The 56,133-nt window shown below is 69.7% G+C and carries 54 protein-coding genes and 3 tRNA genes (1 of these 57 cut by a window edge); 26 read left to right on the forward strand and 31 right to left on the reverse strand.

Annotated elements, in window-relative coordinates:
- Positions 1-171: 171 nt before the first annotated feature.
- Positions 172-432: a hypothetical protein gene (locus ACWD26_RS08245; RefSeq protein ID WP_451267514.1), complete on the reverse strand. Its 261-nt coding sequence runs from the start codon at positions 430-432 to the stop codon at positions 172-174.
- A complete protein-coding gene (locus ACWD26_RS08250; RefSeq protein WP_451267516.1) occupies positions 429-977 on the reverse strand; it encodes a DUF6668 family protein in 549 nt (182 codons plus the stop codon). Before ACWD26_RS08250 ends, ACWD26_RS08245 begins: the two co-directional genes overlap by 4 nt.
- A 285-nt stretch (positions 978-1,262) precedes the next feature.
- Between ACWD26_RS08250 and ACWD26_RS08255 the strand changes: the two genes are divergently transcribed.
- The 3 genes from ACWD26_RS08255 (at position 1,263) to ACWD26_RS08265 (ending at position 5,753) form a co-directional block, all read left to right on the forward strand.
- Complete coding sequence (locus ACWD26_RS08255) at positions 1,263-2,300, forward strand: peptidoglycan DD-metalloendopeptidase family protein (protein ID WP_451267518.1); 1,038 nt, start codon at positions 1,263-1,265, stop codon at positions 2,298-2,300.
- A gap of 92 nt (positions 2,301-2,392) precedes the next feature.
- On the forward strand, positions 2,393-3,223 hold the full coding sequence (locus ACWD26_RS08260; RefSeq protein ID WP_451267520.1) for a hypothetical protein: 831 nt from the start codon (positions 2,393-2,395) through the stop codon (positions 3,221-3,223).
- Positions 3,224-3,230: 7 nt separating this feature from the next.
- Positions 3,231-5,753, forward strand: a complete 2,523-nt coding sequence (locus ACWD26_RS08265; protein ID WP_451267522.1) for a hypothetical protein — start codon at positions 3,231-3,233, stop codon at positions 5,751-5,753.
- Positions 5,754-5,918: 165 nt separating this feature from the next.
- Here ACWD26_RS08265 and ACWD26_RS08270 read toward each other — a convergent pair whose 3' ends face one another.
- From ACWD26_RS08270 to ACWD26_RS08280, 3 genes are all read right to left on the reverse strand, one after another.
- The gene (locus ACWD26_RS08270) at positions 5,919-6,926 is read right to left on the reverse strand and encodes a M28 family metallopeptidase (protein WP_451267524.1); all 1,008 of its coding nucleotides are present in this window, start codon (positions 6,924-6,926) and stop codon (positions 5,919-5,921) included.
- A gap of 117 nt (positions 6,927-7,043) precedes the next feature.
- Positions 7,044-8,129, reverse strand: coding sequence for an EamA family transporter RarD (rarD, locus tag ACWD26_RS08275; RefSeq protein WP_451267526.1), 1,086 nt, complete (start codon positions 8,127-8,129; stop codon positions 7,044-7,046).
- Between the two features lie 176 nt (positions 8,130-8,305).
- The gene (locus ACWD26_RS08280; RefSeq protein WP_451267528.1) at positions 8,306-9,160 is read right to left on the reverse strand and encodes an SDR family oxidoreductase; all 855 of its coding nucleotides are present in this window, start codon (positions 9,158-9,160) and stop codon (positions 8,306-8,308) included.
- 180 nt (positions 9,161-9,340) lie between these two features.
- On the opposite strand from ACWD26_RS08280, the gene ACWD26_RS08285 reads away from it, so the two are divergent.
- The gene (locus ACWD26_RS08285) at positions 9,341-9,712 is read left to right on the forward strand and encodes a winged helix-turn-helix transcriptional regulator (RefSeq protein WP_451268016.1); all 372 of its coding nucleotides are present in this window, start codon (positions 9,341-9,343) and stop codon (positions 9,710-9,712) included.
- 37 nt (positions 9,713-9,749) lie between these two features.
- Here ACWD26_RS08285 and ACWD26_RS08290 read toward each other — a convergent pair whose 3' ends face one another.
- From ACWD26_RS08290 to ACWD26_RS08310, 5 genes are all read right to left on the reverse strand, one after another.
- On the reverse strand, positions 9,750-10,844 hold the full coding sequence (locus ACWD26_RS08290; protein WP_451267530.1) for a 2-oxoacid:ferredoxin oxidoreductase subunit beta: 1,095 nt from the start codon (positions 10,842-10,844) through the stop codon (positions 9,750-9,752).
- On the reverse strand, positions 10,837-12,774 hold the full coding sequence (locus ACWD26_RS08295) for a 2-oxoacid:acceptor oxidoreductase subunit alpha (RefSeq protein ID WP_451267532.1): 1,938 nt from the start codon (positions 12,772-12,774) through the stop codon (positions 10,837-10,839). Before ACWD26_RS08295 ends, ACWD26_RS08290 begins: the two co-directional genes overlap by 8 nt.
- 191 nt (positions 12,775-12,965) lie before the next feature.
- Positions 12,966-13,625 carry a LuxR C-terminal-related transcriptional regulator gene (locus ACWD26_RS08300; protein ID WP_451268018.1) on the reverse strand — a complete coding sequence of 220 codons (660 nt, stop codon included), beginning with the start codon at positions 13,623-13,625 and terminating at the stop codon, positions 12,966-12,968.
- A 508-nt stretch (positions 13,626-14,133) separates the two neighbouring features.
- Positions 14,134-15,465 carry a sensor histidine kinase gene (locus ACWD26_RS08305; RefSeq protein ID WP_451268020.1) on the reverse strand — a complete coding sequence of 444 codons (1,332 nt, stop codon included), beginning with the start codon at positions 15,463-15,465 and terminating at the stop codon, positions 14,134-14,136.
- Between the two features lie 397 nt (positions 15,466-15,862).
- Complete coding sequence (locus tag ACWD26_RS08310; protein ID WP_451267534.1) at positions 15,863-17,086, reverse strand: sensor histidine kinase; 1,224 nt, start codon at positions 17,084-17,086, stop codon at positions 15,863-15,865.
- A gap of 267 nt (positions 17,087-17,353) precedes the next feature.
- Here ACWD26_RS08310 and ACWD26_RS08315 point away from each other — a divergent pair, with 267 nt between their 5' ends.
- From ACWD26_RS08315 to ACWD26_RS08370, 12 genes are all read left to right on the forward strand, one after another.
- Entirely contained in the window at positions 17,354-17,749 is a 396-nt protein-coding gene (locus ACWD26_RS08315) for an NADH-quinone oxidoreductase subunit A (protein ID WP_451267536.1), read from the forward strand.
- Positions 17,740-18,495 (forward strand): NADH-quinone oxidoreductase subunit B, encoded by a 756-nt coding sequence (locus tag ACWD26_RS08320; protein WP_451267538.1) that lies wholly within the window; start codon positions 17,740-17,742, stop codon positions 18,493-18,495. Before ACWD26_RS08315 ends, ACWD26_RS08320 begins: the two co-directional genes overlap by 10 nt.
- Positions 18,492-20,078: an NADH-quinone oxidoreductase subunit C gene (locus tag ACWD26_RS08325; protein WP_451267540.1), complete on the forward strand. Its 1,587-nt coding sequence runs from the start codon at positions 18,492-18,494 to the stop codon at positions 20,076-20,078. Before ACWD26_RS08320 ends, ACWD26_RS08325 begins: the two co-directional genes overlap by 4 nt.
- Positions 20,075-21,043: a complex I subunit 1/NuoH family protein gene (locus ACWD26_RS08330; protein WP_451267542.1), complete on the forward strand. Its 969-nt coding sequence runs from the start codon at positions 20,075-20,077 to the stop codon at positions 21,041-21,043. The genes ACWD26_RS08325 and ACWD26_RS08330 overlap by 4 nt, the downstream gene beginning before the upstream one ends.
- 2 nt (positions 21,044-21,045) lie before the next feature.
- Positions 21,046-21,804 (forward strand): 4Fe-4S binding protein, encoded by a 759-nt coding sequence (locus ACWD26_RS08335; RefSeq protein WP_451267544.1) that lies wholly within the window; start codon positions 21,046-21,048, stop codon positions 21,802-21,804.
- Positions 21,801-22,451, forward strand: a complete 651-nt coding sequence (locus ACWD26_RS08340) for an NADH-quinone oxidoreductase subunit J family protein (RefSeq protein WP_451267546.1) — start codon at positions 21,801-21,803, stop codon at positions 22,449-22,451. Before ACWD26_RS08335 ends, ACWD26_RS08340 begins: the two co-directional genes overlap by 4 nt.
- Entirely contained in the window at positions 22,451-22,861 is a 411-nt protein-coding gene (gene nuoK, locus ACWD26_RS08345) for an NADH-quinone oxidoreductase subunit NuoK (RefSeq protein ID WP_451267548.1), read from the forward strand. The genes ACWD26_RS08340 and nuoK overlap by 1 nt, the downstream gene beginning before the upstream one ends.
- Positions 22,858-24,852: an NADH-quinone oxidoreductase subunit 5 family protein gene (locus ACWD26_RS08350; protein ID WP_451267550.1), complete on the forward strand. Its 1,995-nt coding sequence runs from the start codon at positions 22,858-22,860 to the stop codon at positions 24,850-24,852. The genes nuoK and ACWD26_RS08350 overlap by 4 nt, the downstream gene beginning before the upstream one ends.
- A gap of 6 nt (positions 24,853-24,858) precedes the next feature.
- Entirely contained in the window at positions 24,859-26,451 is a 1,593-nt protein-coding gene (locus tag ACWD26_RS08355) for a complex I subunit 4 family protein (protein ID WP_451267552.1), read from the forward strand.
- Positions 26,448-28,004 carry an NADH-quinone oxidoreductase subunit N gene (locus ACWD26_RS08360; RefSeq protein WP_451267554.1) on the forward strand — a complete coding sequence of 519 codons (1,557 nt, stop codon included), beginning with the start codon at positions 26,448-26,450 and terminating at the stop codon, positions 28,002-28,004. The genes ACWD26_RS08355 and ACWD26_RS08360 overlap by 4 nt, the downstream gene beginning before the upstream one ends.
- A gap of 170 nt (positions 28,005-28,174) precedes the next feature.
- Complete coding sequence (htpX, locus tag ACWD26_RS08365) at positions 28,175-29,038, forward strand: zinc metalloprotease HtpX (protein WP_451267555.1); 864 nt, start codon at positions 28,175-28,177, stop codon at positions 29,036-29,038.
- Positions 29,035-29,433, forward strand: coding sequence for a YccF domain-containing protein (locus ACWD26_RS08370; RefSeq protein ID WP_391000827.1), 399 nt, complete (start codon positions 29,035-29,037; stop codon positions 29,431-29,433). The genes htpX and ACWD26_RS08370 overlap by 4 nt, the downstream gene beginning before the upstream one ends.
- Before the next feature lie 13 nt (positions 29,434-29,446).
- Here the strand turns inward: ACWD26_RS08370 and ACWD26_RS08375 are convergent, their stop codons facing one another.
- Positions 29,447-30,703 (reverse strand): APC family permease, encoded by a 1,257-nt coding sequence (locus ACWD26_RS08375; protein WP_451267558.1) that lies wholly within the window; start codon positions 30,701-30,703, stop codon positions 29,447-29,449.
- A 139-nt stretch (positions 30,704-30,842) separates the two neighbouring features.
- On the opposite strand from ACWD26_RS08375, the gene ACWD26_RS08380 reads away from it, so the two are divergent.
- The gene (locus tag ACWD26_RS08380) at positions 30,843-31,109 is read left to right on the forward strand and encodes a GlsB/YeaQ/YmgE family stress response membrane protein (RefSeq protein ID WP_451267560.1); all 267 of its coding nucleotides are present in this window, start codon (positions 30,843-30,845) and stop codon (positions 31,107-31,109) included.
- 103 nt (positions 31,110-31,212) lie between these two features.
- Here ACWD26_RS08380 and ACWD26_RS08385 read toward each other — a convergent pair whose 3' ends face one another.
- Positions 31,213-31,701, reverse strand: a complete 489-nt coding sequence (locus ACWD26_RS08385; protein ID WP_215448505.1) for a YajQ family cyclic di-GMP-binding protein — start codon at positions 31,699-31,701, stop codon at positions 31,213-31,215.
- Positions 31,702-31,867: 166 nt separating this feature from the next.
- On the opposite strand from ACWD26_RS08385, the gene ACWD26_RS08390 reads away from it, so the two are divergent.
- Positions 31,868-31,949, forward strand: a tRNA-Tyr gene (locus ACWD26_RS08390).
- A 179-nt stretch (positions 31,950-32,128) separates the two neighbouring features.
- On the opposite strand, the gene ACWD26_RS08395 is transcribed toward ACWD26_RS08390, so the two are convergent.
- The 15 genes from ACWD26_RS08395 to ACWD26_RS08465 all read right to left on the reverse strand — a co-directional run bounded on the left by ACWD26_RS08395 (position 32,129) and on the right by ACWD26_RS08465 (position 44,243).
- The gene (locus ACWD26_RS08395) at positions 32,129-33,487 is read right to left on the reverse strand and encodes a tyrosine-type recombinase/integrase (RefSeq protein ID WP_451267562.1); all 1,359 of its coding nucleotides are present in this window, start codon (positions 33,485-33,487) and stop codon (positions 32,129-32,131) included.
- Positions 33,484-33,693, reverse strand: a complete 210-nt coding sequence (locus tag ACWD26_RS08400) for a helix-turn-helix transcriptional regulator (RefSeq protein WP_328223872.1) — start codon at positions 33,691-33,693, stop codon at positions 33,484-33,486. The genes ACWD26_RS08395 and ACWD26_RS08400 overlap by 4 nt, the downstream gene beginning before the upstream one ends.
- Positions 33,694-33,878: 185 nt before the next feature.
- Positions 33,879-35,126: a DUF3631 domain-containing protein gene (locus ACWD26_RS08405; RefSeq protein WP_451267564.1), complete on the reverse strand. Its 1,248-nt coding sequence runs from the start codon at positions 35,124-35,126 to the stop codon at positions 33,879-33,881.
- 196 nt (positions 35,127-35,322) lie between these two features.
- The gene (locus tag ACWD26_RS08410) at positions 35,323-36,234 is read right to left on the reverse strand and encodes a bifunctional DNA primase/polymerase (RefSeq protein WP_451268022.1); all 912 of its coding nucleotides are present in this window, start codon (positions 36,232-36,234) and stop codon (positions 35,323-35,325) included.
- A 29-nt stretch (positions 36,235-36,263) separates the two neighbouring features.
- Complete coding sequence (locus ACWD26_RS08415) at positions 36,264-36,902, reverse strand: DNA cytosine methyltransferase (protein ID WP_451267566.1); 639 nt, start codon at positions 36,900-36,902, stop codon at positions 36,264-36,266.
- Positions 36,899-37,588: an SAM-dependent methyltransferase gene (locus ACWD26_RS08420; RefSeq protein ID WP_451267568.1), complete on the reverse strand. Its 690-nt coding sequence runs from the start codon at positions 37,586-37,588 to the stop codon at positions 36,899-36,901. Before ACWD26_RS08420 ends, ACWD26_RS08415 begins: the two co-directional genes overlap by 4 nt.
- Positions 37,589-37,678: 90 nt before the next feature.
- A complete protein-coding gene (gene ssb / locus ACWD26_RS08425) occupies positions 37,679-38,134 on the reverse strand; it encodes a single-stranded DNA-binding protein (protein ID WP_451267570.1) in 456 nt (151 codons plus the stop codon).
- A 25-nt stretch (positions 38,135-38,159) separates the two neighbouring features.
- Complete coding sequence (locus ACWD26_RS08430) at positions 38,160-38,606, reverse strand: hypothetical protein (protein ID WP_451267572.1); 447 nt, start codon at positions 38,604-38,606, stop codon at positions 38,160-38,162.
- 181 nt (positions 38,607-38,787) lie between these two features.
- Entirely contained in the window at positions 38,788-40,857 is a 2,070-nt protein-coding gene (gene traB / locus ACWD26_RS08435) for a plasmid transfer protein TraB (RefSeq protein ID WP_451267574.1), read from the reverse strand.
- 12 nt (positions 40,858-40,869) lie between these two features.
- Complete coding sequence (gene traA / locus ACWD26_RS08440; protein WP_451267576.1) at positions 40,870-41,415, reverse strand: plasmid transfer protein TraA; 546 nt, start codon at positions 41,413-41,415, stop codon at positions 40,870-40,872.
- Positions 41,416-41,436: 21 nt separating this feature from the next.
- Positions 41,437-41,937, reverse strand: a complete 501-nt coding sequence (locus ACWD26_RS08445) for a hypothetical protein (RefSeq protein WP_451267578.1) — start codon at positions 41,935-41,937, stop codon at positions 41,437-41,439.
- Between the two features lie 214 nt (positions 41,938-42,151).
- Entirely contained in the window at positions 42,152-43,207 is a 1,056-nt protein-coding gene (locus ACWD26_RS08450; protein ID WP_451267580.1) for a hypothetical protein, read from the reverse strand.
- A gap of 42 nt (positions 43,208-43,249) precedes the next feature.
- Positions 43,250-43,624, reverse strand: coding sequence for an RRQRL motif-containing zinc-binding protein (locus ACWD26_RS08455; RefSeq protein WP_451267582.1), 375 nt, complete (start codon positions 43,622-43,624; stop codon positions 43,250-43,252).
- On the reverse strand, positions 43,624-43,953 hold the full coding sequence (locus tag ACWD26_RS08460; RefSeq protein WP_451267584.1) for a hypothetical protein: 330 nt from the start codon (positions 43,951-43,953) through the stop codon (positions 43,624-43,626). Before ACWD26_RS08460 ends, ACWD26_RS08455 begins: the two co-directional genes overlap by 1 nt.
- Positions 43,950-44,243 (reverse strand): hypothetical protein, encoded by a 294-nt coding sequence (locus ACWD26_RS08465; protein ID WP_451267586.1) that lies wholly within the window; start codon positions 44,241-44,243, stop codon positions 43,950-43,952. Before ACWD26_RS08465 ends, ACWD26_RS08460 begins: the two co-directional genes overlap by 4 nt.
- Positions 44,244-45,096: 853 nt before the next feature.
- On the opposite strand from ACWD26_RS08465, the gene ACWD26_RS08470 reads away from it, so the two are divergent.
- Positions 45,097-46,104, forward strand: a complete 1,008-nt coding sequence (locus ACWD26_RS08470; RefSeq protein WP_451267588.1) for an XRE family transcriptional regulator — start codon at positions 45,097-45,099, stop codon at positions 46,102-46,104.
- Here the strand turns inward: ACWD26_RS08470 and ACWD26_RS08475 are convergent.
- Both ACWD26_RS08475 and ACWD26_RS08480 read right to left on the reverse strand, forming a co-directional pair.
- Positions 46,088-46,876 carry an NUDIX domain-containing protein gene (locus ACWD26_RS08475; RefSeq protein ID WP_451267590.1) on the reverse strand — a complete coding sequence of 263 codons (789 nt, stop codon included), beginning with the start codon at positions 46,874-46,876 and terminating at the stop codon, positions 46,088-46,090. The two genes, ACWD26_RS08470 and ACWD26_RS08475, sit on opposite strands and share 17 nt — an antisense overlap.
- A gap of 212 nt (positions 46,877-47,088) precedes the next feature.
- Positions 47,089-50,658, reverse strand: coding sequence for an NACHT domain-containing protein (locus tag ACWD26_RS08480; protein WP_451267592.1), 3,570 nt, complete (start codon positions 50,656-50,658; stop codon positions 47,089-47,091).
- A gap of 121 nt (positions 50,659-50,779) precedes the next feature.
- Between ACWD26_RS08480 and ACWD26_RS08485 the strand changes: the two genes are divergently transcribed.
- Together ACWD26_RS08485 and ACWD26_RS08490 are read left to right on the forward strand one after the other, a co-directional pair.
- A complete protein-coding gene (locus ACWD26_RS08485; RefSeq protein ID WP_451267594.1) occupies positions 50,780-51,022 on the forward strand; it encodes a hypothetical protein in 243 nt (80 codons plus the stop codon).
- 301 nt (positions 51,023-51,323) lie between these two features.
- On the forward strand, positions 51,324-51,530 hold the full coding sequence (locus ACWD26_RS08490; RefSeq protein ID WP_451267596.1) for a hypothetical protein: 207 nt from the start codon (positions 51,324-51,326) through the stop codon (positions 51,528-51,530).
- Positions 51,531-51,546: 16 nt separating this feature from the next.
- Here the strand turns inward: ACWD26_RS08490 and ACWD26_RS08495 are convergent, their stop codons facing one another.
- Positions 51,547-52,203, reverse strand: a complete 657-nt coding sequence (locus ACWD26_RS08495; RefSeq protein WP_451267598.1) for an NAD(P)H-binding protein — start codon at positions 52,201-52,203, stop codon at positions 51,547-51,549.
- Positions 52,204-52,323: 120 nt separating this feature from the next.
- On the opposite strand from ACWD26_RS08495, the gene ACWD26_RS08500 reads away from it, so the two are divergent.
- Positions 52,324-53,415 carry a hypothetical protein gene (locus tag ACWD26_RS08500; protein ID WP_451267600.1) on the forward strand — a complete coding sequence of 364 codons (1,092 nt, stop codon included), beginning with the start codon at positions 52,324-52,326 and terminating at the stop codon, positions 53,413-53,415.
- A gap of 149 nt (positions 53,416-53,564) precedes the next feature.
- Here the strand turns inward: ACWD26_RS08500 and ACWD26_RS08505 are convergent, their stop codons facing one another.
- Positions 53,565-54,824 carry an amidohydrolase family protein gene (locus ACWD26_RS08505; protein WP_451267602.1) on the reverse strand — a complete coding sequence of 420 codons (1,260 nt, stop codon included), beginning with the start codon at positions 54,822-54,824 and terminating at the stop codon, positions 53,565-53,567.
- Between the two features lie 346 nt (positions 54,825-55,170).
- On the opposite strand from ACWD26_RS08505, the gene ACWD26_RS08510 reads away from it, so the two are divergent.
- The 4 genes from ACWD26_RS08510 to ACWD26_RS08525 all read left to right on the forward strand — a co-directional run.
- Positions 55,171-55,243 (forward strand) — tRNA-Thr (locus ACWD26_RS08510).
- A gap of 46 nt (positions 55,244-55,289) precedes the next feature.
- A tRNA-Met gene (locus ACWD26_RS08515) sits at positions 55,290-55,362 on the forward strand.
- 90 nt (positions 55,363-55,452) lie between these two features.
- Positions 55,453-55,617 carry a 50S ribosomal protein L33 gene (gene rpmG / locus ACWD26_RS08520; RefSeq protein WP_003948671.1) on the forward strand — a complete coding sequence of 55 codons (165 nt, stop codon included), beginning with the start codon at positions 55,453-55,455 and terminating at the stop codon, positions 55,615-55,617.
- 180 nt (positions 55,618-55,797) lie between these two features.
- Positions 55,798-56,133: the 5' portion of an FAS1-like dehydratase domain-containing protein gene (locus ACWD26_RS08525; protein WP_451267604.1), read on the forward strand. It continues 117 nt past the right edge of the window; the window shows 336 of its 453 coding nt (coding positions 1-336); the start codon lies at positions 55,798-55,800; the stop codon falls past the right edge of the window.

The raw sequence follows: 56,133 nt of genomic DNA on the forward strand, positions 1-56,133 counted from the left end.
GAACTCCTCGTCATGTCCGGAACATTGACGCCCCGTCAGAAACGGCGGGACCTGCGACGAAGCGGAAGGGGTCGCACCGGTGTTCGTCTCCGGGGTGGTTCACGTATGACAACGGCCCGCCGGTCGACGTGTGACCGGCGGGCCGTTGCCCCTGTCCTGCTTACGCTCTCCCTACAGCACGAACCCCACAATCGGCCCCGCCGTCGCGCCGATGATGCAGGCGCCCATGACCATGGCGAACTGGCTGAGGTGTTCGTCACCCTCCCCGGATCTGAGGGAGACGGCCATCCGCGAGCCGACGATCAGCAGCCCGCAGACACCGGCCGCGGTGACCAGCCAGGCGAGGATGTTCAGCACGTAGTCGAGCTCGTTGGTGACCACGGCCGGAGGCGCGGCCAGCGTCGAGGCGGCGGCGTACAGGGTGCTGCTCATGGGGTCCTCCCGGTCAGACGGGCCAGCGCCGCGCTCTCCCTCGGCGGCGGGCCGGTGAGGTCGCCGGTGCGCCAGGCGGGCACCCAGGGCACGCGATAGACGTCTATGACGGAACCGATCACCTTCACGCGCTGCACCAGCTGCCGGGGCAGCCGGCCGGGCGCGTCCGCGACCAGCACGATCGCGTCGAGGTCGAGCCCCGGCGGCGCGTCGCCCCGCCGGAAGATGTCCAGGGTGTGCGAGACCGCGTCGAGCCCGGCGGCGTGCGTGCGGCCCACGAGGAGCACCGACGCCGGTTCACCGTGCTCGGGACGCGGCCAGTTGCGGCCCGCGTCATGACCGCCGAAGACGGTCGCGAGGGTGGTGGACCCGGCGCCGCCGTGCGTGGCGACCCAGGAGAACCGCCGCGCGCTCGCGGCCGCCCGGGGCGGCGGATCCTGCGGCCTCGCCTCCGGCTCGCCCACCGGCCCACGCAACCAGATCTCCGGCCCGGCCGCCGCCTGTCCCGCACCCGGCTGCATCACCGCATCACCGCTCTCCACCACTCCCCGTTTCCGCCGCTGACCACAGCAGTCTCGCTGATCGCAGCAGTCTTCCTGAGTTCGTCGTGCCCGTCGCACCCGGCGTGGTGCGCGCCGCGGGTTCCGTGTCCGGTGCGGCGCTCTCCCTCGATCTTCACGGCGGCGGGGCTGCTTGGGAATCGGGGCGTGAGTTCCTGCGACGAGCCTGTGACGCGCTGGTGACGCGCGGAACGGGGGTGAGCGGAGAGACTCGACTGCCTGGCCACAAGTGGCAGGAGCATGACGGGACTTCGACGCTGAGGGGAGCAGATGTCCAACGGGGGAGGGTCCGTCACGACCTGGGTCGTCGGTGGCTGCGTGGCGGCCGTGATGATGCCGGTGGTCATGATGGTCGCGGTGAGCGGGGGCGGCGACGCCGAGGCCGAGGAACAGGGCGTCGGCGGCGGCCTCAAGTCCGGCCAGGTACCGGCGGAGTACGTGCCGTGGGTCCTCAAGGCGGGCGCCATGTGCGACGTCATCAAGCCGGCCGTGATCGCCGCCCAGATCGAGGCCGAGTCGGGCTGGAACCCGAACGCCAAGTCCCCGGTCGGCGCCGAGGGGTTGAGCCAGTTCATGCCCGGCACCTGGCCGAGCTGGGGCAAGGACGACGACGGCAACGGCCGGATCTCCCCGTACGACCCCGGCGACGCGATCATGGCTCAGGGCCGTTACGACTGCGCCCTCGCCGAGCAGGTCCAGGGCTACAAGGACAGCGGTCAGGCGACCGGCGAGACCCTCGACCTGGCGCTCGCCGCGTACAACGCCGGCCCGGGCGCCGTGCAGCGGTACGGCGGCATCCCGCCCTACACCGAGACGCAGAACTACGTCGTCCGCATCATGTCCCTCATCGCCAAGTACGAGTCGGTGGACGACCCGCCCGGCAAGCTCCCGGAGGGCAGGGAGATGGCGATGCCGCTCTCCGGCAACCCGCCCGTGACCTCCCCGTACGGCTGGCGCATGCACCCCACCCTCGGGGTCCGCAAGCTGCACACCGGCACCGACTTCGGTGCCGCCGCCGGCACGCCGGTCCTGGCCGCCCGCGACGGCGAGGTCACCTTCGCCGGCTGGAGCAACGGCTACGGCAACCGCGTCGTCATCTCCCACGGCACCATCAACGGCGACCGCGTCTCCACGACGTACAACCACATGCTGTCCGGCCTCAGCGTCAACGTCGGCGACAAGGTGAAGGTCGGTCAGCGGGTCGGTCTGGTCGGTTCGACGGGCTACTCGACGGGCGCACACCTCCACTTCGAGGTGATGCAGAACGGGGCGTACGTGAATCCGGCGCCCTGGTTGGGGCTGCGGTGACGGCGCGATCGGCGCGATCGGGGTGGACGGCATGGACGGCATGGACGGCGCGATCGGCGAGGAAGGACACTGAGGTGAGGAGGGGGAAGAGGGTGGACACGAGGGGCGTTGCGCGCGGCGGGCACGGCGGGCACGACGGGCCGTACGAGTCGGCCGGAGTCACCGGGTTCGTCGGCGCGGCCGACGGACTCGGATGGGCCGGCCGGGCGGCCGGCGGGCTCGGCAGGGCCGGCCGGGCGGGCGCGGTCGTGCTCGCGACGGTGACCGGTGTGGCGGTCCTCGCCGCGTGCGGTCTGGAGGACCACCGCGACACGGCGGGCGGCACCACGTCCACTTCCGAACCGTCCTTCACCCCCAAGGCTCCACTGCCGTCCGGCAAGTCCCTCGGCCCGGACGCGCACGTGCCGAGCCCCACCGGTGTAGACGACACGGACGCGACCGCCGTGGCCGAGGCCTGGGCCGAGGTCGCCTACGGCTACGACACGAAGTACGACTCCGGTCCGCATGACGCGGTACTGCGCTCCGCGCGCTGGTTCACCGCCGACAAGGCGCAGGCCGAGCGCTCGTACCGCCCCGCGAGCGGCGCGGGCGACCAGTGGAACTCCTGGGCCGCGCACGAGGCGTGGACCACCGTCGAGGTGGAACTCGACGACGACGGCGACGCCCCCTCCGACTCGGCGAGGGACGCCTATCGCGCCCTCTTCGTCGACGGCAGGGCGTACGGCCGAGACGGCTGGACGGGCACCGGCCCCCAGGCCACCGTGTACCTGAAGCTGGTCCGCCCGGGCAAGGGCGAGCCGTGGCGGGTGGACGAGGTGCGTACGGTGGAGGCAGCGGTGTCGGCACCGGAGCCGTCGGCGGCGAACTCCACGGCGACACCCCCTGCTTCATCCGCCACTTCTCCTTCTGCCCGACCCGAGTGAGGGAACGATGACTCGACTCAGCCGCGAACAGAAGCGGGAACTCAAGCGTGCGGGGCGTGCGCCGGCCGGACTGACCCCGATCGACGTGCGCGTCTCCGCGGAGGCGGGCGCGACGGTCGGCGGCATGCCGGTACCCCCGTCCGCCGGGGAGTCCCTCCAGGCCGCCGCCCTCCACTACCTCCACCGCCTGGCCCTCGCCACCGGCCACCCCGTCCTCGCCGCCGTCCACGACGAACGCATCGGCTACGTCGTCCCCCTCCAGGTCCACGTCGACGGCTCCAGCCACTACGCCGGGGAACCTGTACGGGTGGGGGAACCGAGGGGCTTCGTGACGACGCCGGGTACCGAAGAGGGCCTCCGGGCCGGGACCGCGCCGGTGAGCGAGGCGACGGCCGGGGTCCAGGGCCAGGGCGCCGGACAGCACTCGGCTCCGGTGGCGCGTGCGTCGGAGGGTGGCTTCTCGGCGCCGTCGGTGGGCGGGCGTGCGGCTCCGGGCGCGGATACGCACGGGGCTCCGCCCAGGCCGACAGCCGAACCCGCGCCTGTGGCGGAGCGCCCGGCGGGTACGGCTGCGGCGTCACACCTCGGCGAGGGCGCGGCCCCGTGGACGACACTGGCCCCGGCCGACCCACCGGCGGCCGCGCAGCCCCCACGCCGCGACCGCTCGACCCACGCACTGCGCGCGGTACCGGAGTCGGCGGCGCCGGCGCCTGAACCGGCGGACAGCCAGGGGCAGTCGGCGGCTTCGCCCAGTACGGCACCTCATGCGCACCGGCCGCCGCAGTCGCAGTCGCAGCCGCCCGTCCAGCTGCCCGCCCAGCCGGGTCGGGAGCCCGGTACGATGCGGTTGTCGGCGGCTTCGGTGGCGGCCGAGTCGGGTGTTCCCGCGCCGGAGCCCGAGCGGCCGAGGCGGGAGCCGAGCACGCTTCCGCTGTCGGCGGCGAAGCCGGCTCCCGCCGCAGCCCCCGCTCCCGCACCCACCCACACGCCGGAGCCGGCCTCCCCCGAGGCGGAGCCGACGCAGGCTCCGGAGGCGAAGCGGGAGCCGCGGACGATGCCGCTCACGGCGGCGAAGGAGAAGCAGGAGGGACAGGCGCCGGAGCCCGCGGCGGGCGGTGTCGCGCCGTCGACCTTCGTGCTGCGCGCGGTGCCGGAACCGAAGGACGGCCCGCTCGCCCGGCCGCCCCGGACACCGGGCCTGCCGCTGACCCTCCCGGGCCTCCCGATGGACCCGGACAGCAAGCCCCCGACACCCGCACCCGCCCAGCACACGACCTCCGCCCAGAACACGACCCCTGCCCAGAACACGACCCCTGCCCAGAACACGACCCCTGCCCAGAACACGACCCCCGCCCAGCACACGGCCCTCACCCAGGAACCGGCCCCCACCGCCGGCACCGTCTCACCCCCCACGGGCGAGTTCGGCCCGGTCACGCACTCCGAACCGCCCCCGCCCCAGGCCGGGACAACCACCCACCCCTGGCACCCGAACGGGCCCTCCACCCCGCCCCAGGTCGCCTCGAACACTCCACGACCGGCTCCCGCCTCCCTGGAGCCCCAGCCCTGGCCCCCGAGCCAGAACACGGCACCGGTGCAGCCCCCCGCCCGTCCCTCGGATGCCGTCACCTCCCAGGAGTCGCAGCACGTCCCGCTGAACCCGCAACCGTGGCCCGCGGCCCCGGCCGACGACCCGACCCCGGAGCAGTTGCCCGAGCCGCCGCCCCCCGCACCCGCGCCCGCATCGGCGCAGTCGGACCCGTCGGACCCGTCGCACCTGTCGGACTCGGCACCGGAGTCGGGCCCCGCCTCGCTGGAGCCCCAGCCGTGGCCCCCGGCCCCGCCCTCGATCCACACGACCACCCCCGCTCCCACCCCCGCGCCCGCCCCGGCCGCGCTCGCCCCTCCGGAGGAGTCCGCCACCGACGCCTACTCCGCTCCCGAGTGGAAGGTGCTGGAGGAGGACACCGGCCCGAAGCCCGCGCCCGTGCGGGAGTTCGACGCGGTGGCCGAGGCGGTGCTGGACACGGGGGCGGAGGACGACGGCGGTACGGCGTCACCGTTCGCGGAGCCCGTGTCGCGGATCAACGAGGCGGTGAAGGTGGGCCGCATCCAGGAGGCCGCGGAGATGGCCGAGCAGACGGTCGCCCAGGCGACGGCGACGCTCGGCCCGCAGCACCCCGAGGTACTGAGGCTCCGCGAACTGACCGCTTACATCGCCTACTTGGCCGGTGACGCGCTCAGGTCGTTCCATCTCTCCCTCGACCTGGCCCGCCTGCGCCACCACCTGGGCGACCCGCGTGCCGCGTACGGCAACATCCAGAGCGCGGCGGCGGCCTGGCGGGCCGTCCGCGACCCGCTCCAGGGCCTGCACCTGGGCCGCGACCTCATCGCCGTCTGGACCGAACTCGCCGCCGACGCCGGCCCCGCCGCCGACGACCTGGAGCAACTGGAAAAGGCCCGCACCCGTATGACCCGCCTCACCGACCGAGCCCGAGCCCTCGACGCCGCCCCCTACGCCCAGGGCCAGTGACCACCCCAGCCGAAGGGCACCAGAGCCCCCGGCCCCACCATCACCTGGCCTGACTCCGCACCCACCACACACCCGGGGCCGGCCGCGGCAACCCCGCCGGCCGACCCCGGAACCACACCCCCTACACCACCTACACAACGCCGCCCGGGCGCGGCGGCGCCGTCCTCACTCCGACAGCTCCCACACCGCGTACGCCAGCGCATCCCCGTTCCGGTCCAGCGCCGTGTCGTTGATGTTGGACGTGGTGTCGCAGGACGAGTGGTAGCAGCGGTCGAACGCCTGCCCGGACGTGCCGCCCCACTTGGCGACCTGGGCGGCGGTCTTCGTGCGGCTCGCGCCCGTGAAGAGGCCGCCGACGGGGACGCCGGCGCTCTTGAAGGGCGCGTGGTCGGAGCGGCCGTCGCCCTCGGTCTCGATCTCCGTCGCGACGCCGATGCCCGTGAAGTAGTCCTTGAAGGTCTGCTCGATGACGGGGTCGTCGTCGTAGACGAAGTACCCGGGGTTCGGCGAGCCGATCATGTCGAAGTTGAGGTAGCCGCTGATGCGGGCCCGGTTCGCGGCCGACAGGTTGTTGACGTAGTAACGCGAGCCGACCAGCCCCAGCTCCTCCGCGCCCCACCAGGCGAACCGCAGATGCTTCGTGGGCCGGTAGTTCGCGCGGGACACGGCCAGCGCGGCCTCCAGCACTGCGGCGGACCCGGTCCCGTTGTCGTTGATGCCGGGACCCGAGGAGACACTGTCCAGATGTGAACCGGACATGACAACCTGATTCGTGTCGCCACCGGGCCAGTCGGCGATCAGGTTGTAGCCGGTGCGACCGCCGGAGGTGAAGGACTGCACGGTGGTGGTGAAGCCCGCCGCGTCGAGCTTGCCCTTCACGTAGTTCAGGGACGCGGTGTAGCCGGCGCGGCCGTGCGCCCGGTTGCCGCCGTTCGCCGCGGCTATGGACTGGAACTGCGTGAGGTGTGCCTTGACGTTCGCCACCGGCAGGTCGGGGGCGGCGGCCACCTCCACGGACGGCGCGGCGGCGCCCTGGGCGGCGGGGGCCGCCCCGGCCGTCGACCCGGTGGTGAGCAGCGCCGCCGCCGTGACGAAGGCGGTGGCGGCGGTGGCGGCGGCCCGCCCTGGTCTGCGGCCGGCGGCGGACTTCAGCTGCGGAACGGAGAGCTTCATGTGGGGGCTCCGAATTCCAGAGGGACCTCATGGGCAGCTGGTGGCCGGCCCATGGATAGTCCCCAGTGAATGAGGTGCCTGGATGGTGCGAGTGGGACTGACTCTCCGTCAAGAGTGCTATTTGGTCAGGGGAGTGCGTGCGTCGGGGCTCTCGGCGCTCCCCGGCAGCGTCCGCGACGCCGCCGACGTCCGCGATTCCTCCAGCCCGTCCGACTCCGTCGACGTCCGCGACTCCTCCAGCGCCTCCGACGCCTCCACCCCGTCCACTTCGTCCCCGCCCTCCAACTCCTCCAACTCCTCCAACCGCCTTCGCGCCACCCGCGCCGTCCGCAGCGCGTCCCACGTCAGCAGGGACAGCGCCAGCCACACCAGCGCGAAGCCCGCCCACCGCTCGGGCGGCATGGCCTCGCCGAAGTACAGGACACCCAGCAGGAACTGGAACACCGGCGCCAGATACTGCAGCAGCCCCAGCGTGGACAGCGGCACCCGGATCGCCGCCGCCCCGAAGCAGACCAGCGGCACGGCGGTCACCAGGCCGGTCGCGGCGAGGAGCAGGGCGTGCCCCGTCCCATGCGGGCCGAAGGTGGAGTCCCCGCCGGACCCCAGCCACAGCAGATAGCCCAGCGCGGGCAGGAACTGGATCGCGGTCTCGGCGGCCAGCGACTCGACGCCGCCCAGGTTGACCTTCTTCTTCACCAGTCCGTACGTGGCGAAGGAGAAGGCCAGGCAGAGGGAGATCCACGGCGGTCGCCCGTACCCCACCGTGAGGACGAGGACGGCCGCGAAGCCGATGCCGACCGCCGCCCACTGCACCGGGCGCAGCCGTTCCTTCAGCAGCAGGACGCCCATGGCGATGGTGACCAGGGGGTTGATGAAGTACCCGAGGGAGGCCTCGACGACCTGCTCGTTGTTCACGGCCCAGATGTAGACGCCCCAGTTGACGGTGATCACCGCCGCCGCGACCGTGATCAGGCCGAGCCTGCGCGGCTGCCGCAGCAGTTCGCCGGCCCAGGACCAGCGCCGCAGCACCAGGAGCAGTACGCCGACGACCGCGAGGGACCAGACCATGCGGTGGGCGAGTATCTCGACCGCGCCGGAGGGCTTCAGCAGGGGCCAGAAGAGCGGGACGAGCCCCCACATCCCGTACGCCGCGAAGCCGTTCAGCAGCCCTGTCCGGTGTTCGCCCCTCGACTGCGCCGCCACGGCCCCTCCTTCTCTCCCCGGCCGCGCCGCCGCGACCTCCGAGCCCTCACGAAGGTAACGCCGGGTACCCCCGAATGTCATACCCGTATCGCGATACGGTCATGACATTCGGGGGTGGGTCCCGAGGGGAGTCCGGGGCGCGCGGCCCGGGGGGGGCAGGGAGTCGACCCGTTGGGTCAGGCCTTCAGCGCCGCCGCGATCGAGTCCGCGATCGGGGTCGTCGGGCGGCCGATGAGCCGGGAGAGGTCGCCGGAGGAGACGACCAGCTCGCCCTTCTCGACGGACGCGTCGACGCCCGCGAGGATCGCGGCCAGCGGCTCCGGGAGCCCGGCGCCGGTGAGGATGCCGGTGTAGGCCTCGACGGTGACGGGGTTGTTCGCTATCTCCTTGCCCGTCTGCCTGCTCAGCTCCGCCGCGTACTCGGCGAAGCTCCAGGCGGTGTCGCCGCCGAGCTCGTACGTCTTGTTCTCGTGACCCTCGCCGGTCAGCACGGCGACCGCGGCGGCCGCGTAGTCCGCGCGGGTCGCGGAGGAGACCCGGCCCTCACCGGCGGCGTGGGTGACGGCGTTGAACTGCAGCACCGGCGCGAGCTGCTCGGTGTAGTTCTCGTTGTACCAGCCGTTGCGCAGCAGGGCGTACGGCAGACCGGAGGCGAGCAGCGCCTCCTCGGTGCCCCGGTGGTCGTCGGCCAGTGCGGCCGTCAGGGTGCCCGGCGCGCTGGTGTACGCGAGGAGCGCGACTCCGGCCGCCTTGGCGGCGTCGATGACGACCTTGTGCTGGCCGACGCGGTCGTTGCCGACCTCGCTGCCGGAGATGAGCAGCACCTTGTCACCGGCGGCGAAGAGACCGTCGAAGGTCTCGGGGGCGCTGTAGTCGGCGACGGCGATCTTCACGCCGCGCGCGGCGAACCCGGCGGCCTTCTCCTCGCTGCGGACGACGGCCGTGATCTGCTCGGCCGGGACCTTCTCCAGCAGGCCCTCGATGACGAACTTGCCGAGGTTTCCGGTCGCTCCGGTGACGACGATGCTCATGGTGAAACTCCTCCAGGGGGCGGGTACGCCACTAACCCTAGGGGGTGCGCTAACTCTGAGAAAGTACCCACTTTGAAGTAAGGTACTGACATGGCCGTAAGTGAGAAGGTGAGCGTGGAAGCCCAGGCGATCCAGACGATCCAAGCGACCCAGGCGACGCAACCCGCGAGCAAGTACGAGATGGACGGCGAGGGGAAGTGCCCCTACCGCCTCGTCCTGGAGCACGTCACCAGCCGCTGGGGCGTCCTCGTCCTGATCGAGCTGCTGGAGCGGCCGTACCGTTTCAGTGAGCTGCGCCGGGCCATCGGCCGCGTCAGCGAGAAGATGCTCACGCAGACCCTCCAGACCCTGGAGCGCGACGGCCTCGTCCACCGCGACGCCAAGCCCGTCATCCCGCCCCGCGTCGACTACTCCCTCACCGACCTCGGCCGCGAGGCCGCCGAACAGGTCCGCGCCCTGGCGACCTGGACGAAGGACCGCATGGACGACGTACAGAAGGCCAGGCAGGCGTACGACGAGGCCCGGCAGGTACGCGACGAGGCCCGGGCCTGAAAAAGACCCGGGCCTGAGCGTCGTGGTCGCTCGGCGCTCAGCCGACCACCGTCCACGTGTCCCCGCCCGCCAGCAGCGCCGACAGGTCGCCCTTGCCGAACTGCTCCATGGCGGAGTCGAGTTGGTCGGCCATCTGGGTGTCGTAGACGGGCCGTTCGACGGACCGGAAGACACCGATGGGCGTGTGGTGGAGGGTGTCCGGGTCGGCCAGCCGGGACAGGGCGAAGGCCGTGGTCGGGGACGCGGAACGCGCGTCGTGGACCAGGATCCGCGCCTCGTTCTCCGGCGTGACGGTGACCACCTTCAGATCACCGGTCGCCTCGTCCCGTACGACGCCCCGCGTGCCGTCCGCCCCGAACCGGATCGGCGCGCCGTGCTCCAGCCGGATCACGGCCTCCTCGGCCTGCTGCCGGTCCTTGAGGACCTCGAAGGCGTTGTCGTTGAAGATGTTGCAGTTCTGGTAGATCTCGACGAGCGCCGTGCCCGGGTGGGCGGCGGCCTGCCGCAGCACCTCCGTCAGATGCTTGCGGTCGGAGTCCACGGTCCGCGCCACGAACGACGCCTCCGCCCCGATCGCCAGCGACACCGGGTTGAAGGGCGCGTCCAGCGACCCCATCGGCGTCGACTTGGTGATCTTCCCGACCTCGGAGGTGGGGCTGTACTGCCCCTTCGTCAGACCGTAGATGCGGTTGTTGAAGAGCAGGATCTTCAGGTTGACGTTGCGGCGCAGGGCGTGGATCAGATGGTTGCCGCCGATGGACAGCGCGTCGCCGTCTCCGGTGACGACCCAGACGGACAGATCGCGCCGCGACGTGGCGAGCCCGGTCGCGATCGCCGGCGCCCGGCCGTGGATCGAGTGCATCCCGTAGGTGTCCATGTAGTACGGGAAACGGGACGAGCAGCCGATGCCCGATACGAAGACGATGTTCTCCCTGGCCAGACCGAGTTCGGGCATGAAGCCCTGCACGGCGGCGAGAATCGCGTAGTCCCCGCAGCCGGGGCACCAGCGCACTTCCTGATCGGACTTGAAGTCCTTCATGGACTGCTTGGCCGCGGCCTTGGGCACGAGCGAAAGCGCCTCGATCCCGCCCGCGCCCCCGGCGCTTCTCGTGGACGTGGACCTCTCAGCCATCGATGGCCTCCTTGAGAGCCGTGGCGAGCTGCTCCGCCTTGAACGGCATGCCGTTCACCTGGTTGTACGAGCGGGCGTCGACCAGGTACTTCGCCCGGACCAGCGTGGCGAGCTGCCCGAGGTTCATCTCGGGGATCACCACCTTGTCGTAACGCCGCAACACCGCGCCCAGATTCCTCGGGAAGGGGTTGAGGTGCCGCAGATGGGCCTGCGCGATGGACTCCCCGGCCGTCCGCAGCCGCCGTACCGCCGCCGTGATCGGCCCGTACGTCGACCCCCAGCCCAGCACGAGCGTCCGCGCCTCGTGCGGATCGTCGACCTCGACGTCCGGTACGTCGATCCCGTCGATCTTCGCCTGCCGGGTGCGCACCATGAAGTCGTGGTTGGCCGGGTCGTAGGAGATGTTGCCCGTGCCGTCCTGCTTCTCGATGCCACCGATCCGGTGTTCGAGCCCCGGGGTGCCCGGGACCGCCCACGGCCGGGCGAGGGTCTGCGGGTCGCGCTTGTACGGCCAGAAGGCCTCGGTGCCGTCGTCGAGGGTGTGGTTGGGGCCCTGGGCGAACTGCACGGTGAGGTCCGGGAGTTCGTCGAGCTCGGGGATGCGCCAGGGCTCGCTGCCGTTGGCCAGGTAGCCGTCGGACAGCAGGAACACGGGCGTGCGGTACGTCAGCGCGATCCGGGCGGCCTCGATGGCCGCGTCGAAACAGTCGGCCGGAGTGCGCGGCGCGATCACCGGCACCGGGGCCTCGCCGTTCCTGCCGTACATGGCCTGGAGCAGATCGGCCTGCTCGGTCTTGGTCGGCAGTCCGGTGGACGGGCCACCGCGCTGGATGTCGATGACGAGCAGCGGCAGCTCGAGTGAGACGGCGAGCCCGATGGTCTCCGACTTGAGCGCCACGCCGGGACCGGAGGTCGTCGTGACCGCCAGCGAACCCCCGAAAGCGGCCCCCAGTGCCGCCCCGATGCCCGCGATCTCGTCCTCGGCCTGGAAGGTCCGCACGCCGAAGTTCTTGTGGCGGCTCAGCTCGTGCAGGATGTCCGAGGCCGGGGTGATCGGGTAGGAGCCCAGGTAGAGCGGCAGATCGGCCTGCCGGGAGGCCGCGATCAGCCCGTAGGACAGCGCCAGGTTCCCGGAGATGTTCCGGTAGGTCCCCACGGGGAAGGCGGTGGTGGCCGGCGCCACCTCGTAGGAGACGGCGAAGTTTTCCGTCGTCTCCCCGAAGTTCCACCCGGCGCGGAAGGCGGCGATGTTGGCCGCCGCGATGTCCGGCTTCTTGGCGAACTTCCCGGCCAGGAACTTCTCGGTCCCCTCGGTCGGCCGGTGGTACATCCACGACAGGAGGCCGAGCGCGAACATGTTCTTGCTGCGCTCGGCCTCCTTGCGGGTGAGGTCGAATTCCTTGAGGGCCTCTACGGTGAGGGTGGTCAGCGGCACCGGATGGACGCTGTATCCGTCCAGCGAGCCGTCCTCCAGCGGACTGGTCGCGTACCCCACCTTCTGCATCGCCCGTTTGGTGAACTCGTCCGTGTTGACGATGATCTCCGCGCCGCGCGGTACGTCGGCGATGTTCGCCTTCAAGGCGGCCGGGTTCATGGCGACGAGCACGTTGGGCGCGTCACCAGGGGTGAGGATGTCGTGGTCGGCGAAGTGCAGCTGGAAGCTGGACACACCCGGCAGGGTGCCGGCGGGGGCGCGGATCTCGGCGGGGAAGTTCGGCAGGGTGGAGAGGTCGTTGCCGAAGGACGCCGTCTCGGAGGTGAAGCGGTCACCGGTGAGCTGCATACCGTCACCGGAGTCACCCGCGAACCGGATGATCACCCGATCGAGCCGTCGGACATCCTTGGTGGACGCCGGTTTGCGCTGTTCCCTCAGTTCTCCCAGAGCGGCCTCGTCGGCCGGCTCCGCTGGGCTGCTGACCTGGCTGGTCACTGAACTTGACCTCCCTTGAGGCGGCTGTCCGGGAGTGGCCGTCCCGACGGCCCTCCCAAGACCAACCCTACGTCGGCGAGGGTGGCCTACCCTCGCCCTTTCGCCTGATGGACGCTGTTTTGAGACTCCGGAGGGGGAGTGGACGGAGGTTGAACGATTGACCGGACGCTTACTGACACAGTGTCAGATGATCAAGAGTTGAGGTAGGTGAGCACGGCCAGCACCCGCCGGTGGTCCCCGTCGCTCTGGGACAGCCCGAGCTTCAGGAAGATATTGCTGACGTGCTTCTCGACGGCCCCGTCACTGACGACCAGCTGCCGGGCGATCGCCGAGTTGGTCCGCCCTTCCGCCATCAGCCCCAGCACCTCGCGCTCCCGGGGAGTGAGCCCCGCGAGCACGTCCTGCTTCCGGCTCCGCCCGAGCAGCTGCGCGACCACCTCCGGGTCCAGCGCCGTACCGCCCTGCGCGACTCGCACCACCGCGTCCACGAACTCACGGACCTCGGCCACCCGGTCCTTCAGCAGATACCCGACGCCGCGACTGGACCCCGCGAGCAGCTCGGTGGCGTACCGCTCCTCCACGTACTGCGACAGCACGAGCACTCCCAGCTCCGGATGCTGCTTCCGCAGCTGTACGGCGGCCCGCACGCCTTCGTCCGTGTGCGTCGGAGGCATGCGCACATCCGCCACGACCACATCCGGCAGGTCTCCCTGCGCCGCGAACTCCGTGATCGTCTTGATCAGGGCGTTCCCGTCCCCGACGCCCGCCACGACGTCGTGCCCCCGGTCGGTCAACAGCCGCGTCAGCCCCTCCCTCAACAACACCGAATCCTCGGCGATGACCACCCGCACCCTGTCCTCCACGCCTCGTCCCCCCACGACACCCACACCCGCCCCCGACCGGCCCCCGTCTGCGGTCCGGCCCGTACAGCAGCCCCCAGCATCCCAGCATTACGAGGCCGAGGCGGTGGACCGACGAGAAAATAGGGGCAGGAAGGCGGGGTGACGTGGCCGGTTGTCGCCGTCCCGTCACCGGACAGGGGGTGGGGTTCGGTGGTATTCCACTCCCTGGGACGCGATCTCTCGCATGATGGCGGACCGGTGGCGCCCGGCGCATCCACGCGGAATCACGGCATGCCACGGCACAAGGAAGCGCGCCCAAGGGCCCAAAGCCCCCTGGACGCGCCTGTCGAAAGCACCCTTCGCGCGGCTCCGCGACCGCCCCGTGATGGGCTTCTGACGGGGTTCTGACCGGGTCCGTCAGAAGCCCCTCCGAAGCTCCGAAGCTCCGAAGCTCCGAAGCTCCGAAGCTCCGAAGCTCAGAAGCTCAGAAGCCCGTCACGAGCCCGTCACGAGCCCGTCACGCCGTCCGCCACGGCAACTCCGCCGTCACCCGTGTCGGCCCCCCGGCCGGGGAGTCGACCACCAATATCCCGTCGACCGCGCCGATGCGCTCGGCGAGCCCCGCCAGCCCGGACCCGCCCCCGGTGTCCGCGCCCCCCACCCCGTCGTCGATGACCTGGAGCATCAGCCGGTCCTCCACCTTCCACACATCCACGGTCGCCCGCGAAGCCCCCGCGTGCTTGCTCACGTTCTGCAGTAGCTCCGACACGGTGAAGTACGCGATGCCCTCGATCGCCGGCACCGGCCGGGCCGGCAGGTCCACCTCCACCACCACCGGCACGGCACACCGCGAGGCGACGGCGGACAGCGCCGCGTCCAGCCCCCGGTCGGTCAGCACGGCCGGATGGATGCCTCGCGCGAGATCCCGCAGCTCCTGCAGCGCCGTCTTCACCTCCCCGTGCGCCGAGTCCACCATCACCGCCGCCGCCCGCGGGTCCTCCGCCAGCTTCTCCTTCGCCAGCCCCAGATCCATCGCCAGCGCCACCAGCCGGGCCTGCGCCCCGTCGTGCAGATCCCGCTCGATCCGCCGCAGATCAGCGGCGGCGGTGTCGACCACGATGCCCCGGTCCGACTCCAGCTCGACGACGCGCGCCCCCAGCCGCGACGGCCCGAGCAGCGCCGTCACCATGCCCCGGTCGACCATCGTCAGCCCTCGCACGATCCACGGCGTGGCCATCGTGAAGAGCAGCCCCACCAGCGCGGTCACGGTCACCTCGAACGGGTTGTCGAGGTACACGGAATGCGTCTCGTCCCCGTACAGCTGCAGCCCGTCCTGCCCGACCCACACGGGGAAAACCCAGAACCACAGCGGATACGTCAGCAGCGCCCAGCCGTACGCCCAGAAGTTCACCGCCACCACGAACGAGAACACCGACCACGGGAACTGCACGACCGCGTACAACAGCTGCCGCCAGGACGACCCACTGCGCAGCATGGCCCCCATCCACGCCATCGCCCCGCGGCCCTTCATCCGCAACGGCTCCGGCGGGGCCACGTCCACCCCGAGCAGCACCCGCGCCCGCGCCCGCTCCAGCGCGCCGAACCCCCGGCACCCGGCCAGCCCCGCCGCCAGCACCGGCACCCCGAGGAACGTGACCAGCAGACCCACGCCGAGCGACAGCATCGTCACGGCATACGTGAACAGCACGATCCCGATCGGCAGCCCGAGCACCACGTACCCGAACTCCCGCCAGCTGCGGGCCTCGAACGGCGCCCGCACACCGGCCGGCACCCGATGCCGCCGCTCCTCACCCCAACTCCCGTACCCGTCCCCGTACTCCGTGGCCATCACCGTCGCCGCCTTCACTCGTCCCGCACTCCGGATGTCGTACTCCCACAGTGCTCGCCCCACCCCCACCCGGACCATGGAGCAAGTAGGCGTCTGCGTACGGGGGTTTTCCCCACCACCCGCCCCAATCCCGTACCCCGCCCACGGCGGCGAGGCGAAAAGGGGCGCGGGGAACTGCGCGAGCCACCACAACGAACCGGTCCTCGCCCACGGCGCAACACCCTCACGGCGGCGAGGCGAAGAGGGGCGCGGGGAACTGCGCGAGCCACCACAACGAACCGCACCCCGCCCACGACGCAACACCCCCACGGCGAAAGGGCGAACAGTCACCCCCGGCAAAGAACCCCCCGCCCCAAGGCCCCCGACCGCGCACCCACCCCGCCCAACCGTCGGAGACTCACCGCTCACGCCAAGGCAACTCCGCAGTGATCGTCGTAGGCCCACCCAAAGGCGAGTCGATGACGAACAACCCGTCGACCGCGTCGAGCCGCTCCGCGAGCCCCGCAATCCCCGTGCCCCCCTCGAAGCTGGCACCACCCCGCCCGTCGTCCCAGACCTGAATGAGGAGCCGGTCGTCGGACCGCCAGACTTCCACCGCCGCCGACTTCGCCCCACTGTGCTTGCTGATGTTCTGCAGCAGCTCGGAGACCGTGAAGTACGCGATGCCCTCGATCGCGGCGGCCGGCCGCGCGGCCAGATCGACGGTCACCTTCACCGGCGCCGTACACCGCGACGCCACCGCCGACAACGCCGCGTCCAGCCCCCGATCCGTCAGCACCGCGGGATGGATCCCCCGAGCCAGATCCCGCAGCTCCTGAAGCGCCAGCTTCACCTCACCGTGCGCCTCCGCCACCATCGAGGCCGCCGCATCCGGATCCTCCAGCAGCTTCTCCTTCGCCAGCCCCAGCCCCATCGCCAGATTCACCAGCCGAGCCTGCGCCCCGTCATGCAGATCCCGCTCGATCCGCCGCAGGTCGGCCGCGGCCGTGTCCACGACGACCCCTCGATCGGACTCCAGCTCCGCGATCCGCCGCTCCAGCTCGTCGGAGGGCGACAACAGCGACCGCACCATCACCCGGTCCACATTCGTCAGCCCCCGCACGATGTACGGCAGCACCGGCCACGCCACGAACAACCCCGTGAGGGTGATGACGAACGTCGCGATCCCCCACGGCATCCGGATCAGCTCGTACAGCATCGAACGCCAGCCGACCGGATCCTTCACGCTCATCCACACCTGCGCGAAGAACCCCTCGTCCGCCCGGCCGCCCCCACGGAACGGCAGCGGACTCGGCTCGTCCACCCGCACCCGCAGCAGCGCCCGCGCCCGCATCCGCTCCAGCCGCCCCAACTGCCGCGCCCCCATCAGCGCGGCGGCGAGCAGCGGAAAACCGATCACCGTCAACGTCAGGAAGGCACTCGTGAACAGCACTGTCGTCACATAGACGAACCCGAACAGCGCGAGCGGGAGATTCGCCAGCAGATGCGCGATCTCCAGCCACGTCTGCCCCCCGAAGGCGAACCGCGCGGGAGGCAGCGGCTCGGAGGGCGTGCGACTGGAGGGCAACGGCCGACCGTACGGCCGCGCGGAGCCGGTCGAGGAAGAGAGGGGTTCGGTCATCCCCCCAGCCTGCCCGCCCGCCCCCGCCCCGCGCCATGAGGAGGACCGCCCCCACCGCCCGGGGGAAAACCCCACCCCGTTCCTCCCCGGCGCCACCCGCCCCGACCCGGACGCGACGGAACCCGGGCGTGCGGACCTGTGACGGGCTGCTTACGGTCTCTTTAGCAGGGCCTAGACTCCCGTGCGTACAGATCGTCGAACAGCGACGTACGCACGGCGTCCCATCACGTACGTACGCATCGCCAGGCCAGGGAGCGAGGGACGGACGTGCCGGAACCGACCGTCGCCGTAGCGGCGGACTACTTCCAGTCCTACTCGGTCGTCGGACTGCTCGCCGCCGTGGGTGTCCTCTTCGTCGCCGTCGCCTTCGGCGCGGGACGGCTGCTGCGGCCCGAGGTCCCCACCCGGGAGAAGCTCCTGACGTACGAGTGCGGCGTCGACCCCGTCGGCGAGGGCTGGGCCCACACCCAGGTCCGCTACTACGTGTACGCCTTCCTCTACGTCATCTTCGCCATCGACTCGATCTTCCTCTTCCCCTGGGCGACGGTCTTCGCCGACCCTGGCTATGGCGCGACCACGCTGGTCGAGATGTTCATCTTCCTCGGCTTCCTGGCCGTGGGCCTGCTCTACGCATACAAGAAGGGCGTCCTGGCATGGACGTGACGCCAGAAGTGAACTCGCCGGGCCCCGTTCCGCTCCCGGAGCCGAAGCGGCTGGGCGCCCTCGCCCGCCTCGCCCCCGAGCCGATGAAGGTGATCCTCAACTGGGGCCGCCGCTACTCGCTCTGGGTCTTCAACTTCGGCCTCGCCTGCTGTGCGATCGAGTTCATCGCGGCGTCCATGGCCCGCCACGACTTCATCCGCCTCGGTGTCATCCCGTTCGCGCCCGGGCCGCGCCAGGCCGACCTGATGGTGGTGTCGGGCACGGTCACGGACAAGATGGCCCCGGCGGTGAAGCGGCTCTACGAACAGATGCCCGAGCCGAAGTACGTCATCTCCTTCGGCGCGTGCAGCAACTGCGGCGGCCCCTACTGGGACTCCTACTCCGTCACCAAGGGCGTCGACCAGATCATCCCGGTCGACGTCTACGTCCCCGGCTGCCCACCCCGCCCCGAGGCCCTCCTCCAGGGCATCCTGAAACTCCAGGAGAAGATCGCGCGAGAGTCCCTGGGGGAGCGGTACGCCGCGGGTCCCCGCCCGTCGAAGACGGCACTCCAGAGCGACCTGGTGAAGCCACCGACGACACCCGAAGCGACGGACGACACGGACGACACGGTCGCCACGACAGACGCCGCGACCGCCACGGGTACCGACACAGGCCCTGGTACGGGTACCGGCACAGGCCCTGGCACGGGTACGGGCGCGGGCACGGATACGGTTGGTGACGGCGCCGGGGAGGGGGACAAGTGACCGGCTGGCTGCCCGCCCCCGCCGAGGAACTCTTCGGCCCCGAGGCCACGGCCGACGAGTCCTACGACGTCCTCACCGTGGACGTCCCGTCCGCATCCTGGACCGAGGCCCTGCGCACGGCCCGCTCCACCCTGGGCTGCACCTATTTCGACTGGCTGAGCGCGGTCGACGAACCGGGCACGGGTTTCCGGGTGTCGGCCCATGTGGTGGCTCTGGCCCCCGTCCGACGCCTCCTCCTCCGCACGACGGTCTCCCACGAATCCCCCACCCTTCCGACCGCGGTCGGCATCTACGCCGGCGCGGCCTGGCACGAACGCGAGACGCACGAGATGTTCGGCGTCCGCTTCGAGGGCCACCCCGCCCTCGACCACCTCCTCCTCCCGGAGACCTTCGAGGGCCACCCCCTCCGCAAGGACTTCGTCCTCGCCGCCCGCGTCGCCAAGGCATGGCCGGGCGCCAAGGAACCCGGCGAGTCCGAGCACGGCACGCCCAAACGCCGCCAGATGCTCCCCCCTGGCGTCCCCGACCCCAACGAATGGGGCCCCCTCAAGGGCCAGCTCCCCCCAGCCCCGGCCCGCCCCGCGCGAGGCACGGCCCGCCCGACCGGTGACCGCCCCGTACGCCGAACCCGTTCAGCGAGCGAAGGCTCAGTCGGCCAGACACCTCCCAGCCCTTCGCCCGAGGGCGCCGGCCCCACCCCACGCCGCAGCCGTACGGCGGCCGAGGGCTCGGCGAGTCAGACCGCCGCCGCTCCGTCCCCCGACGCGCCCACGACCGCCCGCCGCGCCCGCACCGCGAGCGAGGGCTCCGCCACGCAACGCCAGGTTTCCGCCCAGCCGCCCTCTGCGGCCGAGCCGACGCCTCCCGCCGCGCCCCGCCGCACCCGCACCGCATCGCAAGGCTCGGCAAGCCAGCGCCCAACCCCGGCCAAGCCCCACCCCACCCCACGCCCCACGGACGCCCCCTGGCACCACGCCCGCCCAGCCTTCGACGACCCGAAGCCCGAGTCCGCCCCGAAGCTTCAGGCCGAGCCGAAGCCTGAGGCCGAGCCGAAGCCTGAGGCCGAGCCGAAGCCTGAGGCCGAGGGGAAGCCTGAGGCCGAGGGGAAGCCAGAGCCCGAGGGGAAGCCTGAGGCCGAGCCCCGGCCGAAGTCCGAGGCGGAGCCGAAGCCTGAGTCTGAGGCCGAGCCGAAGCCTGAGCCGAAGCCCAAGCCCGAGTCCAAGCCTGAGACCGAGCCCCAGCCGAAGCCCGAGGCCGAGCCCGAGCCTCAGGCCGAGCCCGAGCGGAAGCCCGAGGCCCGGCCCGAGCCCAAGGCCGAGCCCTCGTCCGAGCCCAAGGCCGAGACCCAAGCCGAGCCCTCGTCCGAGCCCAAGGCCGCACCGGGCCCCGAAGCCGCACCCGAACACGCACCGCAGCCCGATCCGGAGCACTCCGAGACCCGTCCCCGCGAAACCCCCGGCAAGGCCACCCCGGACAACGGCACCCCCGCCGACGAGCACGCCACCCCCGACGACAACCACACCCCCTCCGACGGCACCCCCGACGACGGCACCCCCACCCCACCCACAGGAGGCCCGCAGTGAACGACGCCCTGGACGTCGCCCTGCGACTCCTCATCGTCTTCGTCGTCTTCCTGACCTTCCCCTTGATCATCGGGCAGACCGAACACAAGGTGATGGCCCACATGCAGGGCCGCCTCGGCCCCATGTACGCCGGAGGCTTCCACGGCTGGGCCCAACTCGTCGCGGACGGCGTCAAGTTCGCCCAGAAGGAAGACGTCGTCCCGGCCGGAGCCGACCGCCGTATCTTCCAACTCGCCCCGGCCGTGGCCCTCCTCCCTTACCTCCTCGTCCTCCTCGCCATCCCCATCGGCCCGGGCGAGGGCGCGGTCGGCGAGGTCATCGACGCGGGCATCTTCTTCGTCCTCGCCGTGATGGGCGTGGGCGTCCTCGGCTCGCTCATGGCCGGCTGGGCCTCCGCCAACAAGTTCTCCCTCCTCGGCGGCCTCCGCACCGCCGCCCAGCTCCTCGCCTACGAACTCCCGATGCTGCTCACAGCGGCCTCCGTGGCGATGGCAGCCGGCACCGTCTCCCTCGTCGGCATCGTCGACGCCTTCGAGTGGTGGTGGCTCCCCTGGCAGATCGTCGGCGCGATCGTCTTCTTCGTCGCCGGCCTCGCCGAACTCCAGCGCCCACCCTTCGACATGCCGGTCGCCGACTCGGAGATCATCTTCGGCGCCTACACCGAGTACACCGGCCTCCGCTTCGCCCTGTTCCTCCTCGCCGAGTACGCCGGAATCGTCGTCCTGTGCGGCCTGACCACCGTCCTCTTCCTCGGCGGCTGGCACGGCCCCTGGGGCGCCGACGGCCTCGGCTGGGTCTGGACCCTCCTGAAGACCGCCGTCCTCGCCTTCCTCGTCATCTGGCTCCGCGTGACCTACCCCCGACTGCGCGAGGACCAGCTCCAGAAGCTCTCCTGGACCCTCCTCGTCCCCCTCTCCCTCGCCCAGATCGCCCTCACCGGCGTCGTCAAGGTGGTGATCCAGTAGCCATGGCCCCCGTTCCTGGTTCCGGCCTCGCCAAGGGCCTGGCCGTCACCCTCCGCACGATGACGAGGAAGACCGTCACCGAGCAGTACCCGGACGTCCAGCCCGAACTCCCGCCCCGCACCCGTGGCGTCATCGGCCTCTTCGAGGAAAACTGCACGGTCTGCATGCTGTGCGCCCGTGAGTGCCCGGACTGGTGCATCTACATCGACTCCCACAAGGAGACCGTCCCGCCCGCCGCCCCCGGCGGCCGCGAGCGCAGCCGCAACGTCCTCGACCGTTTCGCCATCGACTTCGCCCTCTGCATGTACTGCGGTATCTGCATCGAGGTCTGCCCCTTCGACGCCCTCTTCTGGTCCCCGGAGTTCGAGTACGCCGAGACCGACATCCACGAACTCACCCACGAGCGCGACAAACTCCGCGAGTGGATGTGGACCGTCCCCGCCCCACCGGCCCTCGACCCCTCGGCCGAAGAACCCAAGGAACTCGGCGCCGCCCGCAAGACCGCCGACAAACTGGCGGCCGCACAGGCCACCCAGACCCCGGAGTCCGGGCCGGCCGACGCACCCGCGCCCACCCCTGTCACCGAGCCGCACGCGGACGAACAGGCCCGCGCGGCGGAGCAGCCCACCCGCCCGATGGGGGAGTCCAAGCAGCAGACGGACCAACCGAGGCAGACGGACCAACCGAGGCAGACGGACCAACCGAGGCAGACGGACCAACCGAGGCAGACGGACCAGCCCAGGCAGGAGGGCCGCGAATGACCCCCGCAGCGACCGCCGCCCGCCTCGCGGCGGACACCCCGGCCACGGCCGCCGAAACCGCCGGTTTCCTCTCCCCGACCGGCGTTGAGATCGCCTTCCTCCTCGTCGGCCTGGTCACCCTCGGCGCCGCGATCGTCACCGTCACCACCCGCCAGCTCGTACACGCCGCCCTCTGGCTGGTCGTGGCCCTCGGCGGACTCGCCGTCGAGTACCTCCTGCTCACCGCCGAGTTCATCGCCTGGGTCCAGGTCCTCATCTACGTCGGTTCCGTCGTCGTCCTCCTCCTCTTCGGTCTGATGCTCACCAAGGCCCCCATCGGCCGCTCCCCGGACGCCGACTCCGGCAACCGCTGGGCCGCCCTCACCGTCGCCGTCGCCTCGGCCGCCGCCCTCGTCTGGGTCGTCGTCGACGCCTTCCGCACCACCTGGATCGACCTCGAGGGCCCCGCCGCCGGCTCCACCAAGGCCACCGGCGAGAGCCTCTTCCAGAACTGGGTCCTCCCCTTCGAGGCCCTCTCCGTCCTCCTCCTCGCCGCCCTGGTCGGCGCGATCGTCCTCTCCCGCAAGGCCAAGCCGGACACCCCGACCCCCGGACCCCGAAACGGGGCCACTGCCGACACCGAGGCCGACAACGGAGGCGTCCGCTGATGCACCTCGCCTATCCCGTCGTCCTCTCCGCCCTCCTCTTCTGCACGGGCCTGTACGGCGTCCTCGCCCGCCGCAACGCGATCCTCGTGCTGATGTCCGTCGAGCTGATGCTCAACGCCGTCAACCTCAACCTGGTCGCCTTCGACGTCTGGCTGAGCAAGGCCGCCGAGGAGACCCTGCACTCCGGCCAGGCCCTGACCCTGTTCACCATCACCATCGCCGCCGCCGAGATCGGCATCGGCCTGGCGATCGTCCTCGCCGTCCACCGCAACCGGGGCACCGCCGACATCGACAAACTCCGCGACACCGCCGAGCACCCTGACGACGACCCCCACGAGCCCGGCCGACCCGACCGCCCTGGCCAACCCGGTCAACCCGAGCGGAGCGAGAAGGCTGAGGCCACCGCGTGACCACGACCACCCTCGCCGTCCTCGTCCCCCTCCTCCCGTTCCTCGGCGCCGCCGCCGGCCTGCTCCTCGGCCGCACCGCCCCCGGCTTCGTCCGCCCCCTCGCCGTACTGCCCACCCTCACGGCCTTCGCCCTGGCCGTCCTGGTCGCCGTACGCCAGGGCGGCGACACCTCCGTCGACGCGGCCACCCAGCTGACCCCGACCGGCTCGATCCCCATCGAACTGGCCCTGCACATCGACGGCTTCGCCGCCCTCGTCGCCGTCCTCGTCGGCCTGGTCGCCACGTGTGTGCAGATCTACTCGACGGGCTATCTGCACGACGACCCGCGCTACCCCTCGTACGCCGCTCTCGTCTCCCTCTTCACCTCCGCGATGCTCCTCGTCGTCTACTCCGGCGACCTGATGGTGCTCCTGGTCGGCTGGGAGATCATGGGCATCTGCTCGTACTTCCTGGTCGGCCACTACTGGGAGACCCCTCAGGCCCGCGCCGCCTCCCTCAAGGCCTTCCTGGTCACCAAGCTCGGTGACGTCCCCTTCCTGATCGGCCTGTTCGCGCTCGCCGCCGACGCCGGGTCCTTCCGGATCACGAAGATCCTCGACACCGTCACGCGCGGCGGCCTCGACCACCCGACCCTGATCGCCCTGCTGCTCCTCGCCGGCGTCGCGGGCAAGTCCGCCCAGTTCCCCCTCCACACCTGGCTCCCGGACGCGATGGCGGGCCCCACGCCCGTCTCCGCGCTGATCCACGCCGCGACGATGGTCGCCGCCGGTGTCTACTTCGTCGCCCGGCTCCTCTCCGTCTTCGCCGCCTCCTCGGCGGCCCTGGTCGTCCTTGCCGTCATGGCCGCGCTCACCATGGCCGGCTCGGCCCTCGCCGCCCTCGCCCAGGACGACATCAAGCGTGTCCTCGCCTACTCGACGATCGGCCAGCTCGGCTACATGACCGGCGCCCTCGCCGTCGGCGACCGCGGTGCCGCCGTCTTTCACCTCCTCTCGCACGGCGCCTTCAAGGCGCTGCTGTTCCTCGCGGCCGGCGTGATCATCCACGCCGCCGGCACCAACTCCCTGGCCGCCATGTCCCGCATGAGCCACCTGCGCGCCCGCGTCCCGGACGCCTTCTGGACGATGACCGTGGCGCTGCTCGCCCTCGCCGCGATCCCGCCCTTCAGCGGCTTCTTCTCCAAGGAGTCCGTCCTCGGAGCCGCCGAGCACGCTGCCACCGGGCACGCCGAGCACATCCCCGGCGCCGCCGGCTGGACCGTCCTCGTCGCCGGCGTCCTGACCGCCCTGCTCACCGCCGCGTACGCCGCCCGCCTGTGGCTGCTCGCCTTCCGGGGCAAGGGCGCCGAAGCCCCCGACCACGGCCGCCAGCCCCTCACCATGACCGTGGTGCTGTGGGTGCTCGCCGCCCCGTCCCTCGCCCTCGGCGCCTTCACCTACGGCAGGCTCCCCGACTGGTTCGACGGAGACGACCTGGCGCCCACCCTCACCACATCCGTCCTCGGCACGGGCGTCGCCCTGATCGGCGCCCTGGCGACGTACGCGGCCTGGCGGTCCGCCAGGGCAAAGGCGGCCCGTGCCCCGCTGGGCACGGTCGCGGCCCACCCCGAGGCGGACGCCGCCACGGTCGAGGCGGAGGCCATCGCCAGCCACACCCCCGCCTACGGGGACGTGACCTCGGCACCCGACCCGGCGGACCCGGGCCGCCTCCTGCTCGGCCCGCTGCACCGCCACGCCGCCGCCGGCTTCCACCTCGACGCCGTCTACACGGCCCTCTTCGTCCGCCCGGTCCAGGCCGGCGCGAGTCTCGTCCGGTTCCTCGACCGCGAGGTCGTCGACACCTACGTCCACGGCGCGGGCGCCCTGCCCCGCCTGCTGGGCGCGGCCGTACGCCGGGCCCAGACCGGCAACGTCCAGACCTATGTGAGCGCGCTGCTCGCCGGCACCGTCGTCCTGGTGGTCGCCGCCCTCGTCGTCGCCACGGGAGCGTGAGCAGGCGTGATCGATATCAACGAGTCCGTGATGCAGATCCTTCTGGCGTTGATCGTCGTCGGCCCGCTCATCGGCGCCGCCGCCGCTCTCCTGCCCGCCCCACCGGGGCTGAAGGGGAAGTCACCCGAACAGGCCGTGCTCCGCCACGGAATCACCGTGACCGGCGCGGTGCTCATCGCCGCGATCGTCCTCGCGCTCGGCTTCGACCACGACCAGCCGTCGAAGATGCAGGCCAGCACGGACATCAGCTGGATCCCGGCGCTCGACGTGCGCATCCACCTCGGCATCGACGGCATCTCCCTCCCCCTTCTGGTCCTGACCGCGCTGCTGACCTTCCTCTGCGCGCTCTACTCCTACTTCAAGCTGCCCGCGGGCCCGTCCCCGAAGGCCTTCGTCTCACTGCTGCTCGTCCTGGAGTCCGGCACCCTCGCGACCTTCGCCGTCCTCGATCTGCTGCTGTTCTTCCTCGCGTTCGAGATGGTGCTCATCCCGATGTACTTCCTCATCGCCCGCTGGGGCGGTGAGCAACGCACGCAGGCCGCTTGGAAGTTCATCCTCTACACCCTGCTCGGTTCCGTGGTCATGCTGCTCGGCCTGCTCCTGATCGGACTCAGGGCGGGCACATTCGACATGGTGGCACTCGCCACTGACAATCACCCTGAGCTGACCACATCCGTGCAGGTCATCGCCGTTCTGTCGATCGGCATCGGGCTCGCGGTCAAGACCCCGATGTGGCCGCTGCACAGCTGGCTGCCGGACGCCCACACCGCCGCCCCGACCGTCGGCTCCGTCCTGCTGGCCGGCGTCCTGCTGAAGATGGGCACCTACGGGTTCGTCCGCATCCTGCTGCCGATCACGCCGGACGGCTTCCGCACCTTCGCGCCGTACCTCGCCGCCTTCGCGGTCGTCGGGATCATCTACGGATCCCTCGCCTGCCTCGCCCTCGCCAGGCAGGGCGCGAAGGGTGACCTCAAGCGCCTCATCGCGTACTCCTCCGTCGGCCACATGGGCTTCGTACTCCTCGGCATCGCGACGATGACCCCGACCGGCGTGAACGGCGCCCTGTTCGCCAACATCGCCCACGGCCTCATCACCGGCCTGCTGTTCTTCCTGGTCGGCGCCCTGAAGGACCGCACCGGCACCACCGACCTCGACACCCTCGCGCAGGAGACCGGCGCCGCCCTCTACGGCAGGGCCCCGCGCCTCGGCGGCCTGCTCGCCTTCGCCGCCGTCGCCTCGCTCGGCCTGCCCGGACTCGCCGGGTTCTGGGGCGAGATGCTGGCGCTGTTCGGCGCGTTCGACCCCGCCGAGGGCCTCAGCCGCCCGGCCTTCCTCACCTTCATGACGATCGCCGCGTTCGGCACGCTCCTCACCGCCGCTTACCTGCTGATCGTGGTCCGCCGTGTCTGCATGGGGGCCGCCCCAGAGGAATCGCAGGAATGGCAGGAGAGGCCGCGACTCGCGGACGTACAGACGTACGAGTTCGCGGCCTGGACCCCGCTCGTCGCCCTCACCGTCCTCGCCGGCCTCTGGCCCGCGGCCCTCCTCGGTCTGACCGACCCGGCCGTGCAGCAGCTCCTCGCAGGAGGCACCCGTTGAGCCCCTTGGCCCAGCCGCCGATTCAGGCCCAGCCCCTGGCCGAGTCCGTCGTCCAGTCCGTCGACTGGCTCGCCATCGCGCCGCCCACCATCGCCGCGGTGGTCGGCCTCGCCGTCCTCGTCGCCGACCTCTTCGTGGGCGACGCGAGGAAGGCCCTGCTCGGCTGGACCTCCGTCGCGGGCCTCGCCGTCTCTCTCCTGGCCCTCACGCCCCTCCTGGACGGCGACCGCGCCACCTTCTGCCTGACCGGCGCCCCGGAGGTCTGCAGCTACACCGCCGACCGCTTCACCCTCGTCGTCCAGTTCCTCGTCCTCGGCGGCGCCCTTCTCGCCGCCCTGTTGTCGATGACGGCCCTGAAGGACGCGCAGAAGGAACTTCCCGAAGGGGAGTTCTGGTTCCTGCTGCTGTCGTCCGCGGCCGGCGCCGCCCTCCTGCCCGCCTCCCGCGACCTCGCCACCCTCATCGTCGCCCTGGAGGTCGCCTCCCTGCCCGCCTTCGCCCTCGTGGGCATCCGCCAGGGCGACAAGCGGTCCTCCGAGGCGGCCCTGAAGTTCTTCCTGTCGTCCGTCACCGCGACCGCCGTCAGCCTGCTGGGCATCAGCTTCGTCTACGCCACCACAGGCACCCTCTACCTCACCGAGATCGCCGAGCGGATCCGACACGTCGACGGCCAGCTGCACACCCTCACCCAGGCCGGTGTCGTCCTCACCCTCATCGGCTTCGCCTTCAAGACGGCGGCCGTACCGTTCCACTTCTGGGTCCCCGACACCTACGTGGGCGCCCCCCTGCCCGTGGCCGCCTATCTGTCGGTCGTCGGCAAGGCGGTCGGCTTCTCCGGGCTGATCCTCGTCACCGTCGTCGCCCTCCCGTCGTACGCCGACGTCTGGGGCCCCGCCCTCGCCGCGCTGGCCGCCCTCACCATGACCGTCGGCAACCTCGGCGCCCTGAAACAGCGGTCCACGCGCGCGTACAGCGCGGTCCGGCTGCTCGCCTGGTCCTCCGTCGGCCAGGCCGGCTACCTCCTCGTACCGATCGCGGCGGCGGCGTACGCGGAGAACACCGACGACGCCGAGAAGGCCGTCGGCTCCACCGTCGCCTACGCCCTGATGTACGCGGCGGTCAACCTGGGCGCCTTCGCCGTGGCCGCCCTGGTCGGCCGTACGAAGGTCCTGAACCGCGTCAGCGACTACCGGGGCCTCTACGCGTCCAGCCCCCTCTCCGCCCTCCTCCTGGCCTTCTTCCTGCTCTGCCTCGCCGGGCTGCCCCCGGGCGTCATCGGCCTCTTCGCCAAGGTCACCGTCTTCTCGGCGGCCGTCGACGCGGGCCTCGGCTGGCTCGCCGTCGTCATGGCCGTCAACGTCGTGATCGCCCTCTTCTACTACCTCCAGTGGACCGCCCTGCTGTTCCGCGCCCCCGAGGGCGAGACCACCGCCGAGCCGTACCGGATCCCGGCCCCGCTGACGGCCGCGATCGCCCTCACCGCAATCGTCGGCATCGCCCTGTCCGGAGCGCCCCAACTGGTCCTGCGCTTCGCCGACACCGGCCTCTTCTAGAGAGCTCACCGGGGGAGCCCCCGCCTCACCGGGACGGCGCCCGCCCGCCCCGCGCGCACAAGGGAACTAGTACTCCCCGCCTGGCGTTGACCAGTACGGGAGGGTCCACTGAGAAGTGGAGTCAACAGCAAGCAAAGGGTTCCCCTGCCGCACGACTTGGAGGGCGTACCGTGCACCGCCGGCACAACGGGCTCAGGACCGCCGTACTCCTCGGGGGACTGTCCGCACTCATCATCGTCATCGGAAGCTTCTTCGGCCGTACGGGCCTGGTCGTCGCGGTCCTCATCGCCCTCGGCACGAACGCGTACGCGTACTGGAACAGCGACAAGCTGGCTCTACGCGCGATGCGCGCCCGCCCGGTGAGCGAGTTCGAGGCCCCGGCGCTGTACCGCATGGTCCGCGAGCTCTCCACGCAGGCCCGCCAGCCCATGCCACGGCTCTACATCTCCCCGACGGACGCCCCGAACGCGTTCGCGACCGGCCGCAACCCGCGCAACGCCGCCGTCTGCTGCACCGACGGCATCCTCCGCCTGCTCGACGAACGTGAACTGCGCGGTGTCATCGGCCACGAACTGAGCCATGTCTACAACCGCGACATCCTGATCTCGTCGGTGGCCGGCGCCCTCGCCTCCGTGATCATGTTCCTGGTGAACTTCGCCTGGCTGATCCCCATCGGCCGCTCGGACGACGACGAGGGCCCCGGCCTCCTCGGCATGCTGCTGATCATGATCCTGGGCCCGCTCGCCGCGTCCCTCATCCAGCTCGCGATCAGCCGCTCCCGGGAGTACGAGGCGGACGCCTCCGGCGCCCAGCTCACCGGCGACCCGCTCGCCCTCGCCAGTGCCCTTCGCAAACTGGAAACGGGTACCAAGCAGCTCCCGCTGCCCCCGGAGCCCCGGATCGAGACCGCGAGCCACATGATGATCGCGAACCCCTTCCGGCCGGGCCGTGGGTTCTCCAAAATGTTCTCGACACACCCGCCGATGGCGGAACGCATCGCCCGACTCGAGAAGATGGCAGGTCGCCCGCAGTGAAGACCATTCTGAACATCATCTGGCTGATCCTCAGCGGCTTCTGGCTCTTCCTCGGCTACCTGTTCGCAGGCTTGCTCCTGTGCATCACGATCATCGGAATCCCGTTCGGCATCGCGTCGTTCCGTATCGGCATCTACACCCTGTGGCCCTTCGGATACAGCGCGGTCGAGCGCCGTGACGCGGGCGCGCCCTCCTGCTTCGGCAACGTCCTGTGGCTGCTGCTGGCAGGCTGGTGGCTGGCGCTGACCCACATCTTCGCGGGCATCGCGCTCTGCGTCACGATCATCGGCATCCCCTTCGGCATCGCCTGCTTCAAGCTCGTCCCGGTCTCGCTGATGCCCCTGGGCCGCGAGATCGTCCGCTCCGACCAGCCGTTCGCCCAGCAGCGCTGGTAACGAGGCGCCCCGTTCAGCCGCTCCGCGCCGCCCACCACCGCCGTACGCCGTAAGCCGCCGCCCCCACGCCCAGCACGGCGGCGCCCACGGCCACCGACATCCCCGGCAGCGAGAACGCCAGAACCGCGCACCCGACGAGCCCGACCACCGGCACCACTCGGGACGCGGGCACCGAACTCAGCGTCCAGGCGGACGCGTTGGCGACCGCGTAGTAGGCGAGCACTCCGAAGGAGGAGAAACCGATCGCGCCCCGCACGTCGACCGTGGCGGCCAGGGCGGCGACCACGGCACCGACGGCCAGTTCGGCCCGGTGCGGCACCTGGAAGCGGGGATGTACGGCGGCCAGGGCGCCCGGGAGATGCCGGTCCCGGGCCATGGCGAGAGTCGTCCGGGAGACGCCCAGGATGAGCGCCAGCAGCGATCCGAGCGCGGCCACGGCGGCCCCCACCCGCACCATGGGCACCAGCCCCGGCGCCCCGGCCGCCCGTACCGCGTCGGCCAGCGGAGCCGAGGCCTGCCCCAGCCCGCCGGAGCCCAGCACGGACAGGACGGCGACGGCGACGGCCGCGTACACGACCAGCGCGATGCCCAGCGCGAGCGGGATCGCGCGCGGGATGGTGCGCGCCGGATCCCGTACCTCCTCGCCCAGGGTCGCGATCCGCGCGTACCCGGCGAACGCGAAGAACAGCAGCCCGGCCGCCTGCAGCACCCCGCCCACGCCCCCCGACGCCCCGATGTCCAGCCGCCCGGCATCCGACTCGCCGGATCCCAGGCACACGACCACCACGGCGGCGAGCACCGCCAGCACCACGGCCACGATCGTCCGCGTCAGCCAGGCCGACTTCTGAACACCGCCGTAGTTCACGGCCGTCAGGGCCACCACGGCCGCCACCGCCACGGCGTGCGCCTGGCCGGGCCACGCGTACGCGCCCACGGTGAGCGCCATCGCCGCGCACGAGGCCGTCTTCCCGACCACGAACGACCAGCCGGCCAGATACCCCCAGAAGTCGCCGAGCCGCTCACGCCCGTACACATACGTGCCGCCCGACGCCGGATACACGGCCGCCAGCCGCGCCGACGACATGGCGTTGCAGTACGCCACCACGGCGGCGACCCCGAGCCCGATGAGCAGCCCCGACCCGGCGGCGCGCGCCGCCGGCCCCGGCGCCACGAAGATCCCCGCGCCGACCATCGCCCCGAGCCCGATGACGACCGCGTCCCCGACCCCGAGCGTGCGGCGCAGCCGGGCACCCGATCCAGCCTGTGTCATGCGCCGCACCCTACTGATCGCCGCAACCGCCGGAGGTCACCGAGGCGTCCTCCCCGACAACGAGGCACGAACAACGAAGCACCTGGCCTCTGTGGGGGAAACACAGCACAGGCACAGTACGAAAGGGCAGGTTCACGGCATGAGCATCATCGGCTGGATCGTTCTGGGACTGTTGGCCGGCGCCATCGCCAAATTCCTGCTGCCGGGCCGGGACCCGGGCGGCTTCATCGGCACGACGCTCATCGGCGTCGCGGGCGCCTTCATCGGCGGCTGGATCTCCGCCCGCTGGCTGGACCACCCGATCTCCGAGAACTTCTACGACGGCGCCACCTGGGCGGCCGCGATCGGCGGCTCCCTGGTCCTGCTGATCGCCTACCGCCTCCTGTTCGGCCACTCCCGCCGCTGAGCGCGCAGGACCACCCACGAACCGCAGCCAGCAGGTGAGAAGGGTGGGCACCCGGCCGAAGCCGGGCGCCCACCCTTCCACGTAGACCTCTGCCTACGGGCGATCACCGGTAGTTGACGAACTGCACCGCGAAGTCGAAGTCCTTGCCCTTGAGGAGAGCGATCACGGCCTGCAGGTCGTCGCGGCTCTTGGAGCTGACACGGAGCTCGTCGCCCTGGACCTGGGCCTTGACGCCCTTGGGACCCTCGTCGCGAATGATCTTCGCCACCTTCTTGGCGTTCTCCTGGGAGATGCCCTCCTCGATCGACGCGAAGATCTTGTACTCCTTGCCGGACAGCTGGGGCTCACCCGCGTCCAGCGACTTCAGGGAGATCCCGCGCTTGATCAGCTTGGACTGGAAGACGTCGAGGATGGCCTTCACCCGGTCCTCGGAGTTCGCCTCCATCAGGATCTTCTCGCCGGACCACGAGATCGAGGCGCCGACGCCCTTGAAGTCGTAGCGCTGTGAGATCTCCTTGGCGGCCTGGTTGAGGGCGTTGTCGACCTCCTGCCGCTCGACCTTCGAGACGATGTCGAAACTGGAGTCGGCCATGTCCTGTGGCTCCTTGCATCGGTGGAACGGGAGGCGACAAGCCTAGCCACCCAGCCCCTCCGAGTACTGATCAATCAGGTGGCGGAGCACCCCCGGGCATCAGGTATCGTTTACGTCGTCGCCACGGAGCACCGCCGAAAAGCGGTTCGAAGGGCGGCAAATCCCAGGCGGTGTGCCCGAGTGGCCAATGGGAGCGGACTGTAAATCCGTCGGCTTAGCCTACCCAGGTTCGAATCCTGGCGCCGCCACGTGGAAAAGACGGCCCCTGAGCTGCGAAAACGCAGCGCAGGGGCCGTCTGTGTGTGGGGCGCGAGCCGGGTGGACTGTCTCGCCGTGTCTCGCTCTTTCCCGCTCTCTACCAGTAGTTCTGGACGGGGCGTGGACGGGGATTTCAGCCCCGACCAGCGGTTATGAGGGTGGCGGGCTGTCAGCCGTCCAGACGGGCGGAGATCTTCGCGTTGGCGGCATCGTCCCCGCCCCGGAGGAACTTCGCGTACACCCGGAAGAGGACGGCCACACTGTGCCCTGCGCGGGCAGCAACGATCTGCGGTTCCACTCCGGCGCTGAGCCAGGTGGACACGGCAGTGTGCCGAAGATCATATGGCCGCTTGGCAAGCTTCGTCGCGCACTCCTGCGGGGTCAGCACCTCTTGCCGGGCGTTCGCCCACACCTCGCCGTAGCCGCTCTCCTGCACCATGCCGCCGCGAGCCGTACGGAACAGCCGGCCGTCGGGGGCGACCCCGTGGACGGTGATGTGCCAGCGGAGCAGCGCGACCAGCCGGGGCGGGATCGGGACCGGGCGAACGGCCTTGCGGGAACGGTGCTTGAGCCCCTTCCGGTCGTGAGCCTCACCCGAGTCGGTCCACGGTCGGCCGGCTCGCGGACGGCTCTCGCGGAGCATGATCCTGCCCCACCCCCGACGGGGCAGATACAGGTCGGACTCCAGTAGGCCGACCGTCTCGCCGGGACGCGCCGCCGCGTAGAGGATGCAGCCGAAGAACGCTTCGAGGTGGCGCCCGCGACCACCTTGCGCGCGCACGCCGGCCAGGAGCCGTTCCGCCATCTCCGGATCAGGGACGCACTCGGGGTCGACTTCCTCGTCTACCTTCTCGGGTGCCTTCCACTGGAGTGCGTGCATGGGGTTCTCTGCCAGCATCTCGGCATCGACCGCGTAGCCGAGAGCCTGATGGAAGATGGCTCGCTTCCTGGCGATCACGGAACCTGCGGAAGTCTTCCCGTCCATCCGCTTGGTGCAGGCATTCAGGGCCCGGCGGACCAGCATTTTTTCCGAGAGGGCTGAGACAGGAAGCGACTTCCGCTCGAACCATGCCAGCACCTCCTTCACGTCCGGCGGGGGTTCCTCGTCCCATCGCTTGACGTTGAAGGCCCAGCTATAGAGCGCGCGCCGCACGAGACGGTGATCCGCCATGCCCCGCGTGTCCTTGACGATGATGGGGGTCACGGTCGCCATTGCCTCGGCGAGGTTCTTGCGTGTGGTCGCGGGGGAGTGGTCCCACTTCATCTCGATGTAGTCCCGAGCGTGCTGGTACCAGGGGATGTCTTTCTCCTTCTGGACCATCGACTTGGGCAATCCGCTCTCAACGTCGAACGGTTCGCCCTCGCGCGTCGCCGTGACGAGTTGGGCCCGCCTGCTCTCGGCGAGCCCCGAGGTGAGGAACGACTCCGAGTGCGGACGGGTGCCGACCTGCCAGCGGAGCTGATACGGCTTGCGGTACGGACGCTTGCGGATTGCCCAGATTCGTACGGTGTAGCTCCACTCGGTCACGCAACCTCCAGGTCGTTCAGAAAGGCGTCGAGGACGCTGCGGCGCATGCGGAGATGACCGTTCGGCAGGCGGCGGACTTCCGGCGCGTAGCCACGGTTCCGCCAGCGGTAGTACGTGGCGCGGGTTATGCCGATTTCGTCGAGAGCGTCGGACAGCGGGACCCACTCGTCAGCAGGGGCGCGGCGCCGACGGGAAGCGGCAGTCATCGTGAGATCTCCTGGAGAGCTGAAGCGTGCAGGAGGACGGGGCCCTCGGGCCCCTCTGAGGATCCGAAACATCCGAAACACCGAAACAGTGCAGGTCAGAGACTCGAATCTGTTCCGGATGCTGTTTCTGTTTCGGATAGCGCCGTCACACGCGCGGTGCGACGGCGCTTCGGTGTCCGGTGCGATCAGCCGGTCATGGGGAGGGTCGGTGTGACGGTTTCGGTCGTCGTGTTACGGCTGTCGCCGGGGGCATCCGGAACACATTCGCCGCCGCTGACCTGCGGCGTTCCGGATGTTCCGGATGTTCCGGATTCACCGGAGGGGGGCGGGCAGTACCGCATCCACGCGTCGGTGAGGTCCGCCGCGAAATAGCCCTTGACCGTGCCGGACGGTGTGCGGAAGGTGCGCGGTTTGATCGGCTGGTTCGCCGGGGTGACGTACTGGCCCAGCATCCGCGCGAGGGTCCGGGGGTTGAGGGGCTTGTCGTCCAGGTCAACCCATGGGGCGTCGTCCATGCCGAGCAGGCATTCGATGATGACGGCCGTGGCGATCCGCTCAGCGCCGTTTCTGAACAGCATGTCGCGCAGGTCGGTCAGCAGCCGGATACCGAGCGAGGATTCATCGTTGTCGTGGGCGGCTTTGAGGAGTTCCAGGCAGCCAGCGCGGGCGCGCTCGGGCCAGTCGCCACCAGCGGCTTCGGCGACGGCGAGCAGCGGTTCCCACACATCTGCCGGCCGGTCGCTGAGCCCCTCGGGCAGGGTCGGCCAGGCACCGGAGACCTCGTCACGAACGGTATCCGCCCACTTGGCGAGCCGATCCCGCAGGGCGTGCCCCTCCTTCTCGTGGATGCGCTCGCGGTACGGCTGGACCTTCTCGTTGGGGGCCCGCTTGCGCATGCGGATGATCACGCAGCGGTCCAAAATCGTTTCCGGCAGGGAGCCGAGTCCGGCCATGGCGACCGCGCAGAACGATGCGAACCACGAGGGGGTCTGGTTCTCCCCGACGCAGCGCAGAGCCTTGCCCCGACGGCGGTGGCCGGTGTTGATGAACCCGCGCACCGGTTCGTTGTCCCCGGCTTTCGGGCCGAACACGGTATCGATCTCGTCGAAGAGGAGGGTGGGTAGTCCACCCTCGGTGGCTTCCACCAAGCGGTACAGCGCGTTGGCGGAGCTGCTGACGAGGGTGTGGGAGTGCGGGGTGAGGGTCTCCACAATCTCCAGCGCGCGGGACTTCCCCGACCCCGGTTCGGGGGAGAGGAAAGCCAGCCGGGGGGTGGAGTCGAAGCAGTCGATCAGATGGGCGTGCGCGTCCCACAGTGTGACGGCGACGTAGGCGGCTTCGGTGGGGAAGATGTTGAAGCGGCGGTGGAACGCTTCGACCTCTTCGAGCAGGGCCGCGCCGTCGATGGTGGGCGCGGTCGTGGGCGTGGTCATGCAGCGGCCCTCTCTTCCTGAGGCTTGCGGAGCGGGCAGGTGTCGCGGCGGGCAGTCTGGGTCTCGGAAAGGGCTGAAAGGACGGCCTTGCGGCCGTCGCCCTTCGTGCCACAGCCGGAATTGGAGTCGGGCGCCGGTGGGCGTCGGCGGCAGGAGTCGGGGGCGAGAGGCTTTTCAGGGGCGGGGCGGCGGGGGTTCACGCCGCCTCCCTGGGCCGGGCAGTGCGGATCGACCATTCCAGGGCGCTGCGGACGGTTGCCCGGCACTCGGTCGGGGACAGTCCGGCCGCCTCCCCCGCCCCCTGAAAAGCCTCTTCGACCCGGTCTCGGGTGATCTCGCCCCATGCGACGAAGCGGCCCAGGGCGCGGGCGCCCGCCAGCAGACGGGTGTTGCGCCCGCCCTCCTTCGTCTGCCGGACGGCCGCCGTCTCGCGTTCGAGGGCGACCTCTGCCCGGCGGGTTCCCTGGCCAGGAATCAGGAGCGGGGCGGGCTCCGTGGCGGGCCGGGGCGCTTCGACCAGCAGCGCGGTGAGCCAGTGCGGCAGCGGGGCCACGGGGCTGTTGTCGGTGACCTCGTACGCGCCGTCGGGGGTGGTGCTGCCAGGTGCGACGACGTAGCCGCCCCAGGCTCGGGTGTCGATGTGCGCACCGAGCCGGTTGACGCTGTTCTTCAACTGCCCGCCGGGCGGTGCGGTGAAGTACAGGTGACAGCCCCCGCTGGGAGTCCGCACCCGGTAGGTGGCCGGAAGGGTCTCGTCGGCGCGCTCGCAGAGCGCCTGCAAAGAAGCGGCGCCGTCAGGCGCTCCTTCTGCCTCTTCCGGCTTGCACACGTCCAGGTCGATCACGAGCAGACCGGCGGGACCGGTCGCGATCCCGACGTTGTACGGCCGCTGCACCCACGCGGCCTGGATGAGCTGCGGGTCGGTGGTGGCGCGCTGCTCGGGGGTGCGGTGACCGGCCGCGCAGCGCCCGGTGCAGGGGCAGGAACGCTCGGGGTGCCCGGCGGGCCGCTTGGTGCCCGGATGCAGCGGGATGACGGGCCAGCCGCGCTCTGCGGAGCACAGGGCGGCGGCGAGCAGATGCAGGTGGTCCAGTTCGATGGTGGGCATGTCGAGCACGTTGATGAGCGGGACGCTGCTCATGCCGCTGCCCTCCCTTCCAGGGTGAGGAACTGTGCGGCGATCCACTGGGTGTAGGCGGGGGGTACGGCTTTGCGGGCTTCGAGGTTGGTCATCCAGGTGCAGCCCATGGCGTCGGCGTAGGCGCGCTCGCCCTTGTGCTCGAAGGCCAGCAGGCCCTTGTGGTGCCAGCAGGGTGCGACCAGGTCTCCGCCCCCGCCCCATGACGTCTCGAACGCGCGGTGGCGGCGGACGTTGAGGCCGAACTGCGTACCGCACAGCAGGTAATCGGGCCTGAGCGGGGCCTCGGGGACGTTCTCGATGACCCACGGCCGCCCGGTTGCCTGCATGACGTCCCGTCCGGGGGCGAGCAGGTCGGGGTGGTCCTCGGGGGTGCCGCGCCACTTCGTGACCTTCGCGTAGCGCTCGCACGGCCAGGAGCCGTGGACCAAGTCGAAGGTGTGGCCGTGTTCGGCGGTGTAGTCGATGCCGTCGGCCTCGACGAAGGTGAAGGGGTAGTTCGGCTGGGGGCGGATGTCGACCCCCACCACGTCGAACCCGGCGAGGTAGTAGCCCATGGACAGGCCGCCGGCGCCGCAGCACACGTCCAGCACCCGCAGGCCGTTGGGCCGCCGCAGTGGCAGTACGCGCGTGTTCATGCGGCCACCGCTTCAGTGGTCAGGCTGGCGAGGGCGTGGGTGCCGAGCCACTGGGTGTAGGCCGGGGGTATGCATTCCCGGATGCCGTCGCGGTTCATCCACGGCACGGCCATGACGCGGCGGGCGTGGTCGACGCCGGAGAAGTTGCCGATGAACTGCCCGAAGTGGCCCGGTGGGATGGGGCGGCCCATCTTCGCCTGTGGGACCAGGTGGGCGGGATGCGCGGGCTGGGCAAGGGTGAAGCCTCCGCCGGGCTCGAAGTACCGGTGCCGGTAGGTTTCCAGCCCGAACATGCCCCCGCACAGCATCACCGGACGGTGCAGCTTCGGCACCGCGCCCCGGACGTTCTCGATCACCCAGGGGCGGCCAGTGGCTTCCAGGGCGGCGCGGGTGGGGGCGATCAGGTCGGGGTGGGGATTGCCCTGGATGCGCTGGCACTCGCTGTCGTGCTGGCACGGCGGGGAGGCGTGGATGAAGTCGAAGTCCGCGCCGTGCTCGCGGATGAACGCCACCGCTTCGGCCTGGACGAAGGTGAAGGGGTAGCGGGGCTGGGGGCGGATGTCGACGCCCACAACGTCGAATCCGGCGTCGGCGTAGCCCTTGGCCGCGCCGCCCTGGCAGCAGAACAGGTCAACCAGGCGCGGCCGACGGCCGTGGGCTCGCCGGATGACGGTGGTTTGGGTCATGCTGGGAGACCTCCACAGGTCTGTTGAGGGTCTGGTGGACAAGGGCGGCCCCGCGTTCTTTGGCGAGAGGTGGGGTCGCCCTTGGCGCAGCTAGAACGGGGGTTCGTCGCTGGACTGCGCGCCCGCCGGGGTGCCGGTCTTGGCCCAGGGGTCGTCACCGGCGGGGGCGGACTGCGCGGCGCGCTTGGCGTTGATGGTCACGGTGGTGAACCGGACGGACGCGCCGATGTCGTCCACCTCGACGGCGAGCATGGATCGCTTGTCGCCCTCGGCGGTGGTCCAGTCGTGCTGCCGCATCCGGCCGGATGCGACCACCCGCGAGCCCTTCCTGAGGCTGTCGGCGACGTGCTCGGCGAGAGTGCGCCAGGCGGCGCAGCGGTAGAACGCGGTGGTGCCGTCCTTCCACTGGTTCGAGGCGCGGTCGAAGCTGCGCGGGGTGACCGCGATCGTGAACTTCGCGAGCGCGGCGCCGCCCTCGGTGAACTTCAGCTCGGGGTCGTCGGTCAGGTTGCCGACAAGGGTGATGGGGGTCTCTCCGAACGACATGAACTCTCCTGTGGGTGTGGGCTGTTCAGCCGTAGAACTTGTTGCGCTTGATGACGGCCTTGCGGATGTTGACCGTGGTCCCGGCGCTGGTGGGGCGGTGGCCGAAGACCTGGACGGCGATCCAGCCGCCGAAGACGACGGCGGCGAGGGTGATGAGCTGGGTGACGAACGCGGTCAGCGCGGTGACGAACGCGGTGAGCATCAGCAGCCCGCCGCACGCGGCGGCGAAGCCGACGCCCCCGAGCGCGATGTTCACCGCCGTCCGCGACACGGTCGGCTTGTCCGGGACCGGTTCGGGCTTGACCGGCTCGATGGCGTAGCCGGTGATGATCCGGCCGTCGGGGAGCACGATGCTCGTGACCGCCGGAACCGTGCCCGGCTGCACCGGCACGAGCGGCGCCGTGGGCGGGTGCGCGGTGATGGGTTGCGGGTGGTGGACTTCGACGGCCGTGGGCCGTTCGGTGTCGGTCATCGGGCCTCCCCGAGAGATGCGGCGGGCCCGCGCCACAGATGTGGTGCGGGCCCGTGCGGGTGGGTGTCAGGTGTGGGGTGTCAGGGGGTGTCACGCCGGGGCGTCACGCGTTTCTGACACCGGGTTTGCCTAGGGGTTTGGGTGTCAGACGACCCTGACGGTGTCAGGCGTCAGACGGGTGTCAGGCCGCCACAGGGGTGGGGACGATGCGCCACCGGCCGGTGGCGTTGGTTTCCTTCAACCGGCCCTCCCGGTAAGCCTCCACGAGACGCTCGGAGACCCAGGGGCGGGAGAGGTTGTGCCGCTCGCACCACTCCTTGAAGTCCTTCGGACCGACGACCATCTGACCGGCCGCCTCGAACTCCGCGAGCGCTTCGGCGAACAGTTGACGTGCTTCCGCTGGCTTCGGCTTGCGGCCGGTCTCCTGGCCGAAGATCGGGGCGTCGTCGCCGGCTTCCGGCTCGGGAAGTTCCGCGTCGGGGTCGATGTCCATGTCCTCGGGGTCGACCAGCAGACCGCCGTGGTTCATGTCGTAGTCCTCCTCTGCGACGGCCCGCAGCACGGCCGGCTGCGGGGTGCCGTCGTCGCCGGGGGCGGGGCGGCCGGTGTAGGCGCGCCCGGCGACACCCGATGCGGCCCCGGCGGTGATGGGGTCGGCGTGGGCGCCGTTGCGCTGTGCCCAGGTGGCGAGCTGTTCCATGGTCTTGACCGCGCGGGTAGGGAAGGCGAGGGTGCGGCCCGGTGAGGGGTAGCGGTCCTCGGGGATGCCCGGCGAGACGGTGTAGCAGTAGCCGGGCCGCCGGTTGCCCCACGCACCCGGATGCGCCCCTGCCGCGAGAACTTCGTCGGGCAGGCAGAACCCTTCGTCGCGCGGGTCGCAGCCGAGCGCGATCACGGACGGCAGCGAGGCGCGAGTGGAGGTGGACATCTGGTCGTACGACGGGCGCTGCAACGACACGATCAGCGAGATACCCGCGCTGCGGGCTTCCTGCGCGATGCCGGTGAACGCGTCGTCACCCAGGTTGCGGAGGGTGTTGGCGGCTTCCTCGAACCAGGCGACCAGGAACGGCATCCCCTCACAGCCACACGCCCCGCCGGGGCGGCACGAGTGCTCCGGGTCGTTCTGCACGCCCGCGGCTTCGGGAACCCACTGTCGGTAGCCGTGCGAGCCGAGCCACCGGGTGCGGGCGGGGATGACGGACTTGACCGTCTCCACCATGACTTCGGTGTCGGTGCCGCCCTCTGCACTCCAGTCCAGGCCCGGCCGGAGCGGGGCGAAGTCCTGGAACGCCTTGGGGTCGGAGAACCACACGATCACGTCCCGGCGGGAGAGGATCTCCGAGAGCAGGTTCAGCGCGGTCTCGCCCTTGCCGGAGCCGGTGCCGCCGGCGATGAGCAGGTGGGTGGAGTTTCGCTTGGTCTCCGGGTCACCGGGCAGCCACAGCGTGAGCGGGGCGCCGTCGTCGTAGCGGCCGATCACCAGCGGATCGGCGATCGAACCCCCGAGATTCGAGGGGCCTTCCCAGTCGACGACGGCGGCGAGCATGTCCTCGGGGACGATGACCAGGTCACCACGGCGCTCGGAGTCGGGGTCGGCGTGGTACCGGACGGCGGACTTCGGCAGGTCCAGCGCGGACGCGATCCGGGCCAGTGCCTTGGTGACGTCGTCGTTGGTCTGCTCACCGGGATCGAGCGCGAGCGGCGCGGTGACCCGGTTGGGCTCCACCTTCGCCGCCCCCATCTGTGCCCGCGCCAGCCCCACCTTCGCCAGCAAACCCGCATCCGGACTGCCGGTGGCGGCGCCCTCGGGGTTGTGGCGGATGACCATGCGCACGTTCCAGGACAGGGCGAGCGCAGGCCCGCCCATCAGGAACAGGTCGTCGACCGGGCCGGCGGTGGGTCCGGCCAGGGACGCGGCCGTCAGCCACGCCGAGCCGGCCGCCATGGTGGCGGCCGAGTGGATGCGACGGCCCTTGGTGGTCGACTTGCCCATGAGCCAGGTGGCACCGGTCAGGGCCACGGAGGTGAGGGTGAGGCCGACGCCGGCGGCGGTGTTGTCGGGCCACCGCCAGTGCCCGAGGGCGCCGGCCAGGCCGGTACCGGCCCAGCCGAGCCACGGCGGGATGTGCGGCTTGGCCCGGTGCAGCAGATACGCCCGGACGCTGCCGTTCTCCGGTCCGCCCTGCTGAGGCATGAGGTAGCCGTTCATGCCGTCGGGGTAGGTCATCACCCCGGTGTCGTCGCGTGCCATGCCCGAACCTCCTTACTGCTGGGTCCAGTCCATGACCGGCGCTTGAGGGCGCCGGGCACGGTGACGGACACGGTTGATCTCTTCCTCGAACTCCTGTTGGAAGACCGAGTAGCAGGAGGCGGCGTTCTTGGCCGCGTCCCGCAGCGCGTCGGCGGAACGCTGCATCTTGCGCGCCACCTTCGCCGCCCGGATACGTGAGCCGAACGTGCGGCCCTCGGGGTCCGGCACGGCGGCCAGCACTCCCTTCATGATCTCGGCGCCCATCGCGACCTCGATCGACAGCGTCACGGCCGCCGCGCGCAACGTGTTGCAGTAGTTCCGCACCAGCGCCGGGGAGGTGAACTCCGGGGCCGGCAGCAGCGACTCGGCGTGCGACCGGCCACGCCCCCCGCGGGCGGCGTTCTTGTTGTTGTTCACGGTGACGTTGATCGGCGGAACGAACGAGCCACCCAGGGCGCCGACGAAGCCGCCAGCGGCGGCGCCGGCGTTGGTGAACTTGTTGCCCTTGTCCGCGCCGTTGCGGTTGTTGGTGGTGCGGTTACGCGTCGGGGTTGCCATCAGACGAAGTCCCTTCCCAGGTCAGTGCGTGCGGCGGACGAAGAACCACGTGATCTGAGCGGCGAGCCAGATCAGCAGCCACAGCACCGGCAGCGGCCCGGCGAGCGGGCCGAAGCCGACGGCCAGCGCCATCCACCCGGCGGCGAGCGTGGCCAGCGAAGCCAGGCTGATGCGCCAGCCGAGCGCGCTGCCGCTCGCCGGGCGGCGACGCTGCATGACCAGCACCCATGCCAGCGGCAGGAGGGCGAGCGGGGCGAGGACGAGAGCGGACCACCAGGCGTTCAGGTGCAGGACACCGGTCACGGCGAACGCGAGGACGGCCAGGCCGACGGGGGCGAGGCCGCGCCGTCCGGCCCACAGCCCACGGCCGACGAAGCCGAGCGCTTCGCGGGTCAGGGAGGGGCGTTCGGGCACGACGATCACGAACGGCTGAGCGCCGCGTCGTCCGCGTTGGCGGGGGATCTGGACGGTGTGGACGCCCGCCGTCGTCTTCACGCGACGGGCACGGGTACGGCTGGACACAGCCAAAATCTCCTTGCTCAGAGGGGTAGTTGAGGTGCTGTGCGGTGCGCGAAGAGGAAGGCTCGCCGGGTCTGCGCGCCGGGTCTGCGAACGTGCCGCTCGCCGGGGCTCGCCGGGTCTGCTTCACTGGTGACCGACTGCTTCCGGCAGTCGCAACGAGGGCCAGCCCACTTACCCTGGGCTGGCCCTCATTGATGTGTGCCGGACGATCAGGTCAGGTGCCGGACTCCTCGTGGGACATCAGCGAGCCCCACGCCTTACGCACCCGCCCTTCCCCGCCCACGAACCCGCCCTCGCGGAACGCGGCCACGGCCTGCCGGTACGACAGCGGCGGGTCGTCCAGGTAGCGCAGGTGCCGCAGGACGACCACGAGTTGTACGTCGGTGAGCGCCTCGCCCGCGACCGGGGTGGGAACCCCGGCAACGGCGGCGATCTCCGCCAGGGTCACGGGGGGTGTGACGGGGGCCGTCACGGGCGTGACGGACTCCGCCGGAACGGTCTCCAGCACGGGCGTGACCTGCGTGTCTTCCCCCGTCACGGGCGGTGTGACGGCCGTGACGCCCGGCCCCTCGATCGCAGCCGGTGCGGGGGAGTCCGTCACGGGCAGGGTGGGGGGTGTGACGGGCAGGCCGAACATGCCGCCGAGTGCCGCGTCCGCACCGGCCGTCATCCGGCCGCGCTGGACATCGACCAGGTTCGCCCCGAGCTGCGCGTCACCCACACCGACCTTCTTGGCCAGGTCCCACGACTTGAGCTCCGAGTCCTTCCGGGCCTCTTCGTCGGGGTGGTTCGCCGCGCGGGCGCGGTGGTAGGCGAGTTTTTGCATGACGGCTGCGTTCCGGCGCTGCGCTTCGGCGTCCACTCCGGTGCGGTAGACCACGATCCGGCGCGCCAGCAGACCGAGCGCCTCGGCTGATGCGGACATGGCAATCGGGGTGACAGCGAAAATGACCTTGTCCCGCAGCGACTCGGCGACCGCGACACCGGTCAGCGAGGCCACCGCCGGCAGTACCCACAGCCCGATCCGCACGGCCGCCGGGGAGGACTGGCCGAGGGCGGTCAGGCCGACCAGGGTCAGCGCGAGCACGAGCGTGGCGCCCTCGCCGGCCGCGACCACACCGAGCGCGGTGGCCGACCGGTGGAACACGGACGCGATGTTGGTGTACGTGCCCCACGCGCCCACCGCACCGAAACCGACCATCGGCACAGCCGCGGCCACGAGCAAGGCGATCTGGCCCCAGGTCAGGGCCCTTTCCGGGGGATGCTTCATCTTCCGACTCCTTCAACAGGGGGCACGCCAGACCGGGGCCGGTCAGGCAGCGGACGACTCGGGATAGGCGCAGGGCACGCACACCCCGAGCGAGGTGGGGATGACGTAGTCGGCCTCGGTGCGGCACCGCGGACAGGTACGGCGTGCCCGCATCGCGCACTGAAGCGCCCGGTGCTTCACCGCCGTCATCGGGCGGACCGGCTTGGCCAGGTCGAGCCGGTAGAGGTAGGCGACCAGCGGACCGCGCCGATAGCGCGGCCGGAGCACCTGCGCCGCGACCGGCTGACCACCGGGCCGCAGGCCACGGGCCCGTAACTGCCGCTTGGTCGCAAACCCGTCCGGCGCACACCGCCACGGGTACGTGGGGATTCCCCAACGGGCGCCGGTGGGGTCGAAGCACTTGCCCCACGCCGCCATCAGACAGACGCCCCGACAGGCACCGGGGCCTGCACGTCGCCGTAACCGATCAACTCCAGCGTGGCGCCCGCGTACTCGACGGACGCCTTCAGCACCCGCGTACGGCCCTGGCTCTGCTCTCGGTACTCGACATCGCCCGAAGCGACAGCGAGCACCTCCCGCCACATCTCGAAGGCGGACAGGTCGTGGTGGAACCTCAACACCAGCCGGTCCGGGAAGATCGGCGACACGTCCACATCGGGCGCGGGCAGGTGACCGAAGTCGGCGGCCAGCAGCCGCAGCACTCGCAGCGGCACGGCCAAGCCGTCCAGCGTCAGACCCTCGTTCACGCCGCGACCTCCCGGTGTACCGGACGGCGGCGAGCGGGGCGGGCGAGCGGAACGACGTTGAACAGCTCCGGGTGGTCGTCGACCACCCGCGCGGCCAGCCGGACCAGGTCGTCAGGCAGGCTGGCGAATTCCGGGTCGGCGAGGATGTCACGGGCCGCGTCCAGCCGGGCCGCACGCTCCTCCTCCGTCTCGCCGTCCACCCCGAGCCACAGCTCAACCGGGGTGCCGAGCGCCAGTTCCGCGAACTCCGTCGCGGTGACGGCCTGATGGTCGGCAACGATGTACTTCATGGCGGTCTCTCCTCACAGTGGAACGGCGTGAACGCGCTCCGGAGATGCCTCAACGGGGCGCGCGCCGTGGGAATGATTCGCGCCGCTTCCGGCGCGGGTGGGACCTTCGAATGTCCTCATCAAACGGGCAGGCCACCGACGTTGAGGCCGGCGCCCTGCCCGCATGACGAGTGACGGGAAAACCCGTCACTGCGTCTCGCGGCTCCGAACGCGCCTTGCTCCGCCTCCCTTGGACGGCACGCCGGTCACCGCGCCACTCAGTCGTCACTCGCTGAGTGGTCTCCCTCCCTCACGGGTGTCATGGACCGGGTGCAGCCCAACCACCGGGATTCCCGTGATCCGGTCCCTGGGGCCCATGCCCGAGGGTCAGACCAGCGGCTTAGCCGATGACACCGATCGATCCGTGAAGACGACGGACTTTTACGTCTCCCCTGCCGCTCGAACCGCGTGTAAGCAGGCCCGGCGGGGTCCTTCTGCGTGCAGCCGTGAATCGGAGTCACCCCGAATCTGGTGCGCACCAGTAGAGTGCATCTGGTGCGCACCAGAGTCAAGAGGCTTCGTTGATTCGGGCGGGAGTTGCTCGCCCTGGCGCACTTCAAGGAGACGCTTCGAGGCAGGGGTTCCGGTAGCCAACAGGGCTTAACACCCGTCCTGTTAACCCCTGTTGACCTGCGGCTACGTGAGGCATGCTGGGAGGGGTAGCGAGTGAACCTATGCCGGACGGTGGCTTGTGAGTTCAGGACTTCGAAGCGCGCGAACCGCGCGAGGCTGGTCTCAGGAACGACTGGTTCGCGAGATCGAGCAGTACGCCCGACGGCATGTCACCGATGTCGCGTCGACCGCGAGTTTGCGGGTGTACGTGTCCGAGTGGGAGAACGGCAAGCGCGCGATCTCGGACCGATACGCGGCGATCCTGCGACAGCTCATCGGCGTGACGGATGCAGAGCTGCGGGGCGACCCAGCGGCGATCGCTCCGCCGGTGGCCGACGGGTACGACGAACTCCTCAGCAGGATCGATTCGGCGAGCAGTGTCGACGAATCCATGGTGCAGGCGTTCAACGACCAGACCGAACTACTGCGAACCATGGATCGGCGAATGGGCGCAGCCAGCCTTGTCGACCAGGTGACAGGTCACCTCGCCGCCCTCGAAGACGCGCTGAGCTTCGCCGTACTGCCCCACACGCGCCGCCCCGTGGCCCTCGCCCTCGCCGGGGCGTCAACGATGGCTGCATGGCAGGCAATCGACGCAGGAGCGGTGGAACGGGCGTGGAGACATTACGAGTTGGCGAAGCGGGCGGCGCGGGATGCTGAGGAACCGATGTACCTCGCTCACGCCATGGCAGAGCAAGCGTACGTGCTGTGCGAGGCCGGTCGGCCGGCGCTCGGTGTCGACCTGGTCCGCGACGCACAGCGGACCCTCGGGCAAGCCGGATCACCTCGTCTCCGGGCGTGGCTGTACGCCGCCGAAGCCGAGATGTGCGCCCATGCAGGAATGCCGGACGACTGTCGACGCGCCCTCGATTCGGCCGTAGCGAGCATTCCGGCGGGCCCCGTCGACCGCGACCCGGACATGTTGAGTATCTTCCTCAACAGCGCACACCTGGCTCGATGGCGCGGAAACGTCCTCGCCTTGCTTGGCGACGACGAAGCGGTGACCAGCCTGTATGACGCGCTGGAAGTGGCAGATCCGACCTTCGTGCGAGCGAAGGCCGGATTGCACACGGATCTCGCACAGGCCCACCTGGCGCGAGAAGAGTACGACGACGCGAACACGCATCTCCGCCAGGCACGGTTGCTGGCGAACCGTACGGGCTCCGTACGGCAGCGGCGCCGCGTCGACCTCCTCAGTGAGCGGTTGTAATCCCTTGCTTGCCCCGGCTCGCCAGGATGTGAAGCAAGGCAACGAGGGTGCCAGAACCCATCAGCTCACCACGCGCCATCAGCCCCGGAATGTCGGCGAGGGGCACCCACTCGATGTGGCCCGCCTCTTCAAGATCCGTCGGTGATCCGACTTGCTCGGCCCCGTGGCCCACGAAGATCTCGTGAGGGGAGTCGACCATGCCGATCATGGGTTGATACGTGACGACGTGTTCCAGAGTCTTCGGGCGCCAGCCGGTCTCTTCTACGAACTCCCTCAGCGCCGTGTCGGCGGGGTCCTCGCCGGCGTCGACGATGCCGCCGGGGAGCTCCCATCCCCACTGCTGCGGGACAAATCGATACCGCCACATCATCAGTACGCGTTCCTGGTCGTCCAGGACGGCGGTAATCGCCACGTGGTGCAGCTTCACCACGTGATGCTCGAAGCGCTCCACGCCGGGCGGCTCAACGTCCCAAAGCTGAAGCTTGACCCAACGGTTGTCGTAGAGATCCCGCTCGCCGTGGATGCGCCATGGCTCCAGTCCCTCAGGCGCCTTGACGCTCACCGCGCCAGGAACCCGGTACGAACTCCGCCCTCGAACCTCTAGCGCGCCCTCCGACACGAGTCGGGCGAGCACCTGCCGCAAGGCCGTCCGTCCGATACTCAGTTCCTCGCTGAGCGTCCGCTCCGAGGGCATCTTGTCGCCGGGGGCGTACTCGCCCGATGCGAGCCGCGCACGAATCGTCTCGTAGACCTTCGCCGTCTTCGGTCCCATCCGTCGAGCACTCCATTCTGAGGTGGTGCTTACCAGCGTAGTGGCCCACAGATGCATCACCTCAGGTCTTACCAAGGGTGACCCTCAGCAGCGATGGCAGATGACGCCGCCGTAGTCCTCACGTGGCGCGCTCCCGGGACTCTCCGAGGCGGCCAGTTCAGATAAGCGTAGAGACAGTGTCAACCGCTCTCGATCTTGAGAGAATCGCTCCTTTATTCTGGTGATGCTGATTGAGCCTCATCGATGTCACTTAGTGCCGCCCAAGCGAGGAGTCTACGAATGCGTCCAATATTGTATTTGTTTCGACTGCCGTTCTCGATTTCGGATTGCAAGGACTCTATGGCTTCCTGGCGATGTCCGGTATTGATGAGACGGTTAAGCACCGTGAACGCGTCTATCGTTGACAGTGCGTCGAGTGTAAGCAGGTTACGCCAGATGGACACGGCTGCCTGCAACGCCCCGGCTCTGGCCAGGATGTCAGCGGCAATGAAGCGATAGGTGAGGTTACCTTGCCTCATCATGCATTCTGCCACCTTGTCGGCCTTCGATACCCCTGTCGCTGAAATGAGAGAGTTGACTACTGACGTAAAGGTAGGCTTTATAATTGTGGAGTCGCTCAGTACTTGTAGGGCCGGAGTCAGAATTTCTTCCGACCTTTCTAGTGCTGAGAGGACTTCGACCATGCGGGCGCGCTCATTGATGTTGCAGGCGGCCCGCTCCTTTACGGTCCGGAGTATGTCTTCTACGTCGGGCGCTTCAGGTAGAAGCGCGACCCGCGCTGCCTTCCCCAGATCGTAAGCATCTGCGCTGGGGTCCAAGAATATCGGATATGCAATTTCCGCTGCCTCGGGAAGGAGCCCGGCATCTGCAAGCGCGCGCGACGTAACAGCGCGCGTCCACGCATTCAGTTGTGGCCGCTCCCTTAGAGCGTGCATTAGCGTATCGACGCTTGTAGCTTCGGTAGCCGTTAGCCAAGCGCTTACTGCCTGTCCGATCGAATATGGCCTAGAGTTAGGTGTCTTGATGATGGAAGTCGCTTCGTTGATCACAAAGTTTATGTGTCCAGCATCCAGTAGGGTATCCAATAAATCGGCTCGCTCGGTCACCCAGTCCGGTCGCTTGCTTAGTAATTCCAGCAACCTCTTTGTGTCGTCCTCTGGGGCATCTTGCAGCAGAATCTCGACAGCTTGCGTAAGAGGAGTGCTGCCAGCATCCATGTCGTCTACAATGTCGCGCGCGAGAATTTTTGCGTGCTCTGAATTTCCTGAAGTCACCATCTCTCTCGCTGCCGCAGCTCTCGCCTCCGGGCGTTGCGTTGACAGCAGGCCAATTATTCGGCCGAGATGAGGGATGGGGTCGTCGTGGCCTTGACTCAGTAGAAGCTTCACTGCACTGCGAATATCGGGACTAGCAGCGCCTGCTTCAGACAGTACGGACCAACTTAGGTCTGTAGCTGATGCCGTGTCTCCCTGCTCCGCCAAGGCATCCGCGATTAGCATCCTCGATTCAGCGTTAATCTGAGGATGATCCTTAAGGGCCACCAGCTCCCTGCACATTTCTCCATTCAATTCGCTTGGGCCGAACTCAATGAAGCCAAGTGCGCAAATGATTCGATTAAAGGGCTGGTCGGATTCGTCTGAAATGGACTTCAGGCGCTTTAGTGTTTCTTCGCCCGAAGTGACCCTATGGAATGCATCTAGGGCCAGAATGCGAGTGACGAATGGAATCTCCGTCTTCTCTATGATATTGCGCAGCTTTCGGGAAGCGTACGCGTTTCCCTGAAGTAGTCCGATTACGTCGAAGGCTCGCTCGGCTCTGGATAGAACATCCGCTATGCGTGTCGTTCTGGGATTTGGGGCGAAATTGTGATCTTCCCCCCCGTCGAGTGCGTTACCCAGAGCTAGGTCAATCAACCTGTCCACGGCTGATCGCGTTGATAGGTCGTTGGTGCCACCAAGTTCGGCGACTAGACGGCCAGCCAAGAGTATGCGCGCATAGCCGCCGCCAAGGAGACTGCGCAGGATTATGCCAACATCGTTGCCGGGGACCTTTGCCCAAAGAGCAAAAGTCAGAAGAACGAAGTTCCTTTCGGCCTCTATGAGTCCACGTTTGAACCATTCCTCTTTCTCTGGGAAATCTGAGGGAATGGTTTGGGCGAAGGTGCGCGCTGCCAGAAATTCGGCGAAAGTGTGGTGAAGGAATCGCAGCCCGGAGCTTTCGTAAACTAGCATTCCCGTGTCTATGAGTAGTCGATCGGCGTCTGCCTCCCAGCCCGGGGGGAGCGTCATCCCTGTTGGCTTATTTCTACGGACCCAATCGCAGGCCGTTTCCGTGAGTAGAGTGTCGGTTGTGAGCCGCTCTTTTGCAATAACGTCGATTATGGTGATGCGTTGAGAGTGCATCCACTCCGCGAGGCGATAGCGTGCCGGGTGTGATTGCTCCAGGCGGCGCAACTCAGATGGAGTGGCCCGGCCGCTCGCTTCCTCGTCGGTTACTAGGTATTCATAGAATCGCTGGTATAGATCGATTCGGTTCGCCGGGAGTGGACGATCAGGTTCGAGAGTGTTAACGACGGCGGCGATAGAGGCCAGAAGGGGGTTGCGAACTAGATCTTTAAGCCTGCCGTCGGAAACTTGTTCTAGAAATTGCTCTGCCCTACATTCTGCTGTAATGGGATCTTGACTAAGGAACCACCGTTCAGAAAAAAGCTTAAGTTCTTCTGGTTCGAAAGGCTCGATGCGGCAAACGCCAATGTTCGCGATTTGGAGGGGCGCTAACTCCTCGTCGGGGAGGGGGCGGCTTGTGATCACGAAGCGATAGTCGCCATTTGTTCGGGCGTGTTGTCCAATAGCTCTAATGATCGAGGTTCGCGTTGGGCGATCTAGTATCTCGTCGAGTCCGTCGACAACGATGAGCCAGCGCACCCCCTGAGTTCGACCGGTAAATAGGTGGTGACTGGGTTCTGTGACCAAGTAGGGTCCCAAGGCGCGGCGAGTCGCCTCAGCGAGCACCGTGCTCCATGCTCCGGCGCCAACGAGAGAACGTGCCGACACACGCAGCGGCACAACGGGCTCATTTAGAGGTGGATTCGTCGCGCTCTCTCGGCGAAGCCAAATTTTAGCGAGCCGGGAGATCAATTGATGCCCGAGGGTGGACTTGCCTGCTCCTGGTTCTCCCGTAATCAGGAGGTGATCGCTTCGATTTAAGGCTTCTGCGACTGTGACAGGGATGTCGGTGCTGCTCTGTTCACTTCCGTGTGGACGACCCTCAGGCCGATCGCGCTCTTTGGGTGCCTCCCCACCCCCTGTGGGGCTGCTTTCACGCAGGCGTTGCCGGACGTAGACCGTGGACAGCGGTGGTGGATTAATTCCCAACAGCCGATATGGGAGTTGCTCTGTGACGTGCGCGAGTGCGTCAAGCACATTACGCAAGGCAAGCTCTGGTCTTGGGATTTCTGCCCACGACGTAACTCGTGGTGCATGGTCATCATCGTCTGCCATGAGACGGAGATCCATGGCTTCACGTGCACGGACCCAGATCGGCTCGGCTTCTGCGGGGTCGCGCTTCAAGAGCCGGGCCAGGCCTTTTGTGGATTCGAGCGACAGCAACCCGGTCCCGCGCGCCACTTCGTACACCTTGTTCTTGTCCAACGTGTGCTGCTGCACGAAAGCGTTGACGCTGCTGTAGCCGCAAGCGGTGATCGCAGCCTTGAACCAGGCTGCTAGCTCAGCCAGCTCCGGGTAGCCGTCGTGGCCACTGCGTGACGGGCGGCCTCCGGGCACAGGCGCCTCCTACCATGCCGGTTTCTACGAGTTTCTCCACCGTAGAGGGAAACTAAGCGGCTGCGCGAGGCTTCCGGCAGATGTCCTGACCTGGACTGAAGCAAGGGGAGGCTGGACCTACATGGGATCAGAGATCATGACAGCGCTCTTTGACGGGCGACTGCTGCTTCCGCTGGCGGCGATCGCGATTGGAGCTCTAAGGATGTGGCTTCGGTACCGCAAGGCGCTCGTGATGGAACGGGGCCGGACGGCAAGGCTGCGTGTGGTGCTGCACACGGTGCAGCCGGAGCTGCGAGCGGACATCATCACGGCTTACGCATCAGCGGAAGCCGCATCCGTTGGGACGCCCCATCCAGATGCCTAGCGTGATGGGTGGGCCCTAGCGCATATGGGCGCGAGCCGTCGTGGACGAAGCGTGGACGGTGGACAGCTACACAGCCATAGCGCACTGTGAAGAGCCTGCTCAGATGGGGTGCAGGTGCATGATCACGAGAGGTCTGTAAATCCGTCGGCTTAGCCTACCCAGGTTCGAATCCTGGCGCCGCCACGTGGAGAGAAGCCCCTCCCGACTGTGAGAGCAGTTCGGGAGGGGCTTCTTCGTGCGCGTGTGCGACTGCGGAGGGCGGATTCAGGGAGTCGGTACGGCTGCGGGGCACACTGACTGCATGTCATCGCGTCGTAGGAACTGCCCCGAGTGCCGTCGCGAGATCGCCGTCGTGGCGGGCCGGTTCGCGCGGCATGACCCGCCCGGGGCGAGCGGGGAGCTGGTGTCGTGTCCCGGGTCGCGCAGGCCGGCCCAGATCGGGGCGGCCCAGCCCGCGCTCGACGGCTACGCAGTTCCCGAGTTCCCCGGCCAGCTCCCGCTGTTCTGACCCTCTGACCCTCGGCTCAGTTGCCCGCCACCGACTTCACGGCCACCGACACCGGTGTCGACCCGCTGATGAGTTCCAGGGTCAGACCGGCGGTGGCGGGGGTGTCCAGGAGTTCGGCGAGCACGGCGGCCACGTCGTCGCGGGGGATCGGGCCGCGTCCGGTGGACGCCTCCAGACGTACGAGACCCGTGCCGGCGTCGTCGGTCAGCATGCCGGGGCGCAGGATCGTCCAGTCCAGGGCATCCAGACCGCGCACGTACGCGTCGGCCTCGCCCTTCGCCCGCTGGTAGGCGTCGAAGACGTCGTCGCCCTTGTGCTGGGGGTCCGCGCCCATGGACGAGACGACGATGTGGCGTCGCACGCGCGTCCGGACCGCGGCGTCCGCGAACAGGACCGCGGCGGCGCGGTCGACCGTGTCCTTGCGGGCCGCCCCGCTGCCCGGACCGGCACCCGCCGCGAACACGGCGGCGTCCGCGCCCTGCAGATGCGCGGCGACCTCCTCGACCGCAGCCGACTCCAGATCGCACAGCACCGGTTCGGCACCGGCCGCGCGCAGATCGTCGGCCTGTTCGCGTCGGCGGATGATCCCCGCGACCTCGTCCCCACGCGCGGCGAGCAGTCGCTCCAGCCGCAGCGCGATCTGACCATGACCCCCAGCGATGACAATGCGCATGTTTCCGACCGTACGCCCGAAGAAGCGCGTTCGCCGCGCAACCATCCGGTCGTCCCGGCTGTCTCACATATGTTCGCAGTGCCGGCGAGCGCCGGAACCACGGGGGGACTCATCACAGCCATGCGCAGAACCACACGCGAAACCGTCGTACGTACGTCCATGGCGCGCGCGTCCGCCGCCGGGGCGCCCGTCGTCCGCCGCGCCTTCACCGGGGTCGGCTGCGCCGCGGCCGTGCTCGTCACGGTGGCCGCGTGCGGCACCGTCCAGAACCTCACCGCGGGTCAGAAGGTCGACGGCGCCGTCGAGCGGCTCGGCGAGCAGAAGTCGCTGGCCTTCGGGCTGCGACTCGACGCCGACCCGGACGACCTGACCGCGCTGATGGGCGAGGACAGCGAGGAGATGCCGCCCGAGATGGCGGACTTCTTCACCGGGCTGAGTGTCGATGTGTCCGTCAAGTCGAAGAAGCCGCTGGCCGAGTCCGGTGAGAAGGACATCATCGGCATGGGCATGAAGATCTCGGGCGACGAGGGAGTGTTCACCGAGTACCGGCTCGTCGGCGACCACACGTACTACCGCGTCGACATGGAGGTCATGGGCGAGGCGATGGGCATGCCCTTCCCGACGGCCGACGAACTCGACGAGCTTTCCGAGGAGGAGCAGCATCTGCGGCCGCTCTTCGAGGGCGACTGGGTCAAGGTCGACACCGCCGAGCTGGAGGAGGCCGCCGCCGAGGACGCGGGGGCCGGATCCGGTGCGGGCGGCTCCGACGAGATCGACGCCAAGACCCAGAAGAAGATCCTCGACGCCGTCCGCGGTGTCGTCGCCCGTGAGGTCGGCTTCAAGACCAAGGAGGGCAAGGACGGCACCGAGGTCATCACCGCCAAGGCCAACTTCCGCGACCTGCTCACCGGCGTCTTCGACAAGCTCCGGCCCATCGAGGACGACCTGCCGCCGGGCGCCGAACTGCCCACCGGCAAGGACCTCAAGGACGCCCCGAACAAGAACGTCGCGGTCGACTTCACCCTCAGGAACGGCGACCTGACCCGCATCGAGACCGACCTCGCCGTCCTCGCCGACGACCCGAAGGGCGCCAAGGCCCCGCTCGTGCTCACCTTCGGCAAGGCCGGCGACATCAGCGCCCCCAAGGGCGCCTCCGAGATCCCGGTCGACGAGTTCGGCGGCCCGTTCGGCAGCGGAATGTTCGGCGTCTGACCGCGCCGCCGCCGAGCGCGGCACCCGCCACACCGGGCACGAACGCGTGGAGCACGAAAAGCCCGAAAGCCCTACGCGCGCGTGCCCGCACTCGCGCCTACGCGCCTGCCCGCACCCTCACGCCCGCCCTCCCACACCACCCACACCCCTCACGACGGCTCCCCCCGCCCCTGCCGAGGCAGATCCAGCTCCGCGCGCGCCGCCGAGCCGCAGTACTCCCGCACCGCGCTGGTGCGCGCCACCACGCGCCCCCGGTGGACCACGATGCGGCTGTAGGCGAGGGACAGCACTCCCGCGAGCCGGCCGCCGCGTACGGCGAGCAGTTCGGCCGGGAAGCCGGCCTCGACGCGCACCTCGGGCAGGCCGAGCGCGGCCCGTGCCGCCCCGCTGACGGTGTCGTACGCCTCCTCGGGGCGCAGGCCGTACCGGGAGGCCAGCAGATAGGCCGCCTCCAGCGGGTCCCCGCGGCCGACGGGGTTCGACACGTCCCGCAGAGCGCCGCTGCCCGCCGCGACCCGTACCCCGGCCGCCCGCAGGAGCCGTACGGGCGCGGTGCCCCGGCGGTCCACGGTGCCGCAGCCGCCCTGGGGGAGACAGACGACGGTCACGCCGGCCGCGGCGAGCTGGTCGGCGGCGCGGGAGGCGGACTGGAAGGGGAGGCGGGCGAGGCCGCCGCACGGGCCGAGGGTGACACCGGGCCGCAGACCGCCCGCCATGGCCGTGAGACGGGCCAGCCGCGCCGGGTCGGCGCCGTCGGTGTGCAGATCGACCGGGCAGCCGTGCTCGGAGGCGATCTCCAGCACCGCCTCCACGTACCCGGTGGGGTCGGGATCCAGATCCGGGCAGCCGCCGATCACCGAGGCGCCCATTTTCACCGCGTCCCGCAGGATCGCCAGCCCGTCCGCCCCGGCCACCCCGGTCAGCACCCGGGGCATCGCCACCACCGAGAGCTCCACGAGCCCGCGCAGCGCCCGCTGGGCCTGGAGCACGGCCGCCAGCGCCCCGAGCCCCTGGACGTCGCCCACGTGGACGTGTGAGCGCACGGCCGTGGCACCGTGCCCGAGCTGCAGCAGTGCGGCCTCGGTGGCCCGCCGCTGGACGTCCTGGCCGTCGTACGGCACCGGCCCCTCGAAGTCGGCCGACAGGGCCGTGTCGCCGTGGGCGTGCGGTTCGACGGGAGCCGGCAGCAGCAGATGGCCGCCGAGGTCCACCCGGGTCGCCGGCGCGGCGGGGCCGGCGCCCAGCCTGCCCGCCGTGCCGACCGCCTCGATACGCCCGCCGCCCAGCCGTACGTCCACCACCCGGCCGTCGGTCAGCCGCGCACCGCACAGCAGCAGGGCGCCTGCCTCGTCCGGACCCGAGGGCGGGCCGGACGAGGAGTGGGACGGCTGCGGCTGGCTGTCGGGCATCGCGCTCCCTCGACGACGGCTGCACGGGATGAGGAACAGCGGGGGACACAAGATCACGCAGAGTGAGTCGAGCCTAGGCGGGCCGCCCGCCCTCGTCGCGGAGGAGCGCAATAGTCGTACCGGTGTGGTTCACCTGGCCGGGGACCCTCTGGAACGCTCGGGAGCGCCGGGAAACCGTGGTGCCCATGAGGCCAGTGGTGTGCGTGAGGCCTGGGGAAGCGGGACGGACTTGTGGTCCCGGACGGCTGCCGGACGACCCCCGGATGATCCCTGGACAACCCATGGATGAGGGCGGGGAAACGGATTTGGGCGATCGGCGGTGGGGCGTGTAATGTCTTCATCGCTCGCCCCAATAGCTCAGTCGGCAGAGCGTCTCCATGGTAAGGAGAAGGTCTACGGTTCGATTCCGTATTGGGGCTCTGGTGTGAAAGGTTCCCGCCGCGAGGCGGGGTCCGATCGCATCACAGCGGTGTAGCTCAGTCGGTAGAGCAAGCGGCTCATAATCGCTGTGTCACCGGTTCAAGTCCGGTCACCGCTACTGACAGTAGCCGATTGCGGGGTCGGTCCTTCGATCGGCTACTCTTTCTTGCGTTAAACCAATCCCATCCGTTCGTCAAGGAGCACTCACGTGGCTGCCACCGACGTCCGCCCGAAGATCACGCTGGCCTGCGTGGAGTGCAAGGAGCGGAACTACATCACCAAGAAGAACCGGCGTAACAACCCGGACCGACTGGAGATGAAGAAGCACTGCCCGCGTTGCAACGCGCACACCGCGCACCGCGAAACGCGATAAATCAGGCTCGTACGTGAGGCCGTCCCCGAGTGATCGGGGGCGGCCTCACGTCGTTGAGAGACCCCGTACCGGCCAGTACTGGCCCATTCACCCGGACCGGTCCGTCCTCTCCACGGCCGACCGCCGCGCGAGGGCCCGCCGGCCGCCGTATCCGCTGAGCAACCAGGAGGTGCCGAGCCCATGGCGCTCGACCAGTCCTTCGTGGGGCGTTCCTACCCGCCCACCGACCCCTACGAGGTCGGCCGGGAGAAGATCCGCGAGTTCGCGGACGCCGTGGGGGACACCAACCCGGCGTACAGGGACCCGGAGGCCGCCAAGGCGCTCGGGTACTCCGAGGTGATCGCCCCGCCGACCTTCGTGTTCTCGATCACTTTCAAGGCCGCGGGACTCGTCATCGCCGACCCGCAACTGGGCCTCGACTACAGCCGCGTGGTGCACGGCGACCAGAAGTTCGCCTACACACGCCCGGTGCGCGCCGGTGACCGTCTCAGGGTCACCTCGACCATCGAGGCGATC

It is taken from the genome of Streptomyces sp. NPDC002787 (assembly GCF_053592095.1).

Excerpts from the sequence above, each read along its gene's own strand:
- ACWD26_RS08245 (WP_451267514.1), bottom strand. The coding sequence starts at position 432 with ATGAGCAGCACCCTGTACGCCGCCGCCTCGACGCTGGCCGCGCCTCCG.
- ACWD26_RS08255 (WP_451267518.1), top strand. The coding sequence starts at position 1,263 with ATGTCCAACGGGGGAGGGTCCGTCACGACCTGGGTCGTCGGTGGCTGC.
- ACWD26_RS08265 (WP_451267522.1), top strand. The coding sequence starts at position 3,231 with ATGACTCGACTCAGCCGCGAACAGAAGCGGGAACTCAAGCGTGCGGGG.
- ACWD26_RS08270 (WP_451267524.1), bottom strand. The coding sequence starts at position 6,926 with ATGAAGCTCTCCGTTCCGCAGCTGAAGTCCGCCGCCGGCCGCAGACCA.
- ACWD26_RS08280 (WP_451267528.1), bottom strand. The coding sequence starts at position 9,160 with ATGAGCATCGTCGTCACCGGAGCGACCGGAAACCTCGGCAAGTTCGTC.
- ACWD26_RS08285 (WP_451268016.1), top strand. The coding sequence starts at position 9,341 with ATGGACGGCGAGGGGAAGTGCCCCTACCGCCTCGTCCTGGAGCACGTC.
- ACWD26_RS08290 (WP_451267530.1), bottom strand. The coding sequence starts at position 10,844 with ATGGCTGAGAGGTCCACGTCCACGAGAAGCGCCGGGGGCGCGGGCGGG.
- ACWD26_RS08305 (WP_451268020.1), bottom strand. The coding sequence starts at position 15,465 with ATGGCCACGGAGTACGGGGACGGGTACGGGAGTTGGGGTGAGGAGCGG.
- ACWD26_RS08310 (WP_451267534.1), bottom strand. The coding sequence starts at position 17,086 with ATGACCGAACCCCTCTCTTCCTCGACCGGCTCCGCGCGGCCGTACGGT.
- ACWD26_RS08320 (WP_451267538.1), top strand. The coding sequence starts at position 17,740 with ATGGACGTGACGCCAGAAGTGAACTCGCCGGGCCCCGTTCCGCTCCCG.
- ACWD26_RS08335 (WP_451267544.1), top strand. The coding sequence starts at position 21,046 with ATGGCCCCCGTTCCTGGTTCCGGCCTCGCCAAGGGCCTGGCCGTCACC.
- ACWD26_RS08340 (WP_451267546.1), top strand. The coding sequence starts at position 21,801 with ATGACCCCCGCAGCGACCGCCGCCCGCCTCGCGGCGGACACCCCGGCC.
- nuoK (WP_451267548.1), top strand. The coding sequence starts at position 22,451 with ATGCACCTCGCCTATCCCGTCGTCCTCTCCGCCCTCCTCTTCTGCACG.
- ACWD26_RS08375 (WP_451267558.1), bottom strand. The coding sequence starts at position 30,703 with ATGACACAGGCTGGATCGGGTGCCCGGCTGCGCCGCACGCTCGGGGTC.
- ACWD26_RS08380 (WP_451267560.1), top strand. The coding sequence starts at position 30,843 with ATGAGCATCATCGGCTGGATCGTTCTGGGACTGTTGGCCGGCGCCATC.
- ACWD26_RS08385 (WP_215448505.1), bottom strand. The coding sequence starts at position 31,701 with ATGGCCGACTCCAGTTTCGACATCGTCTCGAAGGTCGAGCGGCAGGAG.
- ACWD26_RS08400 (WP_328223872.1), bottom strand. The coding sequence starts at position 33,693 with ATGACTGCCGCTTCCCGTCGGCGCCGCGCCCCTGCTGACGAGTGGGTC.
- ACWD26_RS08405 (WP_451267564.1), bottom strand. The coding sequence starts at position 35,126 with ATGACCACGCCCACGACCGCGCCCACCATCGACGGCGCGGCCCTGCTC.
- ACWD26_RS08410 (WP_451268022.1), bottom strand. The coding sequence starts at position 36,234 with ATGCCCACCATCGAACTGGACCACCTGCATCTGCTCGCCGCCGCCCTG.
- ACWD26_RS08415 (WP_451267566.1), bottom strand. The coding sequence starts at position 36,902 with ATGAACACGCGCGTACTGCCACTGCGGCGGCCCAACGGCCTGCGGGTG.
- ACWD26_RS08420 (WP_451267568.1), bottom strand. The coding sequence starts at position 37,588 with ATGACCCAAACCACCGTCATCCGGCGAGCCCACGGCCGTCGGCCGCGC.
- ssb (WP_451267570.1), bottom strand. The coding sequence starts at position 38,134 with ATGTCGTTCGGAGAGACCCCCATCACCCTTGTCGGCAACCTGACCGAC.
- ACWD26_RS08430 (WP_451267572.1), bottom strand. The coding sequence starts at position 38,606 with ATGACCGACACCGAACGGCCCACGGCCGTCGAAGTCCACCACCCGCAA.
- traB (WP_451267574.1), bottom strand. The coding sequence starts at position 40,857 with ATGGCACGCGACGACACCGGGGTGATGACCTACCCCGACGGCATGAAC.
- traA (WP_451267576.1), bottom strand. The coding sequence starts at position 41,415 with ATGGCAACCCCGACGCGTAACCGCACCACCAACAACCGCAACGGCGCG.
- ACWD26_RS08450 (WP_451267580.1), bottom strand. The coding sequence starts at position 43,207 with ATGAAGCATCCCCCGGAAAGGGCCCTGACCTGGGGCCAGATCGCCTTG.
- ACWD26_RS08455 (WP_451267582.1), bottom strand. The coding sequence starts at position 43,624 with ATGGCGGCGTGGGGCAAGTGCTTCGACCCCACCGGCGCCCGTTGGGGA.
- ACWD26_RS08465 (WP_451267586.1), bottom strand. The coding sequence starts at position 44,243 with ATGAAGTACATCGTTGCCGACCATCAGGCCGTCACCGCGACGGAGTTC.
- ACWD26_RS08475 (WP_451267590.1), bottom strand. The coding sequence starts at position 46,876 with ATGGGACCGAAGACGGCGAAGGTCTACGAGACGATTCGTGCGCGGCTC.
- ACWD26_RS08485 (WP_451267594.1), top strand. The coding sequence starts at position 50,780 with ATGGGATCAGAGATCATGACAGCGCTCTTTGACGGGCGACTGCTGCTT.
- ACWD26_RS08490 (WP_451267596.1), top strand. The coding sequence starts at position 51,324 with ATGTCATCGCGTCGTAGGAACTGCCCCGAGTGCCGTCGCGAGATCGCC.
- ACWD26_RS08495 (WP_451267598.1), bottom strand. The coding sequence starts at position 52,203 with ATGCGCATTGTCATCGCTGGGGGTCATGGTCAGATCGCGCTGCGGCTG.
- ACWD26_RS08500 (WP_451267600.1), top strand. The coding sequence starts at position 52,324 with ATGCGCAGAACCACACGCGAAACCGTCGTACGTACGTCCATGGCGCGC.
- ACWD26_RS08505 (WP_451267602.1), bottom strand. The coding sequence starts at position 54,824 with ATGCCCGACAGCCAGCCGCAGCCGTCCCACTCCTCGTCCGGCCCGCCC.